Here is a 43,061-nt window from a genome sequence, read left to right as displayed (position 1 = left end):
CTCCCCGGCTCTCCCCCCCCCCCCGGTATTTGTAACCCCCAACACCCCCCCCCCGGGGGCGGGGGGCCCCAATCGGGGGGGGGGGGGGGGGGGTGGGGCCCCCCCCCCCCCCCCGCCACGCTGCTGTAACAGGTGAAACAGTTACTGGTCCCTGTACATCTCGGCGACCAGGAAGGCCAGGTCAAGGGACTGGCTGCGGTTGAGGCGCGGGTCGCAGGCCGTCTCGTAGCGCTGGTGCAGGTCGTCGACGAAGATCTCGTCGCCGCCGCCCACGCACTCGGTGACATCGTCACCGGTGAGCTCGACGTGAATGCCGCCCGGGTGGGTGCCGAGGCCCTTGTGGACCTCGAAGAAGCCCTTCACCTCGTCGAGCACGTCGTCGAAGCGGCGGGTCTTGTGGCCGGAGGCCGCCTCGTAGGTGTTGCCGTGCATCGGGTCGGTGATCCAGGCGACGGTCGCACCGGACGCGGTGACCTTCTCGACCAGCTCGGGCAGCTTGTCGCGGACCTTGTCCGCGCCCATCCGCACGATGAAGGTGAGCCGGCCCGGCTCGCGGTCCGGGTCGAGGCGCTCGATGTACTGGAGCGCCTCCTCGGCGGTGGTCGTCGGGCCGAGCTTGATGCCGATCGGGTTGCGGATCTGGGAGGCGAACTCGATGTGCGCGCCGTCCAGTTGACGGGTGCGCTCGCCGATCCACACCATGTGCCCGGAGACGTCGTAGAGCCTGCCGGTGCGGGAGTCGACCCGGGTCAGGGCCGATTCGTAGTCCAGCAGCAGCGCCTCGTGCGAGGAGTAGAACTCGACGGTCTTGAACTCCTCCGGGTCCGTCCCGCAGGCCCGCATGAAGTTCAGCGCGCTGTCGATCTCGCGGGCGAGCTGCTCGTAGCGCTGGCCGGAGGGGGACGACTTCACGAAGTCCTGGTTCCAGGCGTGCACCTGGCGCAGGTCGGCGTAGCCGCCGGTGGTGAAGGCGCGCACCAGGTTGAGCGTGGAGGCGGACGCGTTGTACATCCGCTTCAGGCGCTCGGGGTCCGGGACGCGGGCCTCCTCAGTGAAGGCGAAGCCGTTGACGGAGTCGCCCCGGTAGGTCGGGAGGGTCACCCCGTCGCGGGTCTCGGTCGACTTGGAGCGCGGCTTGGAGTACTGGCCGGCGATCCGGCCGACCTTCACGACCGGCACCGAGGCGGCGTACGTCAGTACGGCGCCCATCTGGAGGAGGGTCTTCAGCTTGTTGCGGATGTGGTCGGCGGACACCGCGTCGAAGGCCTCGGCGCAGTCGCCGCCCTGGAGGAGGAACGCCTCTCCCTTGGCGACGGCCGCCAACCGGGCACGCAGCTGGTCGCACTCGCCCGCGAAGACGAGCGGCGGATACGACGCGAGGTCCGCGATCACTGCGCGCAGAGCCTCGGTGTCGGGGTACTCGGGCTGCTGCGCCGCGGGCAGGTCTCGCCAGGTGTTGCCAGCGCTGGCGCTGGTCTTAGCGTTCACGGTCACGCCTCAACATTACGGGGTCGTGTCGAGGTGTTTTCGCACGGCTCGACAGGTGAGACACCCGCACGCTCAGGTGGGCGTGGGGTAAGGTGCGTCGCATGTTCGCGCACACGATCCAGAACTGGTGGTGGACCGCTCATCCGGCGGCCCACTGACTGCGCGTACCCGACAGTACTTCGCGAAGGCCGCCCGAGGGGCGGCCTTCGGTGTTTCCCGGGCCGTTCCTCACCGACATCGACATCGCCGGAAGAGGAACCATGGACCTGACACAACTGCTGGCCGACGACCGCCCCTTCGCCCTGCTGCGCCGCCGCACACCCGGCCACGACGAGAACACGGTGGAGCTGTTCGTCGGCCGCGTCAGCTCCTACGACCGCCTCGCCGACCTCCCCGGCGAGGGCCTGGCGCTGATCCCCCACCGCCAGATCCGCGAGCGCGGCTTCGACGTCCGCGACGACGGCACCCCCCTGTCCTTCCTCACCCCCGAGGAGTCGTACGTCCTCCCGCTCGCCGACGCGCTGGCCCAGCTCCCCGCGCACGGCGTGCGGGTCGAGGGCGGTGGCTTCGACGTCGACGACGAGGCGTACGGGGAGATCGTCGGGCGGGTGCTGCGGGAGGAGATCGGGCGTGGCGAGGGCGCCAACTTCGTCATCCGGCGGACGTACGAGGGGGAGATCCCCGGGTTCGGCAGGGCCGACGCGCTGGCGCTGTTCAGGCGGCTGCTGGTGGGTGAGCGGGGCGCCTACTGGACGTTCGTCGTGCACACCGGGGAGCGGACGCTGGTGGGGGCCAGCCCCGAGGTGCATGTGCGGATGTCCGGCGGGACGGTCGTCATGAACCCGATCAGCGGGACGTACCGCTATCCGGCCGAGGGGCCGACGCCGGAGCACCTGCTCTCCTTCCTCGCCGACGGCAAGGAGATCGAGGAGCTGTCGATGGTCGTCGACGAGGAACTGAAGATGATGTGCACGGTCGGCGACATGGGCGGGGTCGTCGTCGGGCCGCGGCTGAAGGAGATGGCCCATCTCGCGCACACCGAGTACGAGTTGCGCGGCCGGTCCTCGCTGGACGTGCGCGAGGTCCTGAAGGAGACCATGTTCGCGGCGACCGTCACCGGCTCGCCGGTGCAGAACGCCTGCCGGGTCATCGAACGCCACGAGGTGGGCGGCAGGGGCTACTACGGCGGCGCCCTCGCCCTCGTCGGCCGCGACTCCGGCGGCGCGCAGACCCTCGACTCCCCCATCCTCATCCGCACCGCCGACATCGACCCGGCCGGCCGGCTGCGGGTCCCGGTCGGCGCGACCCTCGTCCGCGGCTCCGACCCGGCGGGCGAGGTCGCGGAGACCCACGCGAAGGCGGCCGGCGTACTGGCCGCACTGGGCGTGGGGCCGTCCCGGCCGCGCGAGGAGGGCACGCGGCCCCGGCTCGCCGACGATCCGCGGGTGCGGGCCGCGCTGGACGGGCGCCGCACCTCGCTGGCCCCGTTCTGGCTGCGGATGCAGGAGCGGTCCGCGGAGCTGACGGGGCACGCGCTGGTCGTCGACGGGGAGGACACCTTCACGGCGATGCTCGCGCATGTGCTGCGCTCCGGCGGCCTGGAGGTGAGCGTGCGGCGCTACGACGAGGAGGGGCTGCGGGAGGCGGTGCTCGCGCACGAGGGGCCCGTGGTGCTGGGCCCCGGCCCGGGCGACCCCTCGGACCTGTCCGACCCGAAGATGCGGTTCCTGCGGGAGCTGACCGCCGAGGTCCTGCGGGCCAACCGGCACGGGGTCCTCGGTGTGTGCCTCGGGCACGAACTGGTCGCGGCGGAGCTGGGGTTGGAGATCGTCCGGAAGGAGGTCCCGTACCAGGGGGCGCAGACGGCGGTCGACCTGTTCGGGCGGGCGGAGACCGTCGGCTTCTACAACAGCTTCGTGGCGCGCTGCGACGACGAGGCCGCCGTCGAGCTGAGTGCCCAGGGGGTGGAGGTGAGCCGTAGCGCGAGCGGTGAGGTGCACGCGCTGCGCGGGCTGCGTCGTGCCGGAGGCGCGCCGAGGAGCGCGGTCGCCGGGGTGCAGTTCCACCCGGAGTCGGTGCTGACGCTCAACGGGGCGGCGATCGTACGGGAGTTGGTGGGTCAGCTGCGGGGGGCGAGCACGTTGTCCTGACGAGGCTCCGGACGCCGGCCGGGCTGCCCGGCCGGCGTCGGGAGCGCGACGCGGGCTCAGCCGAAGAAGACCCCGACCTCGTCGTACAGCTTCGGGTCCACCGTCTTCAGCCGGGCCGTCGCCTCCGCGATCGGGACGCGGACGATGTCCGTGCCGCGCAGGGCGACCATCTTGCCGAAGTCGCCGTCGCGGACGGCCTCGATGGCGTGCAGTCCGAAGCGGGTGGCGAGCCAGCGGTCGAAGGCACTGGGGGTGCCGCCGCGCTGGATGTGCCCGAGGACGGTGGTACGGGCCTCCTTGCCGGTCCGCTTCTCGATCTCCTTGGCCAGCCACTCGCCGACCCCGGACAGCCGCACATGCCCGAAGGAGTCGAGGGTGCCGTCCTTCAGCACGACATCGCCGTCCTTGGGCATGGCCCCTTCCGCGACGACCACGATCGGGGCGTACGACGCCTTGAAGCGGGAGGTGATCCAGCCGCACACCTGGTCGACGTCGAAGCGCTGCTCGGGGATGAGGATGACGTTGGCGCCGCCGGCCAGGCCGGAGTGGATCGCTATCCAGCCCGCGTGCCGGCCCATGACCTCGCAGACCAGGACCCGCATGTGCGACTCGGCGGTGGTGTGCAGCCGGTCGATAGCCTCGGTGGCGATGCCCACCGCGGTGTCGAAGCCGAAGGTGTAGTCGGTGGCGGACAGGTCGTTGTCGATGGTCTTCGGTACGCCGACGCACGGCACGCCGTACTCGTCCGAGAGCCGCGCGGCCACGCCGAGGGTGTCCTCGCCGCCGATCACGACGAGCGCGTCGACCTCCTGCGCGGCGAGGTTGGCCTTGATGCGGCCGATGCCGTTCTCCAGCTTCAGCGGGTTGGTGCGGGAGGAGCCGAGGATGGTGCCGCCGCGGGGCAGGATGCCGCGCACGGCGGGGATGTCGAGACGGACGGTGTCGCCTTCGAGCGGGCCTCGCCAGCCGTCCCGGTAGCCGACGAAGTCGTAGCCGAACTCCTGGACGCCCTTGCGGACGATGCCCCGGATGACGGCGTTGAGTCCGGGGCAGTCGCCGCCTCCGGTCAGTACTCCGACGCGCATGGAAAAGTCCCTTCGCCGCGGTTTCCTGTGACCACCACGCTAATGGTGATCCAGGTCACAGCGGGATGGGCGGGAAGGTCAATTCGGCCGGATTGCGGGGCAGTTGATCTACCCGGTCCGGCTACGCGTCGTCGAGGCCGCGCTCTATCGCGTACCGCACCAGCTCCACGCGGTTGTGCAACTGGAGCTTGCCCAGGGTGTTCTGGACGTGGTTCTGAACCGTGCGGTGCGAGATGACCAGGCGCTCGGCGATCTGCTTGTAGCTCAGGCCCTTGGCGACCAGGCGCAGCACCTCGGTCTCGCGGTCGGTGAGTCGGGGCGCCTTGGGCTCGTCGCTGCCGGCCGCCGGTGCCGGGTCCGAGGCCAGCCGGCGGTACTCGCCGAGGACCAGCCCGGCCAGCCCCGGGGTGAACACCGGGTCGCCGACCGCCGTCCGGCGCACCGCGTCCAACAGCTCTTCCGTGGAAGCCGACTTGAGGAGATAGCCGGTCGCGCCGGACTTCACCGCCTCCAGCACGTCGGCGTGCTCGCCGCTCGCGGAGAGCACCAGGACCCGCAACGCCGGGTTGGCGCCCACCAGTTCCTTGCAGACCTGGACACCGGGCAGCACCGGCAGATTCAGATCCAGGACCAGGACGTCCGGGGCGGCGGCCTTCGCCCGGCGCACCGCCTGCTCGCCGTCCCCGGCCGTGGCGACCACCTCGAAGCCCGACTCGGCCAGGTCGCGGGCGACCGCGTCGCGCCACATCGGGTGGTCGTCGACCACCATGACCCTGATCGGGCCCCGCCGCTCACTCATCGTGTCCCCGCCTTCCCCCGCGTCTTCGGTACTTTCAGCTCGACTTCCGTGCCCTGCCCGGGAATCGAGACCAGCTCGGCGCTGCCGCCCAGGTCCCGCAGCCGGCCCCGGATCGACAGGGCGACCCCGAGCCGCCCCTCCCCCTCGGCCTGCGCGAGCCGCCCCTCGGGGATACCTGGCCCGTCGTCCCGCACGGTCACCACGACCTCGCCTGGCTCGTCCTCGACCAGGATCCAGGCACGGGCCTCGTCACCGGCGTGCCTGCGCACATTGTCCAGGGCGGCACCGACAGCGGCGGCCAGCTCCTTCGCGGCGGGCGCGGGCAACGGCACCGGGGCGCCGGGCTCGGCGAAACTCACCTTCGCGGCGGCGTACGGGGCGAGGAGGGCACGGAGATCGACCGGCCCCTCGGCGTCGGCCCCTTCGTCGTCGGACTCCTCCTCCACGGCCCGTACGACCGCGCCCTGAGCCGCGTCCAGCGACACCCGGGAGACGGGCACCAGGCCGCCGGAGACCAGCGTGCGCAGGGCGATCTCCTGCTCGCCGGCCATCCGGCCCAGCTCGCCCGCCTCGCCGCCGAGCACGGCACCGCGCCGCTGCACCATGGCCAGCACCTGGAGGACACCGTCGTGGATGTCCCGGGCCAGCCGCTCCCGCTCCCGGGTGGCGGCCTCGATCTCCAGGGCGCGGGCCAGGGTGCGTTCGGAGGCGCGGGCGACCTCCACGACGTAGCCGATGGCGATGGAGGCGACCCAGACGAGGACCACGTTGTGCACGGTGTCGCGGGCCGGGGAGCCGCGCTCGACCAGGTTGGCGACGGCGACCGGGGTGGAGGCGAACGCGGCCCAGCGCCAGCCGCCCTTGATGGCGTACGCGAGGACCGAACCGGCGGTCCATATCGACGGCAGGGTCGGGCCGCCGCTGTCGATGTGGTGGGCGTCGGCGGCGAGCGGGGTGAGGACGATGCCGGTCAGCGCGATGGCGAGGTCGACGGCGAGGAAGCGCTTGGTGCAGGCGACCGCGCTCTGCACCCGGGGCAGGGTGGCGAGCGTCCAGACGAAGAGGACGACGTAGAAGGCGATGGCGACGCCCGGCCGGTCGAAGTCGTCGTAGGCGGCGGCGAACAGCCCGACCGCGTACAGCATGGTCAGCACGCGGTAGCCGCTCAGGGCACGCCACAACGGCTGCTCGACCGACATCCTGATGACACGCTCGCGCTTGGCCACCTACCCCACCCCCGACGCAGACCGGCTCCACCCTAGGGGCCGGGCTGTTCCTTCTCCGCTTGTGCGAGTGCGGCCTTGGCGGCCTTGTCCGCTTCCTTGCCGGCCTTCGCCGATTCCGCGAGCTGCCGCTTGGCGGCGGTCGCGTAGATGTCGACGTACTCCTGACCGGAGAGCCTCATGATTTCGTACATGACCTCGTCGGTCACGGCGCGCAGCACGAAGCGGTCGTGCTCCATGCCGTTGTACCGGCTGAAGTCGAGCGGCTTGCCGATCCGGATGCCCGGGCGCATCAGCTTCGGCACGACCTTGCCGGGCGGCTGGATCTTCTCCGTGTCGATCATCGCGACCGGGATCACCGGGGCGCCGCTGGCGAGCGCCACGCGCGCGAGGCCGCCGGGCTTGCCGCGGTACAGCCGGCCGTCCGGGGAGCGCGTGCCCTCCGGATAGATACCGAACAGCTCGCCGCGCGCCAGGACGTCCAGCCCGCTCCTGATCGCGGCCTCGCCCGCCCCGCGCGCACCGGAGCGGTCCACCGGGAGCTGGCCCGCGCCCTTGAAGAACGCGGCCGTCAGCTTGCCCTTCAGCCCGGGCGTCGTGAAGTACTCGGCCTTCGCGATGAAGGTCACCTTGCGGTCGAGGATCGCGGGCAGGAAGAACGAGTCCGAGAAGGAGAGGTGATTGCTCGCCAGAATGGCGGCGCCCTCCGCCGGAATGTTCTCAAGGCCCTCCACCCACGGCCTGAAGGCGACCTTCAGCGGCCCACCGATGGCGACCTTCATCGTGCCGTACAACAACCGAGTGCCTCCTGTGCTCATCGATCAGACCTTAACCCGGAGCACCGGCAAAGGACCCGACGACCCTGGTCGGTGTCAGTGCGGTCGCGTACGGTTAACCGCACCTGGACTCGTTCACGCCCCACTCACGCACACCCTTCTCATGAACATGAACACGCCCCTCTCATGAACAGGAGACCGAAGGTGCCGGTCCTCCCCGGAGCCGAGCCGTACCGCCACGAGGGCGGGGAGGTCGGAGTGCTCCTCTGCCACGGCTTCACCGGTTCCCCGCAGTCGCTGCGCCCCTGGGCGGAGCATCTGGCCGAGCGCGGCCTCACCGTGTCGCTGCCGCTGCTGCCCGGGCACGGCACCCGCTGGGAGGACATGCAGGTCACCGGCTGGCAGGACTGGTACGCGGAGGTGGACCGCGAGCTGCGCGCCCTGCGCGAGCGCTGCTCGCAGGTCTTCGTCGCGGGCCTGTCCATGGGCGGCGCGCTGGCCCTGCGGCTGGCCGCGAAGCACGGCGACGCGATCAGCGGTGTCGTGGTCGTCAACCCCGGCATCAAGGTGCACGGCCTGTCCGCGTACGCCCTGCCGGTGGCCCGTCATCTGGTGCGTACGGTGCCGGGCATCGCCAGCGACATCGCGAAGGAGGGCAGCGAGGAGGTCGGCTACGACAAGGTGCCACTGCACTCCGCGCACTCGCTGCGCAATTTCTTCCGGCAGGTCGACCGCGAGCTGCCGCAGGTCACCCAGCCGCTCCTGCTGCTGCACAGCACCCAGGACCATGTGGTGCCGCCGGCCGACTCGGCCCGGGTCCTCAGCCGCGTTTCCTCGACCGACGTGACGGAAATCCTGCTGGAACAGAGCTACCACGTCGCGACGTTGGACCACGACGCGGACCGGATTTTCGAGGAGAGCTTCACGTTCGTCGGCCGGCTCGCACCCAGTGTCGGCAAGCAGGCGTCCGACACGGGCCGGGTGGGCGAGCAGGAAGGGACGGCCACAGGTGGCTGAGCACGACTCCGACCGCGAGGGCCTCGAACCGGACGAGCAGGGCGTCCCGTTCGACGAGGAGGCCGCGTGGGCCGCGATCGTCGCCGGGTACGGCGACGAGCCCAAGGATCCGCCGGGCGCCAAGCCGTTCAAGTCGATCGAGGACCTGGCGCTGCTCGACCCGGAGAAGAACGACGAGCGGCCCAAGGCCACCGACCCGGACCAGGACAAGGGCGCGGGCACGGACCGGGGCACGGAGGAGCCGGCGCCCGCCAAGCCGCTGGGCAGCTCGGTGTCGTTCGCGCCCGGGGTCGGCGGACCCCGTGACTACAGCGCGCCGGACGCCTCCGAGGACGACTTCGACGAGGACGACGAGGGCCACTTCGTGCCGCCGGAGCCGCCTCCGCTGCCGGCCGCCGACACGACGGCCAAGTTCGCCTGGCTCGGGGTGATCGGCGGACCGATCCTGCTGCTGCTCGCGGTGCTGCTCGGCTGGGACATGACCTGGTGGCTGGCGACCCTCGGCATCGGCGGTTTCCTCGGCGGCTTCGGCACGCTGGTGATGCGGATGCGGACGGACGACGAGGAGGGGGACGACCCCGGGCGCGGGGCCGTCGTCTAACGCGCGGGGATTCTGAGGGCGGCCAGGACCGGGAAGTGGTCCGTGGCCGCCCTCGCGTCTGTCTCCGTGACCCCGGGCAGGCCGAGTGGCACCCCGCACCCGAGCACCTCGACGCCCCGCGTCGCGAAGATCGCGTCGATGCGCTGGTAGGGGTTGCCGGGGGTCCAGGTGTACTCGTCGCCCCAGGGGGCGGTGGCCCAGCAGTCCTGGAGGTCCTTGGCCAGCCGGGTGAAGGTGCGGCCGTCGGGGCGGTCGTTGAGGTCGCCGCCCGCGACGGCGTGGTCGACGCCCATACCGGCCAGCCGGTCGAGGAGCATGCCGCCCTGGTCGTGGCGTTCGTCCTCGCGCAGGCTGAGATGGCAGCTGAGGACACCGAGCCGGGCGCCGCCGAAGCGGACCACCGCGGTCGCGAAGCCGCGGCGGTGTTCGCCGGGGGTGAGGGGCAGGAGGACGTCCTCGGTGCGCTCGACCGTGGCGCGCAGCGAACAGAGCAGGGCGGGGCCCGCGGCGGTGCCGCCGCCGGAGAGGACGACCAGGTCGGAGGCGGACGCGAGGCGGGCCAGCTTCTTGCGCCAGCGGAAGAAGCGGGGGGCCTCCTGGACCAGGACGAGGTCCGGGGCGCAGGCCTTGATCACCCGGGCCAGGGCGGTGGTGTCGTCGCGCATCGAGCGGATGTTGTAGCTCAGGACGCGGATGATCGCCGAACCGTCCGGTTCGGTACGGGAGTTGGGGAGCAGCGGGGTCGAGGTCGCCATACGGATCAAGATACGACGGAGCCCGCCGCCCCGGAGTGAGGGCACGGCGGGCTCGTCGCGTACGGCCGGGCGCGCTACATGATCGGGTCGGGCTCCCGTGCCAGGTCGGCCGCTCCGACCATGCCCGCCTTGTTGCCCAGCTGGGCGGCGATCACGTCGGCGACCGGGCGCCAGTTGCCGCCGACCAGCCAGCGCTTGTAGGACTTGCGGATCGGGTCGAGGACGAGTTCGCCCTCGTCCGAGAGGCCGCCGCCGACGATGAACGCGGAGGGGTCGAAGAGGGAGGCGAGGTCGGCGAGGCCGGCGCCGGCCCAGCGGGCGAGTTCGCGGTAGGAGTCGACGGCGACCGGGTCGCCCTGCCGGGCGGCCATGGAGATGTGCTTGCCCTCGATGCCCTCGGGGCTGCCGTCGCCGAGCGAGAGCAGCACCTCGGCGGCCTCGGGGGTGGCGTTGGCGCGCTGCTTGGCGTAGCGGACGAGGGCGCGGCCCGACGCGTACTGCTCCCAGCAGCCCTGTGAACCGCAGCCGCACAGCAGGCCGTCCGGCACCATGCGGATGTGGCCGAACTCCGCGGCCACCCCGAAGTGCCCGCGGCGCAGCTTGTTGCCGATGATGATGCCGCCGCCGAGGCCGGTGCCGAGGGTGATGCAGATGACGTTGCGGTGGCCCTTGCCGGCGCCGAACCTGTACTCGCCCCAGGCCGCGGCGTTCGCGTCGTTCTCCACGACGACCGGGAGGCCCACCCGGGCCTCGACCTTCTCCTTCAGCGGCTCCTGGCGCCAGTCGATGTTCGGCGCGAAGTACACCGTGGACCGCTGGCGGTTGACGTACCCGGCGGCACCGATGCCCACGCCCACGATCTCGTGCCCGGCGCGCGCTCCGTCGACGGCGGCGGCGATGGCGTCGACGATGCCCTCCGGCGTGCCCGGGGTGGGCACCTGGTGGGTCGACAGGATGGTGCCTTCCTCATCGACCACGCCGGCCGCGATCTTGGTGCCGCCGATGTCGACGCCGATGGTGAGTCCCATGAATCCCTCAGTTTCGGTCGAGCCCCGCTACGGCCCACCGTACCCGAGGGCCCGGCGTCGGATCAGCGTCGTCGGTCCGCTGAGCGGGCCCTGTGGGACAGGGCCGGGTCGTGTCCGCGAAGTCCCGTCGTCCGCCCGGAGGGCGGGCCTCGCGGACACGGCCTAGTCGAGGTCGATGCGCTCGCCGGGACCGGACTCGTCGCCCGGGTCGCGGAGGTTCTTGAGTTCGGTGTCGCGGGCGGTCCAGCGCTGTTCCTGGGCCTGGACGGCGGAGCGGTAGGCGGCGAGGAGTTCGTTGCCGGCCGCCGCGAGGTGGTCGAAGACGTCCGGGTTGCGTTCGATGACGGGCTCGACGGCGGCCTTGGCCTGCTGGACGACCTGCTTCACCACCTGCTGGGCGGCCGGTCCCGCGACCTGGCCGAGCAGTGGTGACTGGAGGCCGGACAGCTTGTCCGCGACGGTGTCGACGAGCTTGCGCAGTTCCTCGGCGGCCGAGCCCGGGGGCGGGCCGTACTGGGTGCGGCGGCGGGCCTTCTCCGCCGCGAGGTCCTCGGCCGCTGCCGTCGCCCAGGCGTCGGCGTCGGTCGCCCGCACCTCGTCGAGCGCCTCGTCCTTGTCGGCCTCGTACGGGGGGAGCTCTTCGCTCATGACGGACTCCTGACTACGGTTCGTCTCTACGACGTTACCCGAATGGGCGTACGCGCTTCACGTCTCGCACCCACCGAATCCTCACCTTCCCTGCGGCCACAGGTCCGGGTCGGGCGCGAAGCGGACGCGCAGTTCGCCCTCCCGCAGCGCGGCACCGGCCACGGTGCAGCGGCGCAGGGCCGAGGGCAGGGGGACGATACGGCGGAACTGGCCGACGGTGACGACGAGTTCGTCGCCGCGGCGGACGAGGTCCAGCTCGTCCCGTATCGCGCCGGGCAGCGGCAGGTGCCAGACGAGGACCCGGCCGCCGTCCGCGGTGGCCTCGTCGGTGACGGGCCACTCGACCGCGGAGCCGGTCGTGTCGGCCCCGGGCACGGCGAGCGCGGCGAGGTCGTCGTCGCCGCGCGGGTCGTGGCCCAGGTGCGGGACGTGCCGGACGTCGTAGGCGCCCTGCCATTCGTCCAGGGTCTTGCGCTGCTGGGCGACCGGGCCGGCCGGCCAGCCGTCCTCGACGGACTCGGGGAGCACCCGGTTGGCGACCAGCAGGTCGGGGCGCAGGCCGCGCAGGGCCAGGGCGAGACCGGCCGCGCGGACCGCGTCGGCGCCCGCGGGGCCGGGCTCGGCGACCAGGCGTACGGACGTGTCGCGGTCGGCGAGGACCGCTTCGACCGCGGCGAGTTCCGTGTCCCAGCGGCCCGCGGTGTCGTAGAGCCATTCCGAGGGCATCGGGACGCCCGCGAGGCGGCCGAGGACCGGGCGCAGGGCGCGGGCCGCCTGGCGCTCCGCGGGGAGGAGACGGCGGAGGTAGCGGCGGAGTTCCTCGGGGAGGGCGAGGAGGGCGAGGGCCTGGGGGGTGGGCGGGAGGTCCACGACGAGGAGGTCGTGGGTCTCGGAGAGGGCCGCGTCCCGCAGGGCCCGCAGGAGGGCCAGTTCCTCGGCGCCGGGGAGGGGGGTGAGTTCCTCCGCGTCCAGGCGGGCCGCGCCCAGGAGTTCGAGGGCGGAGGAGGCGCGCTTCTGGAAGGCGGTGAGGTCGGTGCGGAAGGACTCCGTCGCGTCGGGGCGCCAGGCGGTGAGGTGCTCGGTGACCCGTACGGGTGCCGCTCCTGTCGGCACGCCCAGGGCCGCGCCGAGGGTGTCGGTCCGGTCGGCGCCCAGGAGGATGGTGCGGGTGCCGGCGTTCGCGGCGGCTCGGGCGGTGGCCGCGGCGAGGGTGGTTCGGCCGCTGCCGCCCGGACCGGTGATCAGGAGGGTGCGCATATGAGTGAACGGTAGTCGGTCGGCGGGTGGGGGTCGGGCGCCGTCGCCCGGGGCTCCGCCCCCGGACCCCCTTCGGTGCCGGAGAAGTCCCGGCCGGCCCGCCCTACTTCTCGCCCGACTCCACCCGCTTCTTCAGCCCCGCCAGCGCCCGGTCGATGATGACCTTCTCCGCCTTGCGCTTGATCATGCCCAGCATGGGGATCTTGACGTCCACGGTGAGGAGGTAGGTGACCTCGGTGGCGTCCGCGCCCTTGGGCTTGAGGAGGTACGAGCCGTCGAGGGAGCGCAGCATCTGGGACTTGACGAGGGTCCAGGAGACCTCGTTGTCACCGGTCCAGGTGTAGGCGAGGACCTGGTCGTCCTTGATCGCGCCGGCGTCCATGACGAGGCGGACCTGTTCGGCGCGGCCCCGCTCGTCGGTCTTGAGGACGTCCGCCTCCTTCACCTCTCCCGTCCAGTCCGGGTAGCGGGCGAAGTCGGCGATCACCGCCATGACGTCGGCCGGTGCCGCCTCGATCGTGATGCTCGAACTGGTGTGTTCCGCCATCGCTGTGGCTCCTCCAGATGCGGACCGGCAGGGCGTCGTCGTGCGCTTGTGCGTGCAGCGTGAAGGCTACCTCTCCGCCAACCCCCTTACCGCACCCCCTACCTGCGGACATCAGGGGCGGCCGGCCGGGGAGTCACCATTCCAGCGCCCAGGGTTTGCCGCTGCCCGCGAAGTGGCCGACGTTCACGCACTCGGTGGCGCCGATCCGCATCCTGCGGACGAGGGGCTGGTGGACATGTCCGAACAGTGAATAGCGGGGCCTGGTGCGGCGGATGGCGTCCAGGAGGGCGCGGCTGCCGCGTTCGAAACGGCGCGCGACGGTGTCGTAGACCAGCTCGGGGACCTCGGGCGGGATGTGGGTGCACAGGACGTCGACCTCGCCGACGGCCTCGATCTTGGCGGCGTACTCCTCGTCGCTGATCTCGTAGGGGGTGCGCATGGGGGTGCGCAGGCCGCCGCCGACGAAGCCGAACGTCCAGCCGCCGATCTCGACGCGTTCGCCGTCGAGCACGGTGGTTCCGGGTTCGGCGTACTCGGGCCACAGGGTCGGCATGTCGACATTGCCGTAGGTGGCGTACGTCGGGATGGGGAAGGCGGCGAACATCTCCGCGTACTGCTTGCGGACCGCCTTCTCGATGAGGGCCGCGCGGTCGCCGCCGACCGTGCTCCAGAGGCGGGCGCCGAGTTCGCGGGCCTCCTCGAAGCGGCGGGCGGTGCGCAGCTCGACCAGGCGGTCGGCGTTCGCCTCGCCGAACAGTTCGGGGAAGATGCCGCGCGTGTGGTCGGCGTAGTCGAGGAAGAGGACCAGGTCGCCCAGACAGATCAGGGCGTCGGCACCCTCACCGGATCCGGCCAGGTCACGGGCGTTGCCGTGCACGTCGCTGACCACATGTACGCGCGTCCGGGAGTTACCGGATGGTGTGGGTGCCATGACGATCAAGCGTAGGCGTGTGCGGCAAACGTGAACAGTGGCGGCCCCGCTCCCGGTTACTGGCCAGTCCAGAAAGGGGTGGACTACTGTGCGCGAGGAAACACCCATCTGTGTGACGCGGCGAACATCTCGCCGGACCCCCCTGTCGTAGGACCCATACCGGCGGGTAACGTCCGGGCAGTCCAGTCGTGCTCAGGATTTCAACCAACGGTCCTGACGCACCTGCCCGAGCCTTGGACCGGACCGTCGCATCACACAACGTCGTGGCGCCGGCGCCCTATGAGGAGCAGCAGTCTTGCGCGAGTTCAGCCTTCCGGCTTTGTACGAGGTCCCTGCGGACGGCAACCTGACCGACATCGTCCGCAGAAACGCCGCGCAGCACCCAGATGTCGCCGTCATCGCCCGCAAGGCGGGCAACGGCTGGCAGGACGTGACCGCCACGGTCTTCCTCGCCGAGGTGCACGCCGCCGCCAAGGGGCTGATCGCCTCCGGTGTCCAGCCCGGCGACCGGGTCGGGCTGATGTCCCGCACGCGGTACGAGTGGACGCTGCTCGACTTCGCGATCTGGTGTGCGGGCGCGATCACCGTGCCGGTGTACGAGACCAGCTCGCCGGAGCAGGTGCAGTGGATCCTCAGCGACTCCGGGGCCACCGCGCTCGTCGTGGAGCAGGACGGGCACGCCGCCGCCGTCGAGTCGGTGCGCGACCGGCTGCCCGCGCTCAAGCACGTCTGGCAGATCGACGCGGGCGCGATCGAGGAGCTGGGCCGCGCGGGCAAGGACGTCTCGGACGCGACCGTCGAGGAGCGCAGCTCGCGGGCGAAGGCCGACGACCCGGCGACCATCGTGTACACGAGTGGCACCACCGGCCGCCCCAAGGGCTGTGTGCTCACCCACCGCAGCTTCTTCGCGGAGTGCGGCAACATCGTGGAGCGGCTGCGCCCGCTGTTCCGCACCGGCGAGTGCTCGGTGCTGCTGTTCCTGCCGCTGGCGCACGTCTTCGGGCGGCTGGTGCAGATCGCGCCGATGATGGCGCCGATCAAGCTGGGCCTGGTCCCGGACATCAAGAACCTCACCGACGAACTGGCCTCGTTCCGGCCGACGTTGATCCTCGGTGTGCCGCGCGTCTTCGAGAAGGTCTACAACTCGGCGCGCGCCAAGGCGCAGGCGGACGGCAAGGGCAAGATCTTCGACAAGGCGGCCGACACCGCCATCGCGTACAGCCGCGCGCTGGACACCCCGTCGGGTCCCTCGCTGGGCCTGAAGCTGAAGTACAAGACGTTCGACAAGCTCGTCTACAGCAAGCTGCGGGCGGTGCTCGGCGGCCGGGGCGAGTACGCGATCTCCGGCGGCGCCCCGCTGGGCGAGCGGCTCGGGCACTTCTTCCGGGGCATCGGCTTCACCGTCCTTGAGGGCTACGGGCTGACCGAGTCCTGCGCGGCCACGGCCTTCAACCCCTGGGACCGGACGAAGATCGGCACGGTCGGGCAGCCGCTGCCGGGCTCGGTGGTGCGCATCGCGGACGACGGCGAGGTGCTGCTGCACGGCGAGCACCTGTTCAAGGGCTACTGGAACAACGAGGCGGCGACCGCCGAGGCGCTGGCGGACGGCTGGTTCCACACCGGGGACATCGGCACCCTCGACGAGGACGGCTACCTCAGGATCACCGGCCGCAAGAAGGAGATCATCGTCACCGCGGGCGGCAAGAACGTCGCCCCGGCCGTGATCGAGGACCGCATCCGCGCGCACGCGCTGGTCGCGGAGTGCATGGTCGTCGGGGACGGGCGGCCGTTCGTGGGCGCGCTGGTCACCATCGACGACGAGTTCCTGGGCCGCTGGGCGGCCGAGCACGGCAAGCCAGTGGGTTCCACCGCGGCGTCGCTGCGTGACGACCCGGATCTGTTGCGGGCGATCCAGGACGCCGTCGACGACGGCAACGCCGCGGTGTCGAAAGCGGAATCGGTGCGGAAGTTCCGCATTCTGTCCTCCCAGTTCACGGAGGAGTCGGGCCACCTGACGCCGTCGCTGAAGCTCAAGCGCAATGTGGTGGCGAAGGACTACGCGGACGAGATCGAGGCCATCTACCAGAAGTAGAGGGCGAGTTGAGTCAGGTGTCCTCGGCGAGGACCCGTTCCATCGTGCGTTCGGCGAGCGCGGTGATGGTGACGAACGGGTTCACGCCGATGTTGCCGGGCACCAGCGAACCGTCCGTGATGTACAGCTTCGAATACCCCTTCACCCGGCCGTAGTCGTCGGTCGCGCTGCCCAACACACAGCCGCCGAGCGGGTGGTAGCAGAAGTCGTCCGCGAAGATCTTGCTCGGTGTGCCGAACAGGTCGGAGCGGTAGACCGTCGCGTTGGCCGTGTTGATCCGGTCGAACAGCTTCTTGGCCATGGCGACCGAGACCGCGCTCTGGGCCGCGGTCCAGCCCAGCTTCACCGTGCCGCTCGCCGAGTCGTAGGTGAACGAGGCCCGTTGGGGGTTCTTGGTGATCGCCAGATAGAGGCTCACCCAGGTCTCGAACCCGATGGGCAGCGGGGCGATCTCCGCGAAGACCGGGTTGTCGGTGTTGGACCAGTCGTCGATGCCCATGACCGGCATGGTCGACTGGTTGGCGCCGGTGGTGTCCCAGATGTGGTTGGCGCGGCCCACCATGGTGTTGCCGTTGGGCCCCCAGCCCGCCCCGACCGAGGAGTTGAGCGCCGGCAGGGTGCCGGTGTCGCGGGCCCGGACGAGGAGTTCGGTGGTGCCGAGGCTGCCGCCGCCGAGGAACAGATAGGTGCAGCTGTACTGCTTGGTCTCGACGACCGTGCCGGTGTCGTCGATCCGGTTCACGGTCAGGACGTAGGATCCGTCGCTCGCGCGGCTGACCCCGGTCACCTTCTCCATGGTGTGGATGGTGACCTTGCCGGTGCCCAGCGCGGAGGCGAGGTAGGTCTTGTCGAGGCTCTTCTTGCCGTAGTTGTTGCCGTAGATGACCTCCTGGGCGAGCGCGGACTTGGTGGCGGTGCCGGCCGCTTCCTGCTGCATGTACCCGAAGTCGTAGACGTTGGGCACGAAGGTGGTGGTCAGGCCGGTGGTGGTGGCGGCCTTCCGTGAGGTGCGGGTGAACTGGTACCACTCCGTCGACTCGAACCAGGTCGGGTCGACGGTGTTGACGCCGAGCATGGTGCGGGCGCGCGGGAAGTACGTGCTGTACATCGCGGTGGCGTCCACGGTGGGGAACTGCTCGGTGAAGTACGACTGGCGCGGGGTGACCGCCATCCCGCCGTTGACCAGGGAGCCGCCGCCGACGCCCCGGCCGACGTAGACGGACATGTTGTCGTAGTGCACGCGGTCCAGGACGCCCGGGTAGAGGCTGATGTCCTTGTTGACGACGTCCAGCCACAGGAAGGTGGCGAGCGGGGCCTCGGTGCGGGTCTTGAACCACATGGAGCGCTGGTCCGGGTTGGCGGTGTTGCAGAAGACCTTGCCGTCGGCGCCGGGGGTGTTCCAGAGCCTGCCCATCTCCAGGACGAGGGTGGTGATGCCGGCCTGGCCGAGGCGGAGGGCGGCGACCGCTCCGCCGTAGCCGGAGCCGACGACGATCGCGGGGGCGGTGACGACGGCCGCGGGTTCGACGGCCTGGGCCGACTGGAGGCCGACTCGGGTGAGACCGGCCGCCGCGGCGGTCTGGAGGGCTACCATGCCCAGTATTTGACGTCTCGTCAGCTGATGCTGCGTCAGTTTTGCTGTCATGTGCGCAGCATGTGCGGACTATTCGGTTCCGCCTAGTCCCCGGTGGGCAACAAGGTTTTCAATTTCTCCGCGAGCAGGTCCCAGCGCCACTTCTCCTCGACCCAGACACGCCCCCGCTCGCCCATGTCGCGGCGCAGTTCCGGGTCCGCGAGCAGGGCGACGATCCGGTCGGCGGCCTCCTCCGGGGACCCGCCGCGCACCACCCAGCCGGTCTCGCCGTCGAGCACCGCGTCGGGCGCGCCGCCGGAGTCACCGGCCACGACCGGCAGCCCGGTGGCGGACGCCTCCAGGTAGACGATGCCGAGCCCCTCGACGTCCAGCCCGCCGCGCCGGGTCCGGCAGGGCATCGCGAAGACGTCGCCGGCGCCGTAGTGCGCGGGCAGTTCGGCCCAGGGCACGGCGCCCGTGAAGCGCACGGAGTCGCCGACCCCCGTCTCCCGCACCAGCCGGCGCAGGTCCTTCTCGTACGGTCCGCCGCCCACGATCAGCAGGACGGCGTCGGGCTGCCGGGCCAGGATGCGCGGCATGGCCAGGATCAGCGTGTCCTGCCCCTTGCGCGGCACCAGCCGCGAGACGCACACGACGACGGGCCGCTCGGTGAGCCCGAGCCGCGCGCGGACCTCGTCGCCGCCGGAGCCCGGATGGAAGACCTTCTCGTCGACACCGGGCGGCAGTTGGACCATCCGGGCCGCCGCCTCCGGACTCAGCGCGGTGGCGATCCGGGACCGCGTGTACTCCCCGAGATAGGTGATCGTGTCCGTCGACTCCCCGATCCTGCCCAGGAGTTGACGCGCGGCGGGCAGTTGCGCCCACCCGGCCTCGTGCCCGTGGGTGGTGGCGACGAGCCGCTCGGCACCGGCCTTGCGCAGCGCGGGCGCCATCAGCCCGAGCGGCGCCGCCGCCCCGAACCACACCGCCGTGCACCCGTGTTCACGCAGCAGCCCGACGGCCCTGCGGGTCGCCGCGGGCGTCGGCAGCAGCATGGTCGTGCTGTCCCGTACGACCATGAAGGGCTGCTCGGCGTCGAAGGCCGCGGTCGCCTCGGCGCCCTCCCGGCCGCGCTTCCAGGTCGACGCGTAGACGACGAGCCGCTCGGGGTCCAGCCGCAGCGCCATGTTGTGCAGGAAGGCCTGGATGCCCCCGGGCCGGGGCGGGAAGTCATTGGTCACGATCAGGGTCTTGCGCACCCGGCCGACCTTACCCGGGCGGGCCCGGGACGGGTTCACAGCCCGGCACGGCCGCGCTTCATGGCCATCGCACAGCCGCTCGGGAGAACATATGGCCCTCACCCGGCAGGCGCGGAACGGCACGGAACAGGGGCTCAGGTGGAGATCGCGGGCGCGGGACGGCGGCTGGCAGCGCTGCTGGGGACCTGGGGCGCGACCCGGGTCGTGCTGCTGCTGTTCGTCTTCAAGGTGTTCGTGTTCCCCGGCCCGGACGTCACCAGCGACGTGTCGGTGATCTACCAGGGCTGGTACGAGACCCTGCGGCACGGCGGCTTCCCGCTGGACGACGTCACCTGGCAGTACCCGCCCGCCGCCGCGCTCCCGATCCTCTCCCCCGCCCTGCTGGGCTTCCTCGACTACGCGTCGGCGTTCTTCGTCCTCGCCTGCCTCGCCGACCTGACCGTCCTGGCCCTGCTCCTGTACACGGGCCTGCGCCCCGGCCGGACCCTGCGCGGCGCCTGGGTGTGGGTGGCGGGCGTCCCGCTGCTGGGCCCCACGGTGTACGCCCGCTACGACGTAATGGTGACCGCGGTCGCCGTGGCCGCGCTGCTGGCCGGTGCCCGCCATCCGCGGGTGATGGGCGCGCTGGTGGGCTTCGGCGCCCTGCTCAAGGTGTGGCCGGCGCTGCTCCTGCTGGGCGCGGTCAGGCGCCGCGCGTGGACCGCGGCGGCGGTGACCACGGTCGCGGTCGCCGCCGTCTTCGCGGTGTCGATGCCGGGCGCGTTCGCCTTCCTGACCTTCCAGCGCGAGCGGGGCACGGAGGTGGAGTCGCTGGGCTCCCTGGTCTTCCATGTGGCCCGGCACTTCGGCTGGCAGGGCCAGGTGCTCCTGAACTACGGCTCGGTCGAGTTCGTCGGCCCCTACGTCAACTGGGTCAGCACGGCCGCCCTCGGCCTGACCGCGGTCGCCTTCGGCTGGCTGATCTTCTGGCGGCTGATGGCGGCCCGCTTCCTCCCGCACACCCTCGCAGACGCGGCCTTCGTGGCGGTGCTGATGTTCACGGTCACCAGCCGGGTGATCAGCCCCCAGTACGTCGTCTGGCTGATCGGCCTCGCGGCCGTCTGCTCCTGCTTCCGCGCCAGCCGTATGCGGCTCCCGGTCGGCCTGGTGCTGGCGGCGGCCTTCGTGACGGTCCTGGAGTTCCCGGTGCGGTTCGCCGACGTGGTCGCCAGCAACGGCCTCGGCATCACGCTGCTGGCCGTGCGCAACGGCCTCCTGGTCGCGGCGGCGCTCACCGCCGCCCGCGAACTGTGGCGGGCCTCGGTCACCTGGGCGGACGTACCGCCGCTGCCCAGTCAGGCCACCCGCTCGAAGGCGACGTCGGCCTCGCCCTGACGCGGGGCCGGCGGTGCCGAGGACATCTCCCGGCCGGATCAGGCGAGTTGGTCCTTGAGATAGTCCCGCCACTGCGCGGTGAAGTCGTCCAGGGTCGTCCCGAGGACGTCCTTCATCGCGTCCTCCACCGCGCCCGCCCGCTTCTTGTGGGCACCGACGGCCCGGTAGAACCTGCCCAGCCGGGCCGTGCCCCAGTGGTCCTCGATCATCCGGCAGGCCAGCCAGCCGCCCTCGTAGGCCCGGGCCAGTTCGCCGGCCTCGCTGTCGAAGCCGAAGTCCTTGTCGGCGGGGAGCGCGGTCGGCGGGTCGCCGTCCTCGACCGCGCGCTGGAGCTCGGGGGCGGCCTGCACCGGGGTGCGTCCGGTGCCCCGGTAGCCGATCCAGTCGGCGTAGCCCTCCGAGAGCCAGAGGGGGGTGGCGGAGGTGGTGCGGGCGCGGGTGGCCACATGGGTCGTCTCGTGGGTGAGCACGACCTGCTTGCCGGTCGGGCCCAGCATGGCGTACGCCTCCGGGTTGACGATGATCCGGTCGGCCGGGGCGTCGCCCGAGCCGCCCGCCTCGCCCGTCGTGACCGCGGCGATGCCCCGGTAGGACGCGGCCGGTGCGCCCAGGAGCCCCGCCATGCCCTCCAGGGAGCCGGGGACGAGCACGACGACGTGCCGGGTCCAGTCGGTGCCCCAGACCGCCGAGACGGCCGGTACGGCGTGGTCGGCGAGCGAGCGGTACTCGCGCAGCGCCTCGGCGGACTGCCCGACCCCCATCACCAGGCTGTGCGCGCCCTGCACGACGCTCACCTTCCCCAGGTCCCACAGCTGCCGGCCCGCCTTCTTCGCGGGCCGGTCGGAGTCGACGTACCACTGCCCGTCGGCGGTCAGGCGGAGCGTGAGGGTGCGGCCGACCGTGACGGGCGAGGTGTCGTAGCCCCGGACGCGGTAGCCGAGCTGGGCGTCGGCGGTCGCGGTGGCGCCGGTGCGGCGCAGCGAGGTGAGCCGGTAGGACCAGGACGCGAACGGTACGGCGGACAGGTTCTCGTAGGCCGTGCGCGCGCCGGTCCGGGCGTACGCCGCCCCGTCGTGGCGCAGGACCGCCGCGGACTGCCGGTCCAGCAGGCGCTGCACCGCCGTCCTCGCGCTGTCCGGCGCGGGCTGCCCGCCGCACGCCACCAGCGAGCCGAACAGCAGACACAGCGCGAGCACTCCGGAGCGCGACGCCCGCCTACGACCAGTCACTTCCCGATCGTACGACCCCTTCGCGCCGGTTCAGACCCTGGTGACCGACGAGACGGGCATCATGCCGACCGGGTCGTAGCGCACCGGGGCGCCCGGGTAGGGGGCGTGGATGACCTGGCCGTGGCCCACGTACATCGCGACATGGCTGGCGTCGGAGCGGTAGACGACCAGATCGCCGGGCTGCGCCTGGGACAGCGGGATCCGCTGCCCGGCGTAGCGCTGCTCCTGGGAGGTGCGCGGGAGATGGACGCCGGCCCGGCCGTACGACCACTGCATCAGGCCGGAGCAGTCGAAGCCGCCGGGGCCGTTGGCGCCCCAGATGTAGGGCTTGCCGAGTGCGGAGCGGGCGGCGGCCACCGCGGCGGCGGCGCGGGACGAGGCGGGCACCCCCGCGCCGAGTTCGGGGATCTCCTCGCGGGAGGAGCGGGAGGCCCGGTCGAAGGCGGCGCGGTCGGCGAGCGGCATGCCGTTGAGGATCTGCCGGGCCTTGGCGAGCTTGCTCTCGACGGTCTTCTTGTGGGTGGCGACGGCCTTGCGGCTGCGCTCCAGTTCGGCGAGGTGCCCGGTGGCCTCGCTGCGCTCCTGCGCGAGTTCGCGCATGGCGTCCTGGAGGTCCTTGAGTTCGCCCGCCTGCTCGGTGGTGATGCGGTCGAGGACGGAGGCCTTGTCGAGGTAGTCGGCCGGGTCGTCGGAGAAGAGCAGCGCGACGGTGGGGTCGATGCCGCCGGAGCGGTACTGCGCGCCGGCGAGTGCGCCCAGCGCGTCCCGCATGGTGTTGATGCGCTGCTGCTGCCGGGCGATCCGGTCCTGGGCGTCGCTCACCTGCCGGTGCAGCTGCCCGGCGCGTTCGTCGGCCTTGTCGTAGGCCTCGGTCGCCTTCTCGGCCTCCTGGTAGAGCCGGTCCACCTCGGCCCGGGCGTCCTCGTGCGGCGCGGCCTGGGCGGAGCCGGCCGGCAGGGCGCCCAGGGCCGCCGCGGCGGCGCCGAACACACAGACTGCGGCGCTGGCGCCTCGGTCGAACCCGGACGGTGCTTGGCGGCGACGGGATCCCACGGGAAGCCGCACTCCTTCCGCTGGCGGACACGGACCGCTCCCCCGATGCGGGGAAACGCGCCAGACAGTAGCTCTGTGAAGGGGTGCGGGCCAAAGACCTCCGCGGACACACAACGTGACGCCCCGCCTATGACGCAGGTCATCGGCGGGGCGCGGGGTCAGCCTGGAGTGTCGCGATTCGCCCGTTCGGGCGGTCGGGAACGACCGGGTACGGGCGGGATCAGATCCGGACGCCGAACTGGAACGGCATGTTGGCGATCGACTCGTAGCGCACCACGGCACCGGTGTGCGGGGCGTGCAGCACCTGGCCGTTGCCCGCGTAGAGGCCGACGTGGTGGTAGTCGCCGTAGAAGATGACCAGGTCGCCGACCTTGAGGTCGCTCTCGCTGTAGATCCGGGTGCCGGCGTTCGCCTGGGCCTCGGAGGTGCGGGGGATGGAGACGCCCGCCTGCGCGTAGGCCCAGGAGGTGAGGCCGGAGCAGTCGAAGGAGGAGGGGCCGGAGGCGCCGTAGACGTACGGGGAGCCGATCACGGACTGGGCGGCGGCGAACGCGGAGGCGGCGCGGCCGGAGGCGGAACCGGTGTTGCCGAGGTTCACGCGGGAGGTGGAGCGGCTGGCCGCGTTGGCCTGCTCCTGGGCGAGGGACGCCTTCTCCGCCGCCGTCAGGGTGTTGAGGATCTTCTGGGCCGCGGCCAGCTTGGCCTTGACCTCGTCCTTCTTCTTCTTGAGCTCGGTGCGGGTGGCGGAGAGGTCCTTGAGCTTGGTGCTCGCCTCCGCGCGCTCCTGGGCGAGTTCGCGCTGCTTGCTCTGGATCTTCGTGAGCGCCTCGACCTGCTGAGCGCTCAACTGGTCCATCGTGGACGCCTTGTCGAGGTAGTCGCTCGGGTCCGAGGACAGGAAGAGCTGGATCGACGGGTCGATGCCGCCGGTGCGGTACTGGGCGCTGGCCATCGTGCCGAGGCCGTCCCGGAGCTTGTTCAGCTCCTCCTGGCCGCGGGCCACGTTGTCCTGGATGGTGGAGATCTCCTTCTGGAGCTTCTCCTGCTTCTCCTGGGCCCCGTCGAGCTTCTCGGTGGCCTGCTCGGCCTGCTCGTAGAGGGCGTCGACCTTCGCCTTGACCTCGTCCTTGCTGGGCTTCTCGCTCGGCGCGGCGTTGGCGGCCTGGGCGCTGATGGCAACGGCGGCTGCGGCTGCGGTGGTCAGCACGGTGACACGCGCGCGGCTCGGCTGCTTCGGTCGACGATGGGACGCCACGGAGTCGAGCTCCTTCTATTGAGTGATCACCCGTTCGGAGGTTCGAGGCATGACCCTAGTGATGATCCTGTGATCAGTTCAAATCCTCACACGAAAAAATGCCGTCACTCAAAGCATTCTTTGCCCATAACCCACATGCAGTGATGGTCGATTGACACTACGTTGCGTGACGGTTCGGTCAATTCCGGCATTAACCCTGTACGTTGACCTTCACGACAGTCGCTTCAGGAGTACCGCAGAAGCGACGGGCCGCGCGCCCGCCTTCGCGATGCCGTCGGCCACCTCGCGGTCGGTCGACGCGACGATGACGGGCCGGCCGGGCGGCTCCGCGCGCACCAGCTGGCGGATCAACTCGTCGGCGGTGACGCCCGGTTTGGAGAACAGCACCCGCACTCCGCGCGGCGGCGCGAGCAGCACCGGCGCGGCCAGCTCGGCCCCGTCGAAGACACAGGTGACCTCGGCGCCGGTCTGCGCGGCCAGCTGCGAGAGCTGCCCCAGCAGCCTCAACCGCTGCTTCTCCAGGGGCATTTGGGGATAGCCGGTCTTGGTGACGTTGTAGCCGTCGACGACCAGATGGGCCTGCGGCAGCGCGAGCAACTGGTCGAGGATCGCCGGGTCGTGCTCGGACAGCGCCCGCGCCGCGATGTCCTTCGGGGTCATTCGTCCCGGTTCGACCGCGTCCACGGTCTCGGCGGGCCGTACCGAGACGGGCGGCAGGGCCAGTTCCCGGCGCAGCCCCTGGGCCGCGTCCAGCACGGTGTCGAGCAGCAGCCGTACCCGCATGTCCTCGACGCTGCGTCCCTCCCGGGCCGCCTTGCGGGTGGCCTCCAGGGCCGCCTCCGCCTCGGCCAGCCGGGCCTTGAGCCGCCGGGTCTCGGCCTCGCCCGCGGACACCTGGGCCTGGCCCTCGGCGCGCGACGCGTCCGTCTCGGCGCGCAGCTTGCGCAGGGCGGCCTCACCGCGCTTGACATCACTGAGGGCGGAGCGCAGCTTGCGGTGCAGCGACTCCGCTTCCTTCTTCGCCGCGTCCAGTTCGGTGCGCAGCCGCTCGGTCTCGGTCCGGGTGGCGTCCCGCGCCTGCGCCAACTCCTCGCGCAGCCGGTCCAGTTCGGCCCGGTTCTCCTCGTCGGCGCGCTCGGCGTCGGCGCGCAGCGCCTCCTCGCCGGCGGCGGTCACCAGCTTCACCCAGCCGGTGGGGCGCAGCACATAGGCCGCGGCCGCCACATCGAGCGGGTCCGCGGCCGGGGGCGGCGCGCCGGAGTCGAGCGCCCCGGTGAGTTCCGGCTGCGCCTCTCTCAGCTTCTCCCCGATCCGCTGCCGGAACAGCGGGTCGGTCTCCAGCGCGGAGGCCATGGCGTTGCCGGCGAACTTGGCGCGCCGGTTGGGTGCGAAGCGGGCGTACTGGCGCAGCTGTGCGGGCAGTTCGGCGACGGTGAGCCCGCCGAACCCGTCGGAGACGATCTGCACGACCCTTCTCCGCACCCCGTCGGGCAGCGGACGGTCGAGCACCTCGGCGGCGCCGTCGCCCGGCCCCCCGCCTGAGTTCTCCACCATCCCTCACACCCCAATACCTGTGCGGGGCCACTCCCTCTCAGGAGCCGGCGCCCGGCCTGTCCACGAGTTCCACCTGGTCCACGGCATTGCACCAGCGGCAGCGCACCGATTCGATGGTCTCACTGACCACCTCGCGCTCCTCCACCTTCGGCTCACCCGCCAGGTCCAGGTGGAGGTACTCCACGACCTTCGACGAACGCGTCACGTCGAAGCGCGTGAGGTTGCCGCAGAGGGTGCAGCGCCACCGCGTCGAGGCGGTCGGCAGGGGTACCGTCATCGTGGCTGTCCGCTTCCTTCTTGTTCCAGTTTCCGTGATCGCCGGTCTGCCCGGCGAGTGTGGCTCGTAACCCTACGGCCTGGCGGGTACTCGCCGCTCGGCCGTCCACAGCGGCGAGGCACGCTGACCCGGTACGTCCCGTTACGCCATGCTCTGTGTCCATGATCAGCAACTGGGCGACCGCGTCCGTCAGAGCCCTCCGGAACACCTCCGCACCGATGACGTACACCCTGATCGCCCTGTGCTGCCTGATCTTCGTCCTCGGCCCGTCCTCGGGCTTCGTCCCGTCCTACGGCACCGGGGACGCGCTGCTCGTGGCGCAGCGGACGTACTTCCGCCACTGGGGCGTGGTACCGGCCGACCTGTTCGCCGCCCCCGCCCGCGAGGCCCTGACCCCGGTCACCGCCCTCTTCGTCCACGGCAGCTGGGTCCACCTCCTCGGCAACATGCTCTTCCTCTACGTCTTCGGAGCGATGACGGAGGAACGGCTCGGCCGGGTCGGGTTCACCCTCTTCTACCTGGTGTGCGGCTATCTCGCGCTGCTGGGGTACGCGGTGGCCAACGCGGACTCCGCGCAGTCGCTGGTCGGCGCGTCCGGGGCGATCTCGGCGGTCCTCGGCGCGTTCCTGTACCTGTTCCCCCGGGCCCGTGTGACGAGCCTCCTGCCCTTCCTCTTCTTTCTGCCGCTGCGGTTCCCCGCGTGGGTGGTGCTGCCGTTCTGGGCGGCCCTGCAATGGCTGGCGGCGGGGCAGGCGGCACAGGGGCCGGGGGTGGCGTACCTCGCCCACCTGGTGGGCTTCACGCTCGGGTTCTGCTACGCGTGGGTGCGATTCGGCCGTGCGACTAGAGTGAGGGCCGCCCCAGCAACGGTCCCCGAGGGAGAGAACCAGCCGTGATCACCGCGATCGTCCTCATCAAGACCAGCGTGGACCGGATTCCGGAGATCGCCGAGTCGATCGCCGCGCTCGAATCCGTGAGCGAGGTCTTCTCCGTCACCGGCACGTACGACTTGATCGCGATGGTGCGGGTACGCCAGCACGAGGATCTGGCCGAGGTCATCCCGGGCCGGATCAGCAAGATCCCGGGGGTGGAGGGGACGGACACGCACGTCGCGTTCCGGACGTACTCGCAGCACGACCTTGAGGCGGCGTTCGCCATCGGGTTGGACTCGTGAGGTTGGGCGCCTAGGGGGGTGGGGGCCCGGATCGTGTGCGGGTGACCGGTTTGTTGTGGCTGGCCGCGCAGTTCCTCGGGCCCCTGGGGGGTTGTCCCTGAAGGCGTTTGCCTCACACCGTCGGGACGCAGCGGCCGTTCTCCGTGCGGTAGTTCCACTTGGCGCCGTCGGTCACCAGTTCCCGCACGGCCGTCACGAAGCGGTCCACGTGCTCGTCCGGGGTGCCCGCGCCGAAGCTGACCCGGATCGCGTTGAGGGACTTCTCGCCCGGGGCCGCCTCCGGGGCACCGCACTCGCCCTGCGTCTGCGGGTCGGTGCCGAGGAGGGTGCGGACCAGGGGGTGGGCGCAGAAGAGGCCGTCGCGGACGCCGATGCCGTACTCGGCGGAGAGGGCGGCGGCGAAGTGGGAGCTGTTCCAGCCCTCGACGACGAAGGAGATGACGCCGACGCGCGGGGCGTCGTCGCCGAAGAGGGAGAGGACCTTCACCGCCGGGATCCCGGCCAGGCCCGCCCGGACCTTCTCGATGAGGTACTGCTCGCGGGCCACCAGCGTGTCGAAGCCCGCCTCCGTGAGTGCCTTGCAGGCCGACGCGATGGAGTAGGCGCCGATGACGTTCGGGGAGCCGGCCTCGTGGCGGGCGGCGCTGTCGTGCCACTCGACGTCCACTCCCCCGCCCTCGCGCCGGGTGACCTTGCGGCTGGCGCCGCCGCCCGCGAGGTAGGGGTCGGCGGCCTGGAGCCAGTCGGCGCGGCCGGCGAGGACGCCGGAGCCGAAGGGGGCGTAGAGCTTGTGGCCGGAGAAGGCGATCCAGTCGACGTCGAGGTCCTGGACGGAGACCGGGTGGTGCGGGGCGAGCTGGGCGGCGTCCAGGACGATCCGGGCGCCGTGGGCGTGCGCGGCGGCGGCGAGTTCGCGGACCGGCCACAGTTCGCCGGTGACGTTCGAGGCGCCGGTGACGCAGACCAGGGCCGGGCCGTAGGGGTCGCGGGCGGCGAGGGCCAGCTCCAGGGTCTCGACGGCCTGGGCCGGGGTGCGCGGGGCGTCGAGGTAGGTGACCCGGGCGTCCTTCCAGGGCAGCAGGGACGCGTGGTGCTCGGTCTCGAAGACGAACACCTGGCAGTCGGCGGGGAGGGCCGCGGCGAGGAGGTTCAGGGAGTCCGTGGTGGAGCGGGTGAAGACCAGCTGGTCCTCGGGACGGCAGTCCAGGAACTCCTCGACCGTCCGCCGGGCGTTCTCGAAGAGGTCCGTGGAGAGCTGCGAGAGGTAGCCGGCGCCGCGGTGGACGCTGCCGTAGTAGGGGGCGTAGGCCGCCACGTCGTCCCAGACGCGCTGGAGGGCGGGGGCACTGGCCGCGTAGTCGAGCGCCGCGTAGGTGACTTCGCCGCCCGTGACGAGCGGGACGGCGACATCCCGGCCGAGAACGGGCAGCGGGGCACAAATGGTCCGGGGGGCGGCCGTGGTGACGACAGACATGGCGAACTCCTGTGAGAGGCAAGGGGGTTCCGCCGTGCGAGCGCGGACGGCTCCAGCACGGAGGAGGTGAAAGGGGGTATGCGGAGGCGGGGCTCGACGCCCTATCGCATTCGCTTGCTCACAGAGGGCTCCCTCGATGACCAGGACCCCTGGTGTCTTTCGAGGGGCCCGCGCTTGCCGAGGACCTCGCTGCCCACGGCCTGGTCTTCACCCGGGGCACCCCGCCACGGACGGAGGGTTGCCGGACAGTCGGCCGGGGCCTCATGACTGTCACTCATGACCTGATCGGAAAACTTACGTGAGGTGATCGCCGCCCCGCAACCCGTGTCCGGATCGCGGGACGACGTCACAGAATCACATCGCGGTATGACAACCGCCGCTGGGCTACGCGTTGGTGGCCGCGGCCCAGCGCTCCAGGGTCCGCTTGGCCGCCCCCGAGTCGATCGACTCGGCGGCCTTCTCCATCCCGGCCCGGATCCGGTCCGCCAGCGGCCCGTCCCCCCGCTCCAGCGCGACCAGGGCAGCCGCCGAGTTCAGGAGTACGGCGTCGCGGACCGGGCCCGGCTCGCCGTCCAGCAGCCGGCGGGCGACGCCCGCGTTGTAGTCGGGGTCGGCGCCGCGCAGGGCCTCGACGGGGACCAGGTCGAGACCGACGTCCCGGGGGTCGAAGGACTCCTCGGTGACCTTGCCGTCGCGGACGGTCCACACCCGGGAGGTGGCGGTGGTGGTCAGCTCGTCGAGACCGTCGTCGCCCCGGAACACCAGCGCGGACGAGCCGCGTTCGGCCAGTACGCCCGCGATGAGCCCGGCCATGCGGGTGTCGAAGCAGCCGATCGCCGACGAGGTGACCTTCGCCGGGTTGGTGAGCGGGCCCAGGAGGTTGAACGCGGTCGGAATGCCCAGCGCTCCCCGGACCGCGCCGACGAACCGCATCGAGGGGTGGAACTTGGCCGCGAAGCAGAAGGTGATCCCGGCCTCCGCCGCCACCCGCGCGACCTGCTCGGTCGGCAGGTCCAGGTTGATACCGAGCTTCTCCAGCACGTCGGAGGAGCCGCTCGCGGAGGACGCGGCGCGGTTGCCGTGCTTGACGACCTGCGCGCCGGTGCCCGCGATCACGATCGCGGACATCGTCGAGATGTTGACCGTCTTGGCCCGGTCGCCGCCCGTACCGACGATGTCGACGGCCGGCCCCGGGATGTGCAGCGGCTTCGCGTGGGCGTACATCGTCTCGACGAGACCGGTGATCTCCTCGACCGTCTCGCCCTTGGCGCGCAGCGCCACCAGGAAGCCCGCGATCTGCGCGTCCGCGGCCTCACCGCTCATGATGCGGTCCATCGCCCACGCCGTGTCGGCGGTGCTCAGATCCTGCCCGGCCAGCAGAGCACTCAGCACGTCGGGCCAGGAACGGGCCGCCGCGGTGTCGCCTCCAGCGGGGGTCACAGCGCTCATAAGGCCGCTCCTGGGTGTCGTAAGAGAGGGGAACTCCCACAAGAGGGAGCACGTGCCCACCCTATCCAGCCGGGAGGACCCCGGAGAGGCGCTGTCCGTACCCCGGACGACGATGCCCGGGTCGGCGTCCGGCGTGCGACCCGGGGAGCGTTGCGGCGGCGCTCGGACCGGCTCGCCGAGTCGTGGAGGACACCGACTATCAGTGGGGAACGACGGACTTGTTCGGCATCCGTCGAATTCGACGCACGCGACCGCAGCATCTCCGGCAGATCCCATTCCGCCGCCGTGCATAAGACCAACATGAATAGATCTGGGCTCACGAATGTTGGCCGACCGGGTTGATCAACTCGATCGAACGTACCCCAGCACTCAACGTGACGCAACCATGTTCAAGCGTCACCGACTCTGGGTATGAGGCCGCGACAGCGGGTGGTCCGTCGTGATCCCACTCACCGTCCCGGACGCCCAAGGGCTCCCTTCCGAATCCGGTGAGCGTGTGCCTAGACTGGCCGGGCTTCACACAAGTCGGCCGTTCGGACGGGGGAAAGTCGAGTGGTGTGCGAGGGACTCTTCAGGGCTTGGAACCGCGCTTTTCGCGTGATGTCGCCCAGAGTCGGAGCCGGGCGATAGCCGACAGGCAGCGCCCCTGGTACGCACGCTTCACTCACCCTTTCATCGCGGCAATTCCCACCAGCTGTGCGCCATGAGCAAAACTTCGCCGGACTAGAGGAGAACCACTCTATGACGACGCCATTAGCCAGTCCGGACGTCCTGGAACCGGAAATGATTCGCCGGTCGGTGGACGAAGCGCTCGCCGAATTCCTGACGGAGAAGGACAGTTCCGTCAGCCAACCTCATCTGCCGTATCTCTCCGGCCTGGTCCGGGATTTCCTGTCGGGCGGGAAACGCGTTCGCCCCCTGCTGTGCGTGACCGGCTGGCAGGCGGTCGGCGGCGGCGAGAACGCCGGCCCGGTGTTCCGGGTGGCCGCCTGCCTGGAGATGTTCCACGCGTTCGCGCTCATCCACGACGATGTCATGGACCTGAGCGACACCCGCCGGGGCCGCCCCACCGTGCACCGCGCCCTGGCCGCCCAGCACGCCTCGTGCCGGGGCCCGGACGAGGTCGAGTGGTTCGGCATGAGTGCGGCGGTGCTGCTCGGCGACCTGGCACTGACCTGGTCCGACGAGCTTCTGCACGGGGCCGGTCTCACCCCCGCACAGTTCGAGGTGGTGCTGCCGCTGGTGTCCCGGATGCGCACCGAGGTGATGCTCGGCCAGTACCTGGATCTGCACGCCACCGGGGAGTTGACGGACGACGTCGAGGCCACGCTGAACGTCTACCGCTACAAGACGGCCAAGTACACGATCGAGCGCCCCCTGCACGTCGGCGCCGCCATCGCGGGCGCGGACGCCGGGGCCATGGCCGCCTTCACCTCGTACGCCCTCCCACTGGGCGAAGCGTTTCAGCTGCGCGACGACCTCCTCGGCGTCTACGGCGACCCGCGGGTCACCGGCAAGTCGCGCCTGGACGATCTGCGCGCCGGCAAGAACACCACGCTGACCGCGCTCGCCCTGCGGGCCGCGGACGCGCGGCAGGAGGCGACGCTGCGCCGGCTGGTGGGCGATCCCTCGCTGGACGAGGAGGGAGCGAGCGTGGTGCGCGGGATCTTCGAGGCGGTCCGCGCCCGGGAGACCGTCGAGCAGATGATCGACGACCGGCTGCGGCAGGCACTGGGCGCGCTCGACGACGCGCCGTTCACCGCCGACGCCGTCGGCGCCCTAAAGCGAATCGCCCGTACGGCCACGACGAGGGACTCATGACCACTGAAATCTCCGCCCCCGAGACCGCCGCCGCCCCCGGCATGATGCGCCACTGGCAGCGGAGCACCGAGCGGTTCGCCGAGGTGTTCCAGCAGCGCATCGGCCACCGGCCGCAGATGGTGCAGCTGACGGACGCCGAGCTGCGGGAAGTCATCGACGCGTGCAATACGGCGGTCGCGGCCTTCGGCAAGTCCGTGTCCGACGAACGCTGGATCTCCTACATGGATGTCGTCCGGTGGTCGCAGAGCGCCCGCCACATCAGGGACATGGAGGCGTTCAAGGCGGTCTGCATCCTGAATTGCGTCACCTTCGTGTGGGACGACATGGACCCGGCCCTGCACGACTTCGCGACGTTCCTCCCCGAACTGCGCAAGATATGCAAGCGGTACTACGGCGAGGAGGACGCCCGTTTCGCCTACGAAGGCGCCCGCGCTTTCGTCACCAGCGATCACATGTTCCGCAATTCCCCCATCAAGGAAGTACTCTGCAACACCTCCCCGGAACAGTACTTCCGGTTCCGCGTGACAGATGTCGGCGTCGACTTCTGGATGAAGATGTCGTACCCGATCTACCGCCACCGAGAATTCACGGAACACGCGAAGTCCGGCCTTGCCGCGCGAATGACCACCAGAGGCCTGGCGATCGTCAACGACTTCTACTCGTACGATCGCGAGATCGCGCTGGGACAGATCACCAACTGTTTCCGGCTGTGCGACGTATCGGACCCCGAAGCGTTCGAGAAGTTCTTCCAGGAGCGGTTGGACGACATCGTCGAGGACGTGGAGTGCATCAAGTCGTTCGACGAGATCACACGCGATGTCTTTCTGGACCTCATCTACGGCAACTTCGTCTGGACCACGAGCAACAAACGGTACAAAGCAGCCGTGAACAACGTCAATTCGCGTATTCAATAGGAGAGCGAGAGACGTGAATCCGGCCGAGGTGTCCGAAAAACCCGCCCGTTCCTGGTCCTTCGGCGCCGCCCCGGGCGCGGTGCCGCTGCTGGGGCATGTGCTCGCGCTCTGGCGCCGTCCGCTTGAATTCCTGGCCGCCCTGCCCGCGCGGGGCGATGTGGTCGAGATCAGGCTCGGGACCAGCCGCGCCTATCTCGCCTGCCATCCCGATCTGGTCCACCACGTCCTGGTCAACCCGCGGATCTTCGACAAGGGCGGCCTGTTCGACAAGGCACGGCAGCTGCTGGGCAACAGCCTGTCGGTGTCGCGCGGCGACGAGCACCGCCATCAACGGCGCGTGATCCAGCCGGCGTTCCATGCCACGAAGATCGCCGAGTACACCGCGGCCGTGGGGGACGACACCCGGGCCGCGATCGGCGCCTGGCAGCCCGGAAGGACCCAGGACATCGGCGAGGCCATGCACGCCCTGCTGATGCGGGTGGCCGCCCGCACCCTGTTCTCCACCGGCGCCGACGAACGGACGGTGGAGGAGGCCCGGCACTGTCTGCGGATCGTCTCGCAGGGCATCTACAAGCGCACGATCTCCCCGCTGGACTTCCTGGAGAAGCTCCCCACCCCCGGAAACCGACGCTACGACCACGCCAACCGCCGGCTCCGGGAGATCGTCGCGTCGATGATCGGCGACCGCCGCCGGTCCGCGGCCGCCGAGAGCGATCTGCTCTCCACCCTGCTGCGGGCCGAACACCCGGACACCGGGCAGAAGTTGGCCGACGAGGAGATCCTCGACCAGGTCGTCACGTTCCTGGTGGCCGGCAGCGAGACCACCGCCTCGACCCTCGCGTTCGTGTTCCACCTCCTGGGCACGCATCCCGAGGCCGAGCGGCGGGTGCACGCGGAGCTCGACGCGACCGTGGGCGACCGCTCCCCCGGCTACGAGGATTTGCCGGAGCTGGAGTACACCCGCGCCGTCATCACGGAGGCGCTGCGGCTGTACCCCCCGTCCTGGCTGTCGATGCGGGTGGCGGCGGTCGACACCGAACTGGGCGGCCACCCCGTCCCGGCGGGCACCCTCGTGCTCTACAGCGCCCAGGCCCTGCATCGCAATCCCGAACTCTTCCCCGATCCGGGCGAGTTCGACCCCGGCCGGTGGATCGGCGACCGCGCCAAGGAGGTACCGCGCGGGGCACTGCTGCCGTTCGGCGCGGGCAGTCACAAGTGCATCGGGGACGTCCTCGCCCTCACCGAGACCGCCCTCATCGTGGCCACGGTCGCGAGCCGCTGGCGGCTGCGCCCCGTCCCCGGGACCACACTGCGGCCGGAACCGAAGGCCACCCTGGAAGCCGGTCCGCTGCCCATGCTCTGCGAACCGCGCCGAGCGCAGGAGACCCCGGGACGACACGCGACCACCCGCGAAAGAGGCTGACCCACGGATGAGTACGAGGACACGCCGACCGCCCGCCGCCCACCACTGGCGCCACGCGGTCGCCCCCGGCGCTCTGCCGCTGGTCGGACACGCGGTGCGGATGGGCCGCAGCCCCCTGGAGTTCCTGACCTCCCTGCCCGCCCGCGGCGACCTGGTCGAGCTCCGGCTCGGCCCGAGCCGCGCCTATCTGCCCTGCCATCCGGACCTGGTCCACGAGGTACTGCTCAACGCCCGCGTCTACGACACCGGCGGTCCCGTGAAGGACAAGGCCCGCCCGATCCTGGGCAACGGCCTGATCACCTCGGACTGGACGGACCACCGCAGACAGCGGCGGCTGGTGCAGCCGGCCTTCCACCCCGCCCGGCTGCCCGGCTACGCCGAGGTGATGCGGGACGAATGCGCCGCGGAGGCACAGGCGTGGGAGGCGGGCCGGCCCTTCGACCTCAGCATCGCGATGCAGACGCTGACCGCCCGGGTCACGGCCCGCGCCCTGTTCTCCACCGACATCGCGGACCGGGCGGTCGCCGAGATCCAGCGCTCGCTGCCGGTCATCGTGCACGGCGCCTACCGGCAGGCGATGGACCCCACCGGGCTGCTCGCCAGACTGCCCATCGCGGCCAACCGCCGTTTCAACAAGGCGCTTTCGGGTCTGCACGCGCTGATCCGCCGGATCGTCGAGGACTACCGCGGCGCGTCCACCGACCGCGGCGACCTGCTGTCGGCCCTGCTGGCCGCGGAGGACCCGGAGACCGGGGCGCGCCTCGACGACCAGGAGATCCACGACCAGGTCATGACCCTGCTGCTGGCCGGCATCGAGACCACGGCCAGTGCCCTCACCTGGAGCTTCCATCTGCTCGGCGGCAACCCCGCCGCCGAGACCGCCCTGTACACCGAACTCGACGAGGTCCTGGACGGCCGTACACCCGCGTATGCCGACATTCCCCGACTGGACCGCACCCAGCGGGTGTTCACGGAGAGCCTCCGGCTCTACCCGCCGGCCTGGCTGTTCACCCGGACCACCGTCGAGTCCACCGAACTCGCGGGCCGGGAACTGCCGGCCGGCACGGACATCCTGATCAGCCCCTACGTCCTGCACCACAACCCCGCCCTGTTCACCGACCCCGAGTCCTTCGACCCCGACCGGTGGCTGCCCGCCCGGGCCGAGGACGTGACGCGGGGCAGCTACCTGCCGTTCGGCGCCGGGAGCCGCAAGTGCATCGGGGACGTGTTCGGCATGACCGAGGCGACCCTGGCCCTCGCCTCGATCGCCGCACGCTGGCGGCTGCGCCCGGTGCCGCACACCACGATCCGCCCGCGCCCGCACATGAGTCTCAGCTCCGGCCCGCTCCTCATGATCCCCGAACCCCGCTGACGCAGGCCGCCGTTGACGGCGAAGGGCCCCGTCCGGTGGTCGGACGGGGCCCTTCGACTTCGGCGTGGCGACGCCTCAGCGATCAGTGGTGGCCGTGGCCGCTCGTGATCTCCTTGTACTCCTCGACGGTGGGCTTGGCGATCTGGGACTCCTCGCCGTAGTACGCCTCGCTGAGCTTGGCGCGCAGCTTCTCGGAGCCCTTGACCTTGCGCTCGACACCGTTCTCGTCGACCGTCGCGCCGATCGCGGCCGGCACGTACTGCTCGTGCGCGGTGAGCGTGTGCAGCGCGTCCTGGCTGAGCGGCTCGTGGATCTCGACGAACTCACCGTGCGGCAGGCGCTTGATGATGCCGGACTCACGGCCGTGCAGCACCTTGTCCTTGTCGCGGCGCTGGAGGCCGAGGCAGATCCGCTTGGTGGCGATGAACGTGAGGACCGGGATGACGAAGAAACCGATCCGCACGAACCAGGTGATGGTGTTGATCGAGAGGTGGAAGTGGGTCGCCCAGATGTCGTTCCCACCACCGATCAGCATCACGAAGTACGCCGACAGCCAGGCCATGCCGAACCCGGTACGGGTCGGGGCGTTGCGCGGCCGGTCCAGGATGTGGTGCTCGCGCTTGTCGCCGGTGACCCAGGACTCGACGAACGGGTAGACGGCGATGGCCACCAGCACCAGCGGGAAGACCACGATCGGGATGAACACACCCAGGACGAGCGTGTGACCCCACGCGTTGATCTCCCAGCCCGGCATCACACGCACCAGACCCTCGGCGAAGCCCATGTACCAGTCCGGCTGGGCGCCCGTGGACACCATGTCGGGACGGTAGGGGCCCATCGCCCAGATCGGGTTGATCGAGGCGATCGCCGCGATGGTCGCGATGACACCGAAGACCAGGAAGAAGAAGCCTCCGGCCTTGGCCATGTAGACCGGCAGCAGCGGCATGCCGACGACGTTCTTGTTCGTCTTGCCGGGACCCGCGAACTGCGTGTGCTTGTGGTAGAAGACCAGGATCAGGTGCGCCACCATCAGGCCGAGCATGATGCCCGGCAGCAGCAGGATATGGACGGCGTAGAACCGTGCCACGAAGTCGCCGCCCGGGAACTCGCCGCCGAAGACGAAGAACGAGATGTACGTGCCGACGATCGGGATCGACAGCAGCACGCCCTCGATGAACCGCACGCCGGTGCCCGACAGCAGGTCGTCCGGGAGCGAGTAGCCGGTGAAGCCGGTGAACAGCGACAGGACCAGCAGCAGCCAGCCGAACAGCCAGTTGACCTCGCGCGGCTTGCGGAACGCGCCCGTGAAGAAGACGCGCATCATGTGGACCATCATCGCGGCGACGAAGATCAGCGCCGCCCAGTGGTGGATCTGACGGATCAGCAGACCACCGCGCACATCGAAGGAGATGTGCATCGTCGAGTTGAACGCCTCCGACATCAGCTGCCCCTGGAGCGGGACATAGCTGCCGTGGTACGTCACCTCGTTCATCGACGGGTGGAAGAACAGCGTCAGATACACACCCGTGAGGATGATGATGATGAAGCTGTACATGCACACTTCGCCCAACATGAACGACCAGTGGTCGGGGAAGATCTTGCGCATGTTGGTCTTGGCCAGGGAGTAGATCCCCAGCCGGCCGTCCGCCCAGGTGGCGATCCGCTCGCCGGCCGGCGCCTTGTCGCGCCGTTCACCCGACGCGGCAGCGGCCGATGTCTGAGTCTCGTTGGTGCTCATCCGCGCTCCCAGAATGCAGGACCGACGGGCTCCTCGAAGTCGCCGAGCGCTTCGAGGTAACCCTCGTCGCTCACACCGATGCGCAGCTGCGGCAGGGCGTGACCGGCCGGGCCGAAGATCACTCGGGCACCGTCGGAGAGGTCGAAGGTGGACTGGTGGCACGGGCAGAGCACGTGGTGCGTCTGCTGCTCGTACAGGGAGATCGGGCACCCGACGTGGGTGCAGATCTTCGAGAAGGCCACGATGCCCTCGTGCGCCCACTCCAGCTCGCGCTTGTCCTTGATGTTCTCCGGCTGGAGCCGGACGATCATCAGGGCCGACTTGGCGATCTCGGTCTGGAACTCCTCGTCGGTCTCCTCCAGGCCCTCGGGCTTGGCGAAGGTGAGCGAGCCGACGGCCACGTCCGAGGGACGCAGCGGCAGGTTCGTGTTCATGTTGACGAGCAGCTTGCCCTTGGACCACAGCGTGTGGCGGAGCTTCGTCCCCGGCAGCGGGCCGAGGTCGCGCAGCAGCACGACACCGGAGAGCGGGAACATCGCCAGCGCGCCGAACATCGTGGTGCGGATCAGCTTGCGACGGCCGAGCGCGGACTCCTTGGCACCCTGCTTGAAGTCGGCCAGGACCTTGGCCTTGACCTCCGGGGGCGCCTCGATCGCGTGCCGTTCGTCGACGATCTCCACGTCGGACATCAGGGTGCGGGCCCAGTGGACCGCGCCCGCGCCGATGGTGAAGAGCGCGCCGCCGAGGGTCAGGCCCAGCGCGAAGTTCAGCGCGCTGATGTGACCGATCGGGAAGACGAAGATCGACTTGTCGGACGGGATCGCCACGTAGGAGGCGATGAAGCCGACCGTGAGGAGCATCGACAGCGTGAACAGGAAGGCGACGACGCGCTCGGACCGCTTGGCGGCCCGCTCGTCGATGTCCTGGACCCGGTGCTCGTGCGGCGGCAGTCCCGGGTCGGCGAACGGGTCGTTCTCGTCCGCGACCGACACCGCGCCGTGCGCGTCCTGCTCAGCGGGCAGGTTCTCTTCTGGAATGTCTTGGCTACTCATGACTTCTTGGCCTTTGCGGTCCGAGCGGCGACCCAGACGGCTACCGCGATCAGCGCGCCCAGACCGAAGATCCAGGCGAAGAGACCCTCACTGACCGGACCGAGACCGCCCAGCTCAAGACCGCCGGGGCTCTCGGTGTTGTCGCCGTTGACCGCGTTGAGGTACGCGATGATGTCCTTCTTGTTCTTCGACGACAGCGTGGTGTCGGGGAAGGAAGGCATGTTCTGCGGGCCGGTCTGCATGGCCTCGTAGATGTGCTTGGGGGCTACGCCTTCGAGGCTCGGCGCGAACTTGCCGTGCGTCAGCGCGCCGCCCTTGCCGGTGAAGTTGTGGCACTGGGCGCAGTTGGTGCGGAACAGCTCGCCGCCCTTGGCGATGTCCGAACCCTCCGGCCCGTACTCGTTCTTCGTCGGGATGGCGGGACCCGCGCCCAGCGAGGCGATGTACGCCGCGAGCTGGTCGATCTCGGCCTGGGAGTAGATGACCTTCTTGGCCGGGATCTGGGCGCCCGGCTGCTGGGCCGGCATACGGCCGGTGCCCACCTGGAAGTCGACCGCCGCGGCGCCGACGCCCACGAGGCTCGGCCCGTCGGAGGAGCCCTGACCGCCGGTGCCGTGGCAGCTGGCGCAACCGACGGCGAAGAGCTTCTTGCCCTCGTCGATGGAGAGGGACTGAGCGGACTCGTCGGCCTGCGCCTTGCTCGCGGGCGCGAGCAGGCTGTACACCCCCCCGGAGACCGCCAGCGCGAGGAGTAGTACGACGACCGCCGCCAGCGGATGGCGTCGTCGTGTGGAGAGCTTTTTCACGGATTACCCCGGTGTCAGGATCTTCTGCGTCGATGCTTCTGGAATGTGCGCTTCTTGGCTGCGCGCGGGATCGGGCCCGACTACTTGATCAAGTAGATCGTGGCGAAGAGGCCGATCCAGACGACATCGACGAAGTGCCAGTAGTAGGACACGACGATGGCCGCGGTCGCCTGTTCGTGGGTGAACCTCTTCGCCGCGTAGGTGCGGCCGAGGACGAACAGGAAGGCGATGAGGCCGCCCGTCACGTGCATGCCGTGGAAGCCGGTGGTCAGATAGAACACCGAGCCGTACGGGTCGGAGGACAGCGACAGGCCGTCCTTCTTCACCAGCTCCGTGTACTCGAAGATCTGACCGCCGATGAAGATCGCACCCATCACGAACGTGATGATGAACCAGCCCCTGAGCTTCTTCACGTCCCCGCGCTCGGCGGCGAACACGCCGAGCTGGCAGGTGAGGGAGGAGAGCACCAGGATCGTGGTGTTGGTCGCGGAGAACGGAAGGTTGAGATGGCTCGCCATCTCCTTCCAGTGATCCGGACCGGTCACCGATCGCAGGGTGAAGTACATCGCGAAGAGGGCCGCGAAGAACATCAGCTCGGAACTCAGCCAGATGATGGTTCCGACGCTGGTGAGGTTCGGCCGGTTGACCGACGGGTGCGCGTGCCCGGTTTCTACTGTCGTTGCTGTCGCCACGACCGACATTATGTCGGTCGCTTATCCCGCCCTCACTCCGGGGGGTGCCGTTCGGAGTGTTCGCAGCGTGTGTACTGCCCGTATGGCCCATCGCAGGGGTGTTCCAACAGGTGTTGACGGGGTGTTCAAGGGAGTAGCATCCGCCGCACCGGTACCTGGAGTTCCCGATCGACGACGCGGAGGAACAATGCAGCCGACTGCCACGGTGCTCGTCTACAGCGACGACTCCAACACCCGCGAGCAAGTGCGGCTGGCCACCGGGCGCCGGCCCGCTCCGGACGCGCCGCTGGTGGAGTTCCTGGAGTGCGCGACGCCCGCGGCGGCCCTGAAGGAGCTGGACCGGGGCGGGATCGATGTGTGCGTCTTCGACGGGGAGTCCGTGCCGATGGGCGGCATGGGGCTGTGCCGTCAGGTCAAGGACGAGATCTTCAACTGCCCGCCGGTGCTGGTGCTCATCGGGCGTCCGCAGGACGCGTGGCTGGCCACGTGGAGCCGCGCGGACGCGGCGGTGACCCTGCCGGTGGACCCTGTCGAGTTCGCGGCCGCTCTGGCGTCTCTGTTGCGTGAGAAGCGGGCTCTGAGCGCCTAGTGGGGTGGGGCGGCCCGTAGTCTCGCGGCTGCGGGCCGGTTGTGGTTGCTCGCGCAGTTCCCCGCGCCCCTTACGGGGCACTTCACACCGACTCCGGCCTCAAGCGTGCCGCGTCCTCCGGCCTCGGAGCGTCCGGTGTTCCGCCCACCAGGGCGCTGCCCGCGCGCCACTTCTTCCAGTCCAGGTTCCAGTCGCCGAAGCCGTTGCCGAAGGGTTCCATGTCGTCGCCGTTGGAGTTGACGACCTTGACGACGTCACCCTCGTGGATGGTGTCGAAGAACCACTCGGCGTTGCTGGTGCTCATGCCGGTGCAGCCGTGGCTGACGTTCGCGGAGCCCTGCGAGCCCACGGACCAGGGGGCGGCGTGGACGTACTCGCCGCTCCAGGTGACGCGGGTCGCGTAGTACACGGGGAGGTCGTACGAGTCCGAGGAGCCCTCGGAGATGCCGACGGTGGTACCGCGCATCCGTACGAAGTACTCCTTGCCCAGTACGACCTTGACGCCGTTTCGGGTCTCGAAGCCGGGCTTGCCGGTGGTGACGGGGATCTCGTTGATCTCCTCGCCGTTCTTGTAGACCGTCATCTCGTGGGACGCGGCGTCCGTCACGGCGACGATCTTGTCGCCCGTGGTGAGCTTGAGCCCCTTGGACCTGCCGCCCCACAGACGGTCGCTGATCTTCACGCCGTCGAGGTCGCTGCGCACCTGGACGGTGGCGTGGGCGGGCCAGTAGTCCTTGGGCCGGTAGTGGAGTTCCGTGTCGTCCACCCAGTGCCAGGCGCCCTCCACGGCGGGCACGGAGTCCACCCTCAGGGCGCGTTCCACAATGGCCCGCTGCGCCTTGTCCTTGACGGGCTTGTTCAGCTGGGCGGTGACCGGCTGGCCGACGCCGTAGCTGCCCGCGTCCGGACCGAACTTCACGGTCAGGCTCTGCTTGCTGGTCGGCTTCGTGGTGTCGAACTCGATGACCTTGCGGCCGGGGGCGCCGTCCTCGTCCTCCGTGCTCACCCGGACCGTGTAGTGGGCGTTGGCGGCCAGCGGGGAGGTGCTGCGCCACCGGGTGCCGTCGGCGTTGAGTTCGCCCGTGACGTAGCGTCCCGTGGCGTCGGTGGCCGTGACGTCCGTGATCCGCCCGTCGTCACCGGAGGCGGTGACCTCCAGGGGCTTGTCGGGGTCGGCCTTCTTGCCCTTGGCGGACAGGCCGTTGAAGGAGATCTGCCCCGCCGCGTCGTACGGCGTGGCCGACAGCGGGTCGCCGCCGCCGGACCCGCAGGCGGTGCCGCCCGCGCCGAGGGAGATCACCAGCAGGGTGCAGCCGACGACGGTGCGGATACGCGGAGAGTGGTTCATGAGCCGAGGCTATGAAGGTTCGTCAGCGGCGGCGCGGTGGGTCACTCGGACGAGGGACCGGACGTGCGGCAAAAGCACGAGCCCGGACTCTCCTGACGGAGTGTCCGGGCCCGGGTGCGGATCGCGTGTGCTACTGCGTGCGGTTCTCACCGTGGTAGTACTCGAAGACCCAGCCGAAGAGGCCGATCACGATGAGGGGCGCCGAGAAGTACAGCAGCCACCAGCCGATGGCCACGCCGAGGAAGGCCAGCGCGCCACCGATGCCGAGGGCGAGGGGCTGCCAGCTGTGCGGGCTGAAGAAGCCCACCTCGCCGGCCTCGTCCGCGACGTCGGCCTCCTTGTTGTCCTGCGCCAGGGTGTCGACCCGCCGGGCCGTGAAGCCCAGGTAGAAGCCGATCATGACGCAGAGGCCGAAGGCCATGAAGAGGGCCGTGGTACCGGCCGCCTCCTTGGACCAGAGGCCGTAGACAACCGCCATGGCGAGCACGAAGGCGCTCAGCCACATGAACATCCAGCCCTGGACCTTCACTTGCCCGCCTCCTTGCCGCCGGCGAGGGCCTTGTCAGCGTGGTGCGCGTTCTCCAGCTGGTCGAGAGCGGCGATCTCCGGGTGGTGCAGGTCGAACGCCGGGGATTCGCTGCGGATACGGGGCAGGGTGAGGAAGTTGTGCCGCGGCGGCGGGCAGGACGTCGCCCATTCGAGCGAGCGGCCGTAGCCCCACGGGTCGTCGACCTCGACCTTCTTGCCGTACTTGGCCGTCTTCCACACGTTGTAGAGGAACGGCAGGATCGACAGACCGAGCAGGAAGGAGCTGATCGTCGAGATCGTGTTCAGGGCGGTGAAGCCGTCGGCCGCGAGATAGTCCGCGTAACGACGGGGCATGCCCTCGGCACCCAGCCAGTGCTGGACCAGGAAGGTGCCGTGGAAGCCGATGAACAGCGTCCAGAAGGTGATCTTGCCGAGGCGCTCGTCGAGCATCTTGCCGGTCATCTTCGGCCACCAGAAGTGGAAGCCGGAGAACATCGCGAAGACCACCGTGCCGAAGACGACGTAGTGGAAGTGCGCGACCACGAAGTACGAGTCCGAGACGTGGAAGTCCATCGGCGGCGAGGCCAGGATGACACCGGTCAGACCACCGAAGGTGAAGGTGATGAGGAAGCCGGTGGCCCAGAGCATCGGGGTCTCGAAGGACAGGGAGCCCTTCCACATGGTGCCGATCCAGTTGAAGAACTTCACGC

General features: G+C 70.4%; 40 protein-coding genes and 1 riboswitch. Of the genes, 13 read left to right on the top strand and 27 right to left on the bottom strand.

Features of this window, described 5'->3' with window-relative positions; all coding sequences use genetic code 11:
* Positions 1 to 141 precede the first annotated feature (141 nt).
* Positions 142 to 1,494 (bottom strand): class II 3-deoxy-7-phosphoheptulonate synthase, encoded by a 1,353-nt coding sequence (locus ACIQPR_RS30850; RefSeq protein ID WP_403654921.1) that lies wholly within the window; start codon positions 1,492 to 1,494, stop codon positions 142 to 144.
* Positions 1,495 to 1,589: 95 nt separating this feature from the next.
* Here ACIQPR_RS30850 and ACIQPR_RS30845 point away from each other — a divergent pair, with 95 nt between their 5' ends.
* Positions 1,590 to 1,646 (top strand): trp operon leader peptide, encoded by a 57-nt coding sequence (locus ACIQPR_RS30845; protein ID WP_361863798.1) that lies wholly within the window; start codon positions 1,590 to 1,592, stop codon positions 1,644 to 1,646.
* Positions 1,647 to 1,748: 102 nt separating this feature from the next.
* Positions 1,749 to 3,638 (top strand): anthranilate synthase family protein, encoded by a 1,890-nt coding sequence (locus ACIQPR_RS30840; RefSeq protein ID WP_403654919.1) that lies wholly within the window; start codon positions 1,749 to 1,751, stop codon positions 3,636 to 3,638.
* 56 nt (positions 3,639 to 3,694) lie between these two features.
* On the opposite strand, the gene ACIQPR_RS30835 is transcribed toward ACIQPR_RS30840, so the two are convergent.
* From ACIQPR_RS30835 to ACIQPR_RS30820, 4 genes are all read right to left on the bottom strand, one after another.
* Complete coding sequence (locus tag ACIQPR_RS30835; protein ID WP_403654917.1) at positions 3,695 to 4,723, bottom strand: 6-phosphofructokinase; 1,029 nt, start codon at positions 4,721 to 4,723, stop codon at positions 3,695 to 3,697.
* A 121-nt stretch (positions 4,724 to 4,844) separates the two neighbouring features.
* Positions 4,845 to 5,522: a response regulator gene (locus tag ACIQPR_RS30830; RefSeq protein ID WP_403654915.1), complete on the bottom strand. Its 678-nt coding sequence runs from the start codon at positions 5,520 to 5,522 to the stop codon at positions 4,845 to 4,847.
* Positions 5,519 to 6,748 carry a MacS family sensor histidine kinase gene (gene macS / locus ACIQPR_RS30825; RefSeq protein WP_403654913.1) on the bottom strand — a complete coding sequence of 410 codons (1,230 nt, stop codon included), beginning with the start codon at positions 6,746 to 6,748 and terminating at the stop codon, positions 5,519 to 5,521. Before macS ends, ACIQPR_RS30830 begins: the two co-directional genes overlap by 4 nt.
* Before the next feature lie 32 nt (positions 6,749 to 6,780).
* Positions 6,781 to 7,527, bottom strand: a complete 747-nt coding sequence (locus tag ACIQPR_RS30820) for a lysophospholipid acyltransferase family protein (protein ID WP_403655630.1) — start codon at positions 7,525 to 7,527, stop codon at positions 6,781 to 6,783.
* A 198-nt stretch (positions 7,528 to 7,725) separates the two neighbouring features.
* Here ACIQPR_RS30820 and ACIQPR_RS30815 point away from each other — a divergent pair, with 198 nt between their 5' ends.
* Both ACIQPR_RS30815 and ACIQPR_RS30810 read left to right on the top strand, forming a co-directional pair.
* Positions 7,726 to 8,538 carry an alpha/beta hydrolase gene (locus ACIQPR_RS30815; RefSeq protein WP_403655628.1) on the top strand — a complete coding sequence of 271 codons (813 nt, stop codon included), beginning with the start codon at positions 7,726 to 7,728 and terminating at the stop codon, positions 8,536 to 8,538.
* Positions 8,531 to 9,139, top strand: coding sequence for a hypothetical protein (locus ACIQPR_RS30810; protein ID WP_403654911.1), 609 nt, complete (start codon positions 8,531 to 8,533; stop codon positions 9,137 to 9,139). Before ACIQPR_RS30815 ends, ACIQPR_RS30810 begins: the two co-directional genes overlap by 8 nt.
* On the opposite strand, the gene ACIQPR_RS30805 is transcribed toward ACIQPR_RS30810, so the two are convergent.
* From ACIQPR_RS30805 to ACIQPR_RS30780, 6 genes are all read right to left on the bottom strand, one after another.
* Positions 9,136 to 9,894: an endonuclease/exonuclease/phosphatase family protein gene (locus ACIQPR_RS30805; RefSeq protein WP_403654909.1), complete on the bottom strand. Its 759-nt coding sequence runs from the start codon at positions 9,892 to 9,894 to the stop codon at positions 9,136 to 9,138. The genes ACIQPR_RS30810 and ACIQPR_RS30805 overlap by 4 nt on opposite strands.
* Before the next feature lie 74 nt (positions 9,895 to 9,968).
* Positions 9,969 to 10,922, bottom strand: a complete 954-nt coding sequence (locus ACIQPR_RS30800; RefSeq protein WP_403654907.1) for an ROK family glucokinase — start codon at positions 10,920 to 10,922, stop codon at positions 9,969 to 9,971.
* 162 nt (positions 10,923 to 11,084) lie between these two features.
* Positions 11,085 to 11,570 carry a DUF5304 domain-containing protein gene (locus tag ACIQPR_RS30795; RefSeq protein ID WP_403654905.1) on the bottom strand — a complete coding sequence of 162 codons (486 nt, stop codon included), beginning with the start codon at positions 11,568 to 11,570 and terminating at the stop codon, positions 11,085 to 11,087.
* 81 nt (positions 11,571 to 11,651) lie between these two features.
* Positions 11,652 to 12,827: an ArsA family ATPase gene (locus tag ACIQPR_RS30790; protein ID WP_403654903.1), complete on the bottom strand. Its 1,176-nt coding sequence runs from the start codon at positions 12,825 to 12,827 to the stop codon at positions 11,652 to 11,654.
* Positions 12,828 to 12,930: 103 nt separating this feature from the next.
* Positions 12,931 to 13,374, bottom strand: coding sequence for an SRPBCC family protein (locus tag ACIQPR_RS30785; protein WP_403654901.1), 444 nt, complete (start codon positions 13,372 to 13,374; stop codon positions 12,931 to 12,933).
* A 133-nt stretch (positions 13,375 to 13,507) separates the two neighbouring features.
* The gene (locus ACIQPR_RS30780; protein WP_403655626.1) at positions 13,508 to 14,263 is read right to left on the bottom strand and encodes a metallophosphoesterase; all 756 of its coding nucleotides are present in this window, start codon (positions 14,261 to 14,263) and stop codon (positions 13,508 to 13,510) included.
* Between the two features lie 337 nt (positions 14,264 to 14,600).
* On the opposite strand from ACIQPR_RS30780, the gene ACIQPR_RS30775 reads away from it, so the two are divergent.
* A complete protein-coding gene (locus tag ACIQPR_RS30775) occupies positions 14,601 to 16,397 on the top strand; it encodes an AMP-dependent synthetase/ligase (RefSeq protein WP_403654899.1) in 1,797 nt (598 codons plus the stop codon).
* Between the two features lie 13 nt (positions 16,398 to 16,410).
* Here ACIQPR_RS30775 and ACIQPR_RS30770 read toward each other — a convergent pair whose 3' ends face one another.
* Complete coding sequence (locus ACIQPR_RS30770; protein WP_403654897.1) at positions 16,411 to 17,991, bottom strand: GMC oxidoreductase; 1,581 nt, start codon at positions 17,989 to 17,991, stop codon at positions 16,411 to 16,413.
* Positions 17,992 to 18,074: 83 nt separating this feature from the next.
* Positions 18,075 to 19,229: a glycosyltransferase family 4 protein gene (locus ACIQPR_RS30765; RefSeq protein ID WP_403654895.1), complete on the bottom strand. Its 1,155-nt coding sequence runs from the start codon at positions 19,227 to 19,229 to the stop codon at positions 18,075 to 18,077.
* Positions 19,230 to 19,367: 138 nt separating this feature from the next.
* On the opposite strand from ACIQPR_RS30765, the gene ACIQPR_RS30760 reads away from it, so the two are divergent.
* Positions 19,368 to 20,603 carry a glycosyltransferase 87 family protein gene (locus ACIQPR_RS30760; RefSeq protein ID WP_403654893.1) on the top strand — a complete coding sequence of 412 codons (1,236 nt, stop codon included), beginning with the start codon at positions 19,368 to 19,370 and terminating at the stop codon, positions 20,601 to 20,603.
* Between the two features lie 38 nt (positions 20,604 to 20,641).
* Here ACIQPR_RS30760 and ACIQPR_RS30755 read toward each other — a convergent pair whose 3' ends face one another.
* The 5 genes from ACIQPR_RS30755 to ACIQPR_RS30735 form a co-directional block, all read right to left on the bottom strand.
* Positions 20,642 to 21,832: a hypothetical protein gene (locus tag ACIQPR_RS30755; RefSeq protein ID WP_403654891.1), complete on the bottom strand. Its 1,191-nt coding sequence runs from the start codon at positions 21,830 to 21,832 to the stop codon at positions 20,642 to 20,644.
* Between the two features lie 30 nt (positions 21,833 to 21,862).
* Positions 21,863 to 22,885, bottom strand: a complete 1,023-nt coding sequence (locus ACIQPR_RS30750) for an NlpC/P60 family protein (protein ID WP_403654889.1) — start codon at positions 22,883 to 22,885, stop codon at positions 21,863 to 21,865.
* 220 nt (positions 22,886 to 23,105) lie between these two features.
* On the bottom strand, positions 23,106 to 24,140 hold the full coding sequence (locus ACIQPR_RS30745; protein ID WP_403654887.1) for an NlpC/P60 family protein: 1,035 nt from the start codon (positions 24,138 to 24,140) through the stop codon (positions 23,106 to 23,108).
* Positions 24,141 to 24,350: 210 nt separating this feature from the next.
* On the bottom strand, positions 24,351 to 25,694 hold the full coding sequence (locus ACIQPR_RS30740; protein WP_403654885.1) for an NYN domain-containing protein: 1,344 nt from the start codon (positions 25,692 to 25,694) through the stop codon (positions 24,351 to 24,353).
* Positions 25,695 to 25,731: 37 nt separating this feature from the next.
* Positions 25,732 to 25,971, bottom strand: a complete 240-nt coding sequence (locus ACIQPR_RS30735) for a hypothetical protein (RefSeq protein ID WP_019067815.1) — start codon at positions 25,969 to 25,971, stop codon at positions 25,732 to 25,734.
* Between the two features lie 161 nt (positions 25,972 to 26,132).
* Here ACIQPR_RS30735 and ACIQPR_RS30730 point away from each other — a divergent pair, with 161 nt between their 5' ends.
* Positions 26,133 to 26,867, top strand: a complete 735-nt coding sequence (locus ACIQPR_RS30730; RefSeq protein WP_403654882.1) for a rhomboid family intramembrane serine protease — start codon at positions 26,133 to 26,135, stop codon at positions 26,865 to 26,867.
* Positions 26,864 to 27,145, top strand: coding sequence for an Lrp/AsnC family transcriptional regulator (locus tag ACIQPR_RS30725; protein ID WP_019062383.1), 282 nt, complete (start codon positions 26,864 to 26,866; stop codon positions 27,143 to 27,145). Before ACIQPR_RS30730 ends, ACIQPR_RS30725 begins: the two co-directional genes overlap by 4 nt.
* A 112-nt stretch (positions 27,146 to 27,257) precedes the next feature.
* On the opposite strand, the gene ACIQPR_RS30720 is transcribed toward ACIQPR_RS30725, so the two are convergent.
* Both ACIQPR_RS30720 and trpD read right to left on the bottom strand, forming a co-directional pair.
* On the bottom strand, positions 27,258 to 28,619 hold the full coding sequence (locus tag ACIQPR_RS30720) for an aminotransferase class V-fold PLP-dependent enzyme (protein ID WP_403654880.1): 1,362 nt from the start codon (positions 28,617 to 28,619) through the stop codon (positions 27,258 to 27,260).
* Positions 28,620 to 28,784: 165 nt separating this feature from the next.
* A riboswitch (SAM riboswitch) is annotated at positions 28,785 to 28,901 on the bottom strand.
* A gap of 102 nt (positions 28,902 to 29,003) precedes the next feature.
* The gene (trpD, locus tag ACIQPR_RS30715; protein ID WP_403654878.1) at positions 29,004 to 30,068 is read right to left on the bottom strand and encodes an anthranilate phosphoribosyltransferase; all 1,065 of its coding nucleotides are present in this window, start codon (positions 30,066 to 30,068) and stop codon (positions 29,004 to 29,006) included.
* Between the two features lie 741 nt (positions 30,069 to 30,809).
* On the opposite strand from trpD, the gene ACIQPR_RS30710 reads away from it, so the two are divergent.
* The 4 genes from ACIQPR_RS30710 to ACIQPR_RS30695 are packed head-to-tail and all read left to right on the top strand — an operon-like array spanning position 30,810 to position 35,598.
* Positions 30,810 to 31,889: a polyprenyl synthetase family protein gene (locus ACIQPR_RS30710; RefSeq protein ID WP_403654876.1), complete on the top strand. Its 1,080-nt coding sequence runs from the start codon at positions 30,810 to 30,812 to the stop codon at positions 31,887 to 31,889.
* Positions 31,886 to 32,803, top strand: coding sequence for a hypothetical protein (locus ACIQPR_RS30705; RefSeq protein WP_403654874.1), 918 nt, complete (start codon positions 31,886 to 31,888; stop codon positions 32,801 to 32,803). Before ACIQPR_RS30710 ends, ACIQPR_RS30705 begins: the two co-directional genes overlap by 4 nt.
* A gap of 28 nt (positions 32,804 to 32,831) precedes the next feature.
* Entirely contained in the window at positions 32,832 to 34,226 is a 1,395-nt protein-coding gene (locus tag ACIQPR_RS30700) for a cytochrome P450 (RefSeq protein WP_403654872.1), read from the top strand.
* 7 nt (positions 34,227 to 34,233) lie between these two features.
* Positions 34,234 to 35,598, top strand: coding sequence for a cytochrome P450 (locus ACIQPR_RS30695; protein WP_403654870.1), 1,365 nt, complete (start codon positions 34,234 to 34,236; stop codon positions 35,596 to 35,598).
* 82 nt (positions 35,599 to 35,680) lie between these two features.
* Here the strand turns inward: ACIQPR_RS30695 and ACIQPR_RS30690 are convergent, their stop codons facing one another.
* The 4 genes from ACIQPR_RS30690 to ACIQPR_RS30675 form a co-directional block, all read right to left on the bottom strand.
* A complete protein-coding gene (locus tag ACIQPR_RS30690; RefSeq protein ID WP_403654868.1) occupies positions 35,681 to 37,336 on the bottom strand; it encodes a cytochrome bc complex cytochrome b subunit in 1,656 nt (551 codons plus the stop codon).
* Positions 37,333 to 38,388 (bottom strand): Rieske 2Fe-2S domain-containing protein, encoded by a 1,056-nt coding sequence (locus ACIQPR_RS30685; protein ID WP_403654866.1) that lies wholly within the window; start codon positions 38,386 to 38,388, stop codon positions 37,333 to 37,335. Before ACIQPR_RS30685 ends, ACIQPR_RS30690 begins: the two co-directional genes overlap by 4 nt.
* Positions 38,385 to 39,194 carry a c-type cytochrome gene (locus ACIQPR_RS30680; RefSeq protein ID WP_403654864.1) on the bottom strand — a complete coding sequence of 270 codons (810 nt, stop codon included), beginning with the start codon at positions 39,192 to 39,194 and terminating at the stop codon, positions 38,385 to 38,387. Before ACIQPR_RS30680 ends, ACIQPR_RS30685 begins: the two co-directional genes overlap by 4 nt.
* An 80-nt stretch (positions 39,195 to 39,274) precedes the next feature.
* The gene (locus ACIQPR_RS30675) at positions 39,275 to 39,895 is read right to left on the bottom strand and encodes a heme-copper oxidase subunit III (RefSeq protein ID WP_019067823.1); all 621 of its coding nucleotides are present in this window, start codon (positions 39,893 to 39,895) and stop codon (positions 39,275 to 39,277) included.
* Between the two features lie 178 nt (positions 39,896 to 40,073).
* On the opposite strand from ACIQPR_RS30675, the gene ACIQPR_RS30670 reads away from it, so the two are divergent.
* Positions 40,074 to 40,475 carry a hypothetical protein gene (locus ACIQPR_RS30670; protein ID WP_403654862.1) on the top strand — a complete coding sequence of 134 codons (402 nt, stop codon included), beginning with the start codon at positions 40,074 to 40,076 and terminating at the stop codon, positions 40,473 to 40,475.
* Between the two features lie 82 nt (positions 40,476 to 40,557).
* Here ACIQPR_RS30670 and ACIQPR_RS30665 read toward each other — a convergent pair whose 3' ends face one another.
* The 3 genes from ACIQPR_RS30665 to ACIQPR_RS30655 all read right to left on the bottom strand — a co-directional run.
* Complete coding sequence (locus tag ACIQPR_RS30665) at positions 40,558 to 41,823, bottom strand: Ig-like domain-containing protein (RefSeq protein ID WP_403654860.1); 1,266 nt, start codon at positions 41,821 to 41,823, stop codon at positions 40,558 to 40,560.
* 130 nt (positions 41,824 to 41,953) lie between these two features.
* Positions 41,954 to 42,352, bottom strand: a complete 399-nt coding sequence (locus tag ACIQPR_RS30660) for a cytochrome c oxidase subunit 4 (RefSeq protein WP_403654858.1) — start codon at positions 42,350 to 42,352, stop codon at positions 41,954 to 41,956.
* Positions 42,349 to 43,061, bottom strand: a 713-nt coding sequence (locus tag ACIQPR_RS30655) for a cbb3-type cytochrome c oxidase subunit I (RefSeq protein ID WP_403654856.1), incomplete at its 5' end; no start/stop codon positions are given. The genes ACIQPR_RS30655 and ACIQPR_RS30660, both read right to left, overlap by 4 nt.

It is taken from the genome of Streptomyces sp. NPDC091280, assembly GCF_044768565.1.
GTDB lineage: Bacteria > Actinomycetota > Actinomycetes > Streptomycetales > Streptomycetaceae > Streptomyces.
Note: the sequence above shows the minus strand (reverse complement) of the source record. Positions and strands in the feature narration are given on the sequence as shown.

Coding starts and splice junctions, on each gene's coding strand:
- ACIQPR_RS30790 (WP_403654903.1), bottom strand. CDS start 12,827: ATGCGCACCCTCCTGATCACCGGTCCGGGCGGCAGCGGCCGAACCACC.
- ACIQPR_RS30675 (WP_019067823.1), bottom strand. CDS start 39,895: ATGTCGGTCGTGGCGACAGCAACGACAGTAGAAACCGGGCACGCGCAC.
- ACIQPR_RS30785 (WP_403654901.1), bottom strand. CDS start 13,374: ATGGCGGAACACACCAGTTCGAGCATCACGATCGAGGCGGCACCGGCC.
- ACIQPR_RS30665 (WP_403654860.1), bottom strand. CDS start 41,823: ATGAACCACTCTCCGCGTATCCGCACCGTCGTCGGCTGCACCCTGCTG.
- trpD (WP_403654878.1), bottom strand. CDS start 30,068: ATGAGCGCTGTGACCCCCGCTGGAGGCGACACCGCGGCGGCCCGTTCC.
- ACIQPR_RS30690 (WP_403654868.1), bottom strand. CDS start 37,336: ATGAGCACCAACGAGACTCAGACATCGGCCGCTGCCGCGTCGGGTGAA.
- ACIQPR_RS30800 (WP_403654907.1), bottom strand. CDS start 10,922: ATGGGACTCACCATCGGCGTCGACATCGGCGGCACCAAGATCGCGGCC.
- ACIQPR_RS30710 (WP_403654876.1), top strand. CDS start 30,810: ATGACGACGCCATTAGCCAGTCCGGACGTCCTGGAACCGGAAATGATT.
- ACIQPR_RS30770 (WP_403654897.1), bottom strand. CDS start 17,991: ATGGTAGCCCTCCAGACCGCCGCGGCGGCCGGTCTCACCCGAGTCGGC.
- ACIQPR_RS30835 (WP_403654917.1), bottom strand. CDS start 4,723: ATGCGCGTCGGAGTACTGACCGGAGGCGGCGACTGCCCCGGACTCAAC.
- ACIQPR_RS30795 (WP_403654905.1), bottom strand. CDS start 11,570: ATGAGCGAAGAGCTCCCCCCGTACGAGGCCGACAAGGACGAGGCGCTC.
- ACIQPR_RS30695 (WP_403654870.1), top strand. CDS start 34,234: ATGAGTACGAGGACACGCCGACCGCCCGCCGCCCACCACTGGCGCCAC.
- ACIQPR_RS30820 (WP_403655630.1), bottom strand. CDS start 7,527: ATGAAGGTCGCCATCGGTGGGCCGCTGAAGGTCGCCTTCAGGCCGTGG.
- ACIQPR_RS30740 (WP_403654885.1), bottom strand. CDS start 25,694: ATGGTGGAGAACTCAGGCGGGGGGCCGGGCGACGGCGCCGCCGAGGTG.
- ACIQPR_RS30830 (WP_403654915.1), bottom strand. CDS start 5,522: ATGAGTGAGCGGCGGGGCCCGATCAGGGTCATGGTGGTCGACGACCAC.
- ACIQPR_RS30735 (WP_019067815.1), bottom strand. CDS start 25,971: ATGACGGTACCCCTGCCGACCGCCTCGACGCGGTGGCGCTGCACCCTC.
- ACIQPR_RS30705 (WP_403654874.1), top strand. CDS start 31,886: ATGACCACTGAAATCTCCGCCCCCGAGACCGCCGCCGCCCCCGGCATG.
- ACIQPR_RS30670 (WP_403654862.1), top strand. CDS start 40,074: ATGCAGCCGACTGCCACGGTGCTCGTCTACAGCGACGACTCCAACACC.
- ACIQPR_RS30805 (WP_403654909.1), bottom strand. CDS start 9,894: ATGGCGACCTCGACCCCGCTGCTCCCCAACTCCCGTACCGAACCGGAC.
- ACIQPR_RS30840 (WP_403654919.1), top strand. CDS start 1,749: ATGGACCTGACACAACTGCTGGCCGACGACCGCCCCTTCGCCCTGCTG.
- ACIQPR_RS30730 (WP_403654882.1), top strand. CDS start 26,133: ATGATCAGCAACTGGGCGACCGCGTCCGTCAGAGCCCTCCGGAACACC.
- ACIQPR_RS30720 (WP_403654880.1), bottom strand. CDS start 28,619: ATGTCTGTCGTCACCACGGCCGCCCCCCGGACCATTTGTGCCCCGCTG.
- ACIQPR_RS30685 (WP_403654866.1), bottom strand. CDS start 38,388: ATGAGTAGCCAAGACATTCCAGAAGAGAACCTGCCCGCTGAGCAGGAC.